Raw genomic sequence first — 56,419 nt, 5'->3', positions numbered from 1 at the left:
CGAAGTGCCGGGCTACCGGCTCGAGCTGACGCCGTTCGGCGGCGTGAAGGATTCGGGGCTGGGGTACAAGGAGGGCGTGCAGGAAGCGATGAAGAGCTTCACGAACGTGAAGACGTATTCGCTGCCGTGGTGAGCGCGGCGAGGAGGGGCGTACCACGCCCTCCCGCCGCCAACCGCGTTACTGATAGAAGTTGAGCGTGACCATCGCCGAACGGCCCGGCGCCCAGGTCGCGTAGATCGGGTACGCGCTCGCGTAATACTTCTTGTCGAACAGGTTCTGCACGTTCAGCTGGACGTCCATCGTCTTGTTCACGCGCCAGGTGGCGGCCGCGTCGAAGCGCGCGTAGCCGGGCGTCCATTTCTTCGTCGTCGCGGATACCGACGCATAGGTCTGGCTCATCACCGTCGCACCGGCGCCGAGCGTGAGCTTCGGCATCACGTCGTAGCTCGTCCACAGCGTGAAGTTGTGCTTCGGCACCATCACCATCGGCAGGCCCGATGCGCCCGGGCTGCCGGGGCCCGCGTCGGTCGTGATCGCGTTCAGGTACGAGTAGCCGCCGAACACGTGCCACTTCGGCGTCATGTTGCCCGCGAAGCCGAATTCGAAACCGCGCACGCGCTGCTTGCCCGCGTTGACCGTGTGACCGAGGCCGTCGCTCACGCGCGCGTTGGTCTTCTCGGTCTGGAACAGCGCCGACGTCAGCGACAGTTGATCCCGCAGCACGTCCCACTTCGCGCCGATCTCGATGTTGCGCGAGCGCTCCGGCGCGAGGTCCTGGTTCGTCGCGGTGATCTGGTCGGTGCCGCCGCCGAGGCCGCCGTTCGACCCCGGCGGGTTCGACGACGTGCCGTACGACGCATACAGGCTCACGTTGCTCACCGGCTTGAACACGAGGCCGAACTGGTAGCTGAACAGGTTCGACGTGTTCGACAGGTCGGCGACGCCGGCCTGCTTGCCGGTCGTGTCGTAGCGGTCGAAGCGCAGCCCCGTGTTGAACTGCCAGCGCTCGGACAGCTTCACGGTATCGAAGATGTACGCCGACACGGTGTCGGTGCGCGTGTTCGTCGTCGCGCCGGGGAAGCCCTTGTCGCCGTTCAGCACGATGCTGCCGGTCCACGGCATGTTCGGGTTCCAGCCGCCCGCGAGCGGCGTGCAGTTGCCGGCCACCGAGCACGGGCCGCCCGAGCGGATGTTGTGGCCGGCCGCATCCGATACGAGGTAGCCCTCGTAGCGCGCCTGTTCATGGCTGAACTCGACGCCGGCCGTCATCGTGTGCCTCATGCCGAACAGGCTCGCGCTGCCGGTCACCTCGGTCTGGTTCGAGAAGCCGTTGAGCGCGTACTTGCCGCTCTTTGCCTGCAGGCTCAGCATGTTCGGGTTCGACGCGAGGATCTGCGGGTTCGTCGCGACGTAATCGAGCGTCGAGCGGCCGAACATCGTCGTGTTCTTCAGCTTCCAGTCGTCGTTGAGCTTGTGCTCGACGCGCACTTCGGCGGTGTCGGTCTGCCCGTAGCGGTAGTCGCGCGTGTTCAACCCGAAGAACTGCCCGCGATCGGTCGGCACCGGCGTGCCGCCCGACGCGCGGAACGGCACGCTGAAGTCCGGCATGTCGTACGAGTTCATGTGGTAATAGCTGACCGTGACCGTGGTCGGCGTGTTCAGCCCGAACACGATCGACGGCGCGACACCCCAGCGCTTGTTGTACACGTCGTTGCGGCCGGCCTGGTTCGCGTCGTGACCCATCACGTTCAGGCGCACGGCCGTCGTGTCGTTGATCTTGTGGTTCGCGTCGACCGTCGCGCGCTTGTAGCCGTCGGTGCCGAAGCCGATGCTGCTGTTGATGAAGTCGTCGTTCTTCGGCGTCTTCGTGACGATGTCGATGCTGCCGCCCACCGAGCCGCGGCCCGCATAGACCGAATCGGGGCCCTTGATCACGCTGATCTGCTCGACCGCGAACGTTTCGCGGTTCTGCAGCCCCGAGTCGCGCATCCCGTCGACGAAGATCGAGTTGCGCGATTCGAAGCCGCGGATCACCGGGCGGTCGGCCGACGGGTTCGCGGCCGCATCGCCGCCGAGGAACGTGATGCCCGGTACCGAGCGCAGCGCGTCCGCGAACGACGTGACGTTTTTTTCCTTGATCAGTTGCTCGGGGATCACCGTGACCGAGCGCGGCGTATCGAGCAGCGGCGCGGTGAACTTGTACGACGGCGATTGCTTCACCTGCATGTCCGACGGCGCGGACGACTGGATCGTGATCGTCGGCAGCGTCGCCTGCACGTCGGCCGACGGGGCCGGCTGGTCGGCGGCGGGCGCGGGAGAGGGTACCGTTTCGGCGGAAGCGAGCAGCGGGGTCAGGAAAACGGAGCAGGTCAGCGCCGACACGAGGGCGCGAGGCCTCGTCTTGAACTGGGCGGGCATATCGAGAGGCAGCAGAAGGTTCGGTGAGCGGGCGCGTCTTCTCGATGCAGGCCGGGCAGTGCGGAACATCGGAAAACGTCAATGTGAATGCGTATGATTCGCGTTTGTGATCGCAATTGTACGGATTGGTACCAATTCTGTAAACGATTGAATGGTTTTTGTACTAATTCGGTCAGGTCTTCGTGGGGGCGCGATCGCCTTTGCGTCATATGCAACACCGCTTTCCATGGCCGGGCCGGCGCGTGGCGCGGCGACTCGCTACACTGCCGTACCGGTTGGATGGGCCCCGGCAAGCAGGCCCCGAGCATGGAGACAACATACGATGGACACCCAACGCGCAGCAGTCGTCACGTACCGCGGCAAGGCGATCGAGAACACGCACGTCGCCGATGTGGCGGTGGTCGATGCACGCGGCAGGCTGCTGGCCCGGTTCGGCAATCCGTTCCGGATGACGCTCGCGCGGTCGGCGGCGAAGCCGGCCCAGGCGCTGTCGGTGATCGAGACGGGTGCGCCCGAGCGCTTCGGCTTCGACGATGCGGACATCGCGCTGATGTGCGCGTCGCACAGCAGCGAGGACCGGCATATCGAACGCACGCGCGCGATGCTCGCAAAAGTCGCCGCGCAGGAATCGGACTTGCGTTGCGGCGGCCACCCGCCGTTGTCCGACGCGGTGTACCGTGCGTGGATCAAGCGCGACTACACGCCGACCGGCGTATGCAGCAACTGTTCGGGCAAGCATGTCGGGATGCTGGCCGGCGCGCAGGCGATCGGCGCCGCGATCGCCGATTACCATCTGCCCGAGCATCCGATGCAGGTGCGCGTGAAGCAGGTGATGGCCGATGCGTGCGGGCTGCGCGACGACGAAGTGGGCTGGGCGATCGACGGGTGCAACCTGCCGACGCCGGCGTTTCCGCTGGACCGGCTGGCGCGCCTGTACGCATCGCTGGCCGACGGGGCGGATACGGTGGAGGCGGGCGGTGATGCAATCAGCGATCGCGTGCGCGCGCTGGCGCGCATTCATCGTGCGATGACCGCGTATCCGGAACTGGTGGCCGGCGACGGGCGCTATTGCACGGTGCTGATGAAGGCGTTCGACGGGCAGGTGGTCGGCAAGCTCGGCGCCGATGCGTGCTACGGGATCGGCGTGCGTGCGTCGGCGCGCACGCGGCAGCTGGGCGCCGATGGCGCGCTCGGCATCTCGGTGAAGATCGAGGACGGCAATCTCGACGTGCTCTACATGGTCGTCAGCGAGCTCCTCGAGCGGCTGCAGATCGGCACGGCCGGGCAGCGCGCGCAACTGGCCGCTTTCCATCGACCGCCGATGCGCAACACGCAGGGCGTCGAGATCGGGCACGCCACGTTCCCGTTCGAATTGCAGCCGGCCTGACCGGCGCGGATGCGCCGCCGCCGACGGCCCGCACACCGGGCCGGGCGCGGCGGCGGGCCCATGCCTGCCGGCCGGCGCGGGCATGAACGCGGGCGCAGGTGCTACGTGCGCGCGCCGCGAATCTTCCCCAGCTCCAGCGCCGACAGCTCGCCGATGTGCGCGAGGTGTTCCGCGAGAAAGTCCTTCAGGACGCGCAGCTTCGCCGAGCTGCGCCGGTTCGCCAGATACGCGATGTAGATGTATTCGCCCGTCAGCCGGTTCAGCAGCCGGTAGCGCGGCAGCACGGCTTCGAGCCGGCCGCTCGCGAGCAGGTCGCGCACCAGCCAGATCTCGAACTCCGCGATGCCGAGCCCCGCGCAGGTCGCTTCGAGCAGCAGCTCCGAATGGTCGGTGACGAGGTTGCCGGCCGGCAGCAGGCTGTGATGCGCGTCGCCGTTCACGAGCTCCCAGCGCGGATCGCCTTCGGGGTGCACGTAGCGCAGGCAGTTGTGTTGCTTGAGGTCGTCCGGCGTGGACGGGCGCCCGCAGCGGTCGAGATAGCCGGGCGTCGCGCACAGGATGCTGTCGTTGCGCGACAGGCGGTGGACGACGAGGTTGTCCAGGTAGTTCTCGCCTTCATGAATGTCGAGGTCGAAGCCACCGGCCACGAGGTCGTTGTGGTTGTCGGTGAGGCGCACGTCGAGCTGGATCGTCGGGTAGCGCGCGAGAAACGGCGCGACCAGCGGGGCGAGATGGCGGCGGCCGAACGCAACCGGCGCGGTGAGCTTCAGCGGGCCGCTCGGCTGCGCATTCAGTTCGGCGACGACACGCAGCGTGTCGTCGAGATCGGCGATCAGCGTGACGGCGCGTTCCAGGTAGATATGGCCGGCCTCGGTCAGCGTGACGCTGTGCGTCGAGCGGTGCAGCAGCGCGACGCCGAGTGCCTCCTCGATCGCCGTGACCTTGCGCGCGACCGTCGACGTCGACACGTGCATCTCCTTCGCGACCGCCGAAAAACTCCCTGTTTCGACCACTCTCACGAACGCGCGCATCGCGCCCATGTGATCGATGCCGGTTTCTCTCGCGCCTTTTTTCATTCGATTCTCGCTGTTGCGTCCCACGCAAAACCGCTTTCGATAATACATAAGCGAGCTTGTTTTTGCAAAGGCATAGAATGCGAACCCGTCGCGTCGGGAAGCGGCGAGCGGTACGAGACATCCAGGAGGGCACGATGACAGAAAACGGCTTCCGCGTCGAAGCGGATCTTTTAGGCAAACGAAGTATTCCGGACGACGCGTATTACGGCGTCCATACGCTGCGCGCGAAAGAGAACTTCGACATTTCGGGCCGCACCATCGCGTCGCTGCCGTACCTCGTGATGGCGCTCGCTGCCGTGAAGGAGGCCGCGGCCGACGCGAACTGCGAGCTCGGGCTGCTGCCGCGACCGTACCGCGATGCGATCGCCGCCGCGTGCGTCGAGATTCGCGAAGGGCGCCTGCACGACCAGTTCGTCGTCGACGTGATCCAGGGCGGGGCCGGCACGTCGACCAACATGAACGCGAACGAGGTGATCTGCAACCGCGCGCTCGAACTCATGGGGCACGCGCGCGGGCAGTACGAATACCTGCATCCGAACGAACACGTCAATCTCGCGCAGAGCACCAACGATGTCTATCCGACCGCGATCCGCGTCGCGACCTGCTTCGCGCTCGAGCACCTGCTCGAAGCGATGGCGCGCCTGCGCGATGCGTTCGCCGAGCGGGCCGACGCTTTCGCCGGCCTGCTGAAGCTCGGCCGCACGCAATTGCAGGACGCGGTGCCGATGACGCTCGGCCAGGAATTCTCGACCTACGCGGTAATGCTGACGGAAGACATTGCACGCCTGCAGGAAGCCGGCTGGCTGATTCGCGAGATCAACCTCGGCGCGACCGCGATCGGCACGGGCATCACCGCGCATCCGCAATACGCGGAGAAGGCGCTGGCGGCGCTGCGGCGCATTACCGGGCTCGACCTGAGCACCGCGCCGAACCTGATCGAGGCGACCCAGGATTGCGGCGCGTTCGTGCAGGTCTCGGGCGTGCTCAAGCGGATCGCCGTGAAGCTGTCGAAGATCTGCAACGACCTGCGGCTGCTGTCGAGCGGCCCGCGCGCGGGGTTCGGCGAGATCAACCTGCCGCCGGTGCAGGCCGGCTCGTCGATCATGCCCGGCAAGGTGAATCCGGTGATCCCGGAAGTCGTCAACCAGGTTGCGTTCGAGGTGTTCGGCAACGACCTGACCGTGACCTTCGCCGCCGAGGCCGGGCAGCTTCAGCTCAACGCGTTCGAGCCGGTGATCGCCAGCGCGCTGTTCCGCAGCTTCAGCCACCTGACGGCCGCCTGCACGACGCTGGCGCAGCGCTGCGTGAGCGGGATCACCGCGAACCCCGAGCGGCTGCGCGAAACGATGGAGCGCTCGGTCGCACTTGCGACCGCGCTGAATCCGTACATCGGCTACAAGCGCGCGACCGCCGTCGCGGCCGAAGCGCACGCGACCGGCAAGTCGATTCGCGAGGTCGTACTCGAGCGCGAGTGGATGACCGATGCACAGGTAGACGAAGCGCTTCGGCCCGAAGCGCTGATCCGGCCGCGCGTGCTTTGACGCCGGCCGAGGGCCGCCGGCGCGCGCGTCGAGCGCCCGGCGGGCCGCCATTTCATCAGCGCCCCCGCGCGGGGCGCGACACATCAAGAAACTACGGAGACTCACGATGAACCACAGCAGCGAGCGCCCGGCCGGTCCGGCCGGCGGCGCGGATTCCCGTCATGCCGATCCCGACGCGATGTTCGCGTCGCACGAGGCCGGTTACGCGAAGCAGTTGAAGCCGCGGCACGTGCAGATGATCGCGATGGGCGGTGCGATCGGCACCGGCCTCTTTCTCGGTGCGGGTGGACGCCTGCAGAGCGCGGGGCCCGCGCTCGCGCTCGTGTATCTCGTCTGCGGCGTGTTCGCCTTCCTGATCATGCGCGCGCTCGGCGAGCTCGTGATGCACCGGCCGACCAGCGGCAGCTTCGTGTCGTACGCGCGGGAGTTCATGGGCGAGCGCGCATCGTTCGTCGCGGGCTGGATGTACTACCTGAACTGGGCGACGACCGGTATCGTCGACATCACGGCGGTCGCGATCTACATGAAGTACTGGGCCGTGTTCACGGACGTGCCGCAGTGGGTGTTCGCGCTCGGTGCGCTCGGGATCGTGTCGGTGATGAACATGATCGGCGTGAAGGTGTTCGGCGAGATGGAGTTCTGGTTCTCGCTCGTCAAGGTGGGGACGCTCGCGGTGTTCCTCGCGGTGGGCGCGGTGTTTCTCGCGAGCGGCCATCCGGTCGCCGGGCAGATGCCGGGGCTTCACCTGGTCGCGGATCACGGCGGGATCTTTCCGCACGGCCTCCTGCCGGCGGTGCTGATCGTGCAGGGCGTCGTGTTCGCGTACGCGAGCATCGAGCTCGTCGGCGTCGCGGCGGGCGAGACCGCCGATGCGCGCAAGGTGCTGCCGAAGGCGATCAACAGCGTGATGTGGCGCATTGCGCTGTTCTATGTCGGCTCCGTCGTGCTGTTGACGATGCTGCTGCCGTGGACGGCATACAGCTCGCACGAAAGCCCGTTCGTGACGTTCTTCAGCAAGCTCGGCGTGCCGTACGTCGGCACCGTGATGAACGTCGTGGTGCTGACCGCCGCGCTGTCGAGCCTGAACTCCGGCCTCTATTCGACCGGGCGCGTGCTGCGCTCGCTGGCGATGGGCGGATCGGCGCCGCGCTTCGTGTCGCGAATGAACGCACGCGGCGTGCCGTACGGCGGGATCCTGATCACGGTCGCGATCAACGCGATCGGCGTGCCGTTGAACTACATCGTGCCGGCGCAGGCGTTCGAGATCGTGCTGAACATGGCGTCGCTCGGGATCATCACGACCTGGGGCTTCATCGTCATGTGCCAGATCCTGTTCCGCCGCGCGGTCGATCGCGGCGAGCTGAAGGCCGTGTCGTTCCGGATGCCCGGCGCGCCGTTCACGTCGTGGCTCACGCTGGCCTTCCTCGTCGGCGTGCTGGTGCTGATGGCGTTCGACTATCCGGGCGGCACGTGGACCATCGCGATGATTCCGGTCGTCGTGCTCGCACTCGTGGTGGGCTGGAAGCTGGCGAAGCGCGGTGCCGCGCGAGAGCAGGCGGCGAATGCGCGTACGTCCGTGGCCACGGGCGCCGTCACCGATCCGGCGCGGGGCGCCTGACGGTACTCGCCGGGTGCGCCGCGCCGGATCGGCCGGCGCACCGGCGCAGTCAGTTCAAGCCGGCGCGTTCACCGACCCATCGGCTGAAGTCGCCGGCCATTTCCTCGGTCAGTTCGTGACCGGCGTCGTACAGCCGCGTATCGTGCGCGACACCGAGCGACGTGAGTGTCGCGTCGGCGGTGTCGGCCCACGCGACGGGCAGCTTGTCGTCGAAGCGGCCGTGCACGATCAGCGCATGGAGCGGGCGAAGCGCATCGCGCGGCGCGATCAGCGGATCGATTTCGGGCAGGATGCGCCCGCACAGCACCGCGAAGGCGGCGACATCGTCCGGCGACGTGAGGCCGACGCCCGCGCTCATGATGCCGCCCTGGCTGAAGCCGGCGATCACGGTCGGCAATGCGGAAGCCGCGCCGTCGCGGGCGCGGAAGGCACGCAGCAGCGTGATCAGCTGAATGCGGCTTTCGTCCGCGCGGGCTGCGTCGATTTCGGGGCCGTTCGGGCCGAAGCGCACCGGAAACCATGCATGCTGGCCGGGCCCGAACGTGAGCGGGGCGCGCAGGAACGCGATCTCGATCCGAGGATCGATAATGCCGGCCAGGATCAGCAGGTTGGTTTCGTTGCCGCCGACGCCATGCAGCAGCAACAGGCGGGCAACGGGGCGGCCGGCGGCCGGGCGCAGCCGGTATTGGAGGCCCGACTGGGGATCGGTGGTCAGCGGCAGGACGTCGGTCATTGCGTGAATCCGGAAGGGGAACGATGCGACAGTCTAGAGCGTACGGGCGGGCGGGTGAATCGTCGGCGAGCGATTGATTGTTTCCTGATGGGAATGAATTCGGTGCTGGATCATGTCGGGGACAAATCACCGTCATCGCGGCGCCTGGAGCGGCCTGAATACCGAAGCATCCACCGCCGACAGGCCGATCGGCCGACTCGTTATCCTCACGTACCGTTGCTAAAGTAGATACATTTTGTAGATACGTGAGAGGCGTGAAGATGGACATTGCCAAGATCTTCAAGCATGGCGGATCGCAGGCCGTCCGGCTGCCGAAGGATTTCCGATTCGACACGGCCGAGGTCAGGATTCGCCGCCACGGATCGTCGGTCGTTCTCGAGCCGGTGCCGCAGGACTGGGCATGGCTGACGCCGCTGATCGGGCCGGTCGACGCCGACTTCGAGGCTGCCGCGACCACGCAGCCCTCCGCGCAGGAGCGGCCGGATCTGGACGTATTCGAATGAAGTTCCTGCTGGATACCAACGCGGTGATCGCCATTCTCAAGGGCGAGCCGGCCATCCTGTCCCGACTGCGGTCGCATCAGCCGGGCGATTTCGGGATACCGGCGATCGTCGCGCATGAACTCTATTACGACGCCTGCAAGAGCCAGCGAGTGGCGGCGAACGTGGCGCGTGTCGAGGCGCTTCAGTTCGAGGTCGCATCGTTCGATGTCGAGGATGCGCAGCATGCCGGCGAAATTCGCGCACATCTGATCGCGGCTGGTACGCCGATCGGCCCTTATGACGCATTGATCGCAGGGCAGGCACGCGCGCGGCAACTGGTGCTGATCACGCATGACATCCGGGAATTCGAGCGCGTCCCGGGGCTGCTTGTCGAGGATTGGTTCGCTGAGCTACGCGAAAACTGACCGCATTGCGGTCACGCGGCGACCGGAACGGATGCCCGATCGCCGAATCCGGCGCGCCACGCGCTCGCGATCCGGCCTGCGAGCGCCGCGCACGTCCTACCGAAGCCGGATGATCGTCGACTTCAGTTCCGTGTATTTCTCCAGCGCGTGCAGCGAGTTGTCGCGCCCGTTGCCCGACTCCTTGAAGCCGCCGAACGGGAAGTTCATGTCATCGGTTTCCTCGTAGCCGTTCACCCACACCGTGCCGGCCCGCAGCCGGCGCGCGGTTTCGTGCGCGGTCGTCAGGTTCGCCGTCCACACCGATGCCGCGAGCCCGTAGCGCGTGTCGTTGGCGAGCGCGACGGCCGCGTCGAGATCGTCGAATGTCGTGACGGCGAGCACGGGCCCGAAGATCTCCTCGCGCACGATCCGCGCATCGGCGCGCGGGCAGTCGAACACGGTCGGCTCGACGTACTGGCCGCCGCTTGCGGTACGTGCGCGCTTGCCGCCCGCCAGCAGGATCGCCTCGTCGCGGCCGGCATCGATGTAGCCGAGCACGCGCTCGACCTGCGCCGCGTCGATCAGGCTGCCCATCCGCGTGTCGGGCGACAGCGGATCGCCGGGCGCATAGTCGGGCGCGATCGCGAGCACGCGCGCGACCAACGCGTCGCGAATCTCGCGATGGACGAGCAGGCGCGAGCCGGCCGTGCACATCTGCCCGGTGTTGTAGAACACCGCGTGCGCGACGGTGCGCGCCGCGCGGTCGAGGTCGGGGCAGTCCGGCAGCACGATCTGCGGCGACTTGCCGCCGAGTTCGAGCCACACCCGCTTCAGGTTCGAATCGGCCGCGCAGCGCGCGACCTTGTGGCCGACTGCGGTCGAGCCGGTAAACGCGATGCAGTCCACGTCCGGATGGCGCGCGAGCGCTTCGCCCGCATCGCCGAAGCCCGGCAGCACGTTGAGCACGCCGGCCGGCAACCCGGCCTGCGCGGCGAGCGCGGCGAGCCGCAGCGCACTCAGCGGCGATTTCTCCGACGGTTTCAGTACGACGCTGTTGCCGGCCGCGAGCGCGGGCGCGCATTTCCACATCGCGATCATCGCGGGGAAATTCCACGGCACGACCGCGGCGACCACGCCGATCGGTTCGCGCGTGACGAGCCCGACGAGATGCGCATCGGCCGGCGCGACTTCGCCGCCGGTCTTGTCGATCGCTTCCGCGAACCACTCGGCGCAATACGCGGTGGACGGAATGTCGACCGCGGTCGTATCGGCGATCGGCTTGCCGGTATCGAGCGTCTCGAGCAGCGCGAGATCGTCCGCGTGCTCGCGGATCAGCACGGCCCAGCGCAGCAGCACGCGCTTGCGTTCGCGCGGCGTCGCGCCGCGCCATGCGCCGTGCTCGAACGCATGCCGCGCGGCCGCGACCGCGAGGTCGGCGTCGGCCTGCCGGCAATGCGCGACCGGGGCAAGCACGCGGCCGTCGATCGGGCTCGTGCATGCGAAGGTCGCGCCGTCGTGCGCGTCGCGGAACGCGCCGTCAACGAAGGCGCGCGATTCGATTTCGAGTTGGCCGGCGCGCGTGCGCCAGGCGTCGTTCGTCAGCATGGAAGGCTCCGTCGTGATTCAGCGTGAAGCGGGGGCGGGGCGGCGGATCGCGATCGCGCGGCCCGCATGAGGTTCGCGCGGCGCGCGCGCATGTTCGGCGTGAATCGCGTCGAGATGCCGGCGCATCGTGTCGGGAAACGGCGCGGAGCGCTTCGCGCGCATATCGACGTGGGTCAGCAGTTGCTCGCCGGTCGCGAGCTGCGCACCGGTCGTTGCGTGATGCATCGAATGGAACACGTGCAGGCGCCGATCGTCGACATCGAGCAGCCGCAGCGTGAGCCTGAGCGGTTCGCCGAGCATCGCTTCGCCGAGGTGGCGAATATGCGTCTCCGCCGAAAACATCGAGCAGCCGGCTGCGCGATAGTCGTCGTCGATGCCGAAGTAGCGGAAGAACGCGTCGCTGCTGTCGCCGAACACGAACAGGTAGCACGATTCGCTCATGTGGCCGTTGTAGTCGACCCATTCGGGTTGCACGCTGCAGCGGTGCAGTTCGAGCGGCGTCGCGATCGGTGCGCCCGGGTCGTACGGGCGAGACTTCTGTCCTTCGTAGGCCGAGCGCAGGCGCGGCTCGGCGGCGGGGCTGAGGTGGGTCGTCATCCAGTGCACTCCCAGGTTCGGAACGGGCCCGCACGTCGTCCGCGGGGCTGCCGGTCGATGTTATGACGGGTTGAACGTTTTTTCAATAAAGATATCGCCGATGGGTGTAAACACCGGTGCCGGCCGATGCCTCAATCGATTGAACATTCATTCAACGAAATCTATACTCGCCAGCGCCGCGATGCCGAAGCGAAGCAGGCGGGCGGTCTTTCACGAACAACGACAATCGAACCGCGTCGCGCGGAAACTGGAGACACCGGAAATGAAGAAACGCTTCCTGCTGGCCGGCATGATGTCGGTGATGGTCCACGGCTATGCGCACGCGCAGAGCAGCGTATCGCTGTACGGGATCATCGACGGCGGCATCACCTATGTGAACAATACGGGCGGCGCGCATGCGTATCTGTTCGACGACGGCGTGTCGTACGGCAACCGCGTCGGCCTGATGGGTACCGAGGATCTCGGCGGCGGCAACAAGGCCGTGTTCAAGCTCGAGAACGGCTTCCGGCTCGGCACCGGCAAGCTGAACCAGGGCGGCGCGATGTTCGGGCGCCAGGCTTACGTGGGGCTCGGCAACGAGTGGGGCACGCTGACGTTCGGCAATCAGTACGACTTCGCGTTCGACTTCACGGCGGCCTACAACGTCAGCGCGTTCGGCAGCGGCTACGGCGTGCACCTTGGCGATTTCGACCGCCAGAGCGGCGACCGGCTGCAGAATGCGGTGAAGTTCGTCAGCAACAGCTTCCACGGGCTCGTGGTCGGCGGCATGTACTCGTTCAGCAACGACGCGGGCAGTTTCCACGACGGCAGCGCGTGGAGCGTCGGCGCGACCTATACGCACGGCGATTTCTCGGCGGGCGGCAACTATACGCGGCTCAATTCGCCGCGCGGGCTCGCGGCGCTCGACCCGTATGCGCAGATGGGCGTGACCACGATGCTCGGGCAGACGGTCGCGACGATCGATCCGGCGACGGGCGCCGTCACCGACCTGCACGGCTCGACGCCGTTTGCGATCAATTCGCAGTCGATCTTCGGGATCGGCGCGTCGTATACGCTCGGCAAGCTGACGTTCGACGCGGACTTCAGCAACACGACATTCAAGGGCTACGGGCAATCGTCGACGATGCGCGTGTACGAGGCGGGCGTCCTGTACCAGGCAACGGCTCCGCTGTCGCTCGTCGCCGGCTACCAGTACACGACGTTCGAAGGCCATCACTGGCACGAAGTTGCGCTCGGCACGCACTACGCACTGTCGAAGCGCACCGACGTGTACGCGGCGGTCGACTGGATGCGCGCGTCGAACGGCGTGGATGCGGTGATCGGCTACAGCTTCGCGCCGTCGACGAGCCGCACGCAGGCCGCCGCACGCATCGGCATGCGTCACAACTTCTGATCCTTCCTTCACCAAGGGCCGGGAACGGCCGGCCCCGTCGACCATGTCCGATATTTCCTCGAACGGCGACGTCGTCGCCGCGCTGCGCGATGCGCTCGGCGACGATTGCGTGAGCACCGGCGACGCGATCGGCGCGCGCCATTTCACGAACTACGGCGAAGCGCCGGGTGCGCGGCCGCGTGCATTGCTGCGGCCGCGCAGCGTCGGCGACGTAAGCCGCGCGCTCGCGATCTGCACCGCCTACCGGCAGACGGTCGTGCCGCAGGGCGGGATGACGGGGCTCGCGGGCGGCGCGGCGCCGGCCGCGGGCGACGTCGCGCTGTCGCTCGAACGGATGACGGGTATCGTCGAAATCGACGCAGACGCGGCGACCGTCACGGCCTGGGCCGGCACCACGCTACAGGATCTGCAACAAGCGGCGGACGAAGCGGGGTTCGCGCTCGGCGTCGATCTCGGCGCGCGCGGCTCGTGCCAGATCGGCGGCAATGTCGCGACCAACGCGGGCGGCAACCGTGTGATCCGCTACGGCGCCACGCGTGAACAAGTGCTCGGCCTCGAAGTGGTGTTGGCCGACGGCACTGTGCTGGGCTCGCTGAACAAGTTGCTGAAAAACAACGCGGGATACGACCTGCGGCAGATCTTCGTGGGCAGCGAAGGCACGCTCGGCATCGTCACGCGTGTCGTGCTGCGGCTGCATCCGAAGCTTGCCGCACCGTCGACCGCGCTGTGCGCGGTGCGCGACACGGCCGCGGCGCTCGCGCTGCTGCGCGACGCGCGGGCGTCCTGCGCGGACTTGCTGAGTTTCGAGACGATGTGGCCGGCGTTCTACGGCTACGTCACCGAACACACGCCGGGCCTGCGTGCGCCGTTGCCGGCAGACGGCGGCGTCAAGGTGCTGATCGAGTGCGCAAGCGGCGACGCGGCGCAGACCGCCGAGCGATTCGAGGCCGTACTGGCCGGCTGGCTCGAACGCGGGTTGATCGACGACGCGGCGCTCGCGCAGAGCGCCGCGGACGCGCAGGCGTTCTGGACATTGCGGGAAGGGCTCGCGATCGACGCGCTGCCCGGCCTGGTGAATTTCGACGTTGGGATTCCGCTGCGCGAGACCGCGGCGTTCATCGACGCGTGCGATCGCGCGCTGACGACGCGCTGGCCCGGCGCGCACGTGTTCTTCTTCGGGCATCTCGGCGACAGCAACCTGCATGTCTGCGTATCGGCGCCGTATTTGACGGGCGAAAGCGTGCACGACGTCGACGCGGTGCTGTATCCGCTGGTGCGCAACGCGGGCGGATCGGTGTCGGCCGAGCATGGAATCGGGCGCTACAAGCGCGACTGGCTCGGCTGTTCGCGCAGCGACGCCGAACTGGCCGCGATGCGCACGCTCAAGCACGCATTCGATCCGCTCGGGCTGCTCAATCCCGGCAAGGTGCTCTGAGCGCTGCGCCGCGCGGCGGGATCCGGCCCGCTCACGCATCGCGCGAGCGGGCCGGTGCGCTTCATGCCCGCTGTCTCAGGTGTCGAGTCTCACCAGCGCGTCGACCGCGACCGCGCCGTGTTCCATAGCCAGCAGCGGATTGACGTCGAGCTCGACGAGCGTGTCGGCATGCGCCTGCGCGAAGCGCGCGATCGCCATCACGTTCGCGACGATCGCGTCGAGATCGGCCTTCGGCCGCCCGCGATAGCCGGTCAGCAGCGGCCCGAGCTGCAGCCCGAGCAGCGCATCGCGCACGTCGCTTTCCCGTACCGGCAGCAGCAGCGTCGCGGTGTCGCGGATCAGCTCGACCAGCACGCCGCCGGTGCCGAGCACGAGCGCGAGACCGAAGTTCGGCTCGCGCTTCACGCCGACGATCAGCTCGAGCAGCGGCGCGTCGGCCATCTTCTCGACGAGGACGCGCTCCACGCTCACGTCGGGCGCATGACGCGCGACCTGCTCGATCATCCGCTCGACCGCGGCGGCGACGGCCTCGGGCGACGCGAGCTTCAGCGCGACCGCACCGGCCTCGGTCTTGTGCGGCAGGCGATCGCTGACGACCTTCACGCACACCGGAAAACCGAGCCGCCCGGCGGCGGCAGGCGCATCGGCGGGGGCGACACATTCGGCCGGCGGCACGGCGAGCCCGTGCGCGGCCAGCATCCGCTTGCTCGCCCATTCGTCGTGCAGCGTCGCGGCGCCGCCGTCGCCATTGCCGGCCCGCAACACGGGCAGTGCGTTCAGCGCATCGGCATCGAGGATGCGGCGGCGCGTGTCGCCGTAGGTCATCGCCGCGCCGATCGCGTCGATGCCGTCGGCGAGCCCCTGCAGCGGCGCGATGCCGGCCGCGGCCATGCGTGCCGCGTGATCGGGCGGCGTCAGGTCGGGAAACACCGAGATGACCGCGCCGACCACGCCGTGCCGGCGCGCGGACGCCGCGAACGCGCTGGCCGCGATGTCGCACAGCGGCCGTTCGCCGGTGGCTTCCTGCGGATAGTCGAGGATCATCGCGGCCGCGCCCGGGCGATCGGCCAGCAGCGCGTCGCAGCATGCGCGCATCTTGTCGGGGTCGCCCCACGGCGTCGTCGTGAAGTCGAGCGGGTTGGCGATCGTCGCGTAGGCGGGCAGCACGTTGCCGAGTGTGTCGCGGCCCGCGTCGCCGACCGGCGGGAATGCGATGCCGCGTGCTTCGCCGAGATCGGCGACGAGCCCTGCGTCGCCGCCGGACGTCGCGAGTGCGGCCAGCGTGCGGCGCTCGGGCACGCCGGCGATCGCGAGCAGCTTCAGCGTCTCGACGAGACCGACCGGATCCTTCACGCGGATCACGCCGAGCCGCCGGAACAGCGCGTCGTACAGCGCGTCCGAGCCCGCGAGCGAACTCGTGTGGCTCATTGCGAGCTGCGCGCCGAGCGTCGACGTGCCGCTCTTCAGCGCGACGATCGGCACGCCGCGTGCGAGTGCGCGTGCGGCGGCCTCGCTGAACGCGCGCACGTCCTTCAGGCCTTCGAGATGTACGCCGATCGCGCGGATGCGCGGATCGTCGACGAACGCGTCCACGAGGCGCGCAATGTCGACCGATGCCTGGTTGCCGACGCTCGCGAGGTACGCGAACGGCACCGAGCGAGCGCTCATCGACAGGTTGTACGCGAGGTTGCCGCTCTGCGTGATGACGGCGACGCCCGATTCGACGCGCGGCGCACCGTGCGCGACTGGCCACAGTGCGCTGCCGTTCAGGCCGTTGATCAGCCCGTAGCAGTTCGGCCCGAGCACGGCCATGTCGCCGGCCGCGTCGACGAGCGCATGCTGCAGCGCGGCGCCGTCGGAGCCGGTCTCGGAGAAGCCCGACGCGTAGACGATCGCGCCGCCCGCGCCGCGTTCGGCGAGCGCACGCACGACGTCGATCGCCTGCCGTGCGGCCACCGCGACGAACACGGCGTCGGGCGCGGCGGGCAGGTCGGCGACGCTCGCATGGCAGCGTACGCCGTCGATCTCGGCATGGTTCGGGTTGACGAGCCAGATCTCGCCGGCGTAACCGTAGTCGCGACAGCGCTGCACGGCGCCCGCGATGCCGCGTCCGCCGACGAACGCGATGCTGGCCGGCTCGAGCAGCCGGCGCAGGTTGGCCGCGGCGGTGGCGCGGCGATCCCTGACTGCGGGAGAGGAGGTCATGAAAGGTCCTTTCGGAAGTCGTGCCGGATGGGCCGGCGCGATGGTTCGCGTCAGCTGTAGCGTCGGAGGATTTCCTTGGACAGGATGTGCCGCTGGATCTCGGACGTGCCTTCCCAGATGCGCTCGATGCGCGCATCGCGCCAGAAGCGCTCGATCGGCAGCTCGTCCATCAGCCCCATGCCGCCGTAGATCTGCACCGCATGATCGGTCACGCGGCCGAGCGTTTCGGTCGCCAGCAGCTTCGCGAGCGCGGCATCGCCGTCGGTCATCGTGCCCAGGTCGAGCTTCTGCGCGGTGTAGAGCGTGACGAGTTCCGCCGCGCGGATCTCGGTCTGCATGTCGGCGAGCTTGAACGACGTGCCCTGGAATTCGCCGATGCGCTTGCCGAACTGGCGGCGCGTCGCCGCCCATTCGGCGGCCATCTCGAACGCCCGCTGCGCGCGGCCGATGTTGTTGGCCGCGACCATCACGCGGCCGGCGGTGAGCCAGTCGTTCGCGAGATCGAAACCGCGATGTTCTTCGCCGAGGATCTGCGCGGTGCTGACGCGGCAGTCGCTCAGGAAGATTTCCGACTGATGGTAGCCGCGCAGGCTCGTGCAGTGCGGGCCGCGCCGCACGGTCATCCCCGGCGTGTCCTTGTCGATCAGGAAGCAGGTCACGCGCTTGCGTTTCTGGCCGCGCACTTCCTCCTCGCCGGTGACGGCAAACAGGATCACGAAATCGGCCGTATCCGCGTGGCTGATGAAGTGCTTGCTGCCGTTGATCACGTAGTCGTCGCCGTCGCGCACCGCGCGCGTGCGGATGCCCATCGCGTCGGAGCCGGCGTCCGGCTCGGTCAGCGCGAAGCAATCCACGCGCTCGCCGCGCACGGTCGGCTTCAGGTAGCGCTCGATCTGGTCGCCCTTGCACGCCATGAGGATCTTGCTCGGCCGCGCGACGAACACGTGCAGCGCCCAGCTCGTGCGGCCGAGCTCGCGCTCGACGAGCGCCTGCGTCAGGTAGTCGAGGCCCGGGCCGCCGGCACTTTCGGGCATGTTGAACGCGTAGAAACCCAGGTCGATTGCCTTGCGGCGGATCGAAGCGGCGAGTTCGGGCGGCACGTCGTCCGCACGGTCGACCGCGAATTCATGGGGCTGCAGTTCCTTTTCGACGAACTGACGCAACGACGTCACCAGCATTTCCTGCTCATGGGTCAGCGAAAAATCCATGAATCATCTCCCGACAAAAATGGGTGCGCGCCCTTCGACCGACGCGCGAAGCGCTTCCTGGCCGTCCTCGCTGTGACCGCAAGCGAGGCAGGCCGCCAGTTCGCCGCGCAATTGCTCGGCGAGGGTATGCGTGAGCGATTGCGCGAGCAACGCCTTCGCATGGCCGAACGCGACGCTCGGCCCTTGCGCGAGACGCGCGGCGAAGGCGGCGACGTGCTGCGGGAACGCGTCGGCATCGACGACTTCGGACACGAGCCCGGCCGCGAGCGCGTCCTGCGCGTTCCAGCGTTCGTTCAGGAAGATGAAGCGACGTACGACGTCGGGCCGTGCGAGGCGCGGCAGGAACCAGCTGCCGCCCATGTCGGGGCTGTAGCCCATGCTCGTATAGCCGCAGCGCAGCGTCGCGGCCGTGCTCGCAATGCGGAAGTCGCACGCGAAACCGATGTCGGTGCCCGCGCCGACGGTCGAGCCGTTCAGCGCGGCGACGGTGGGGCGCGGAAACGCAGCCAGCGCCTCGACGAACCGGTGCGCGCGCTCGCTCCATCCGTAGGTGTCGAGTTCGCCGTTGCGCTCGGCCTCGGCCCATTCGTCGACGTCCGCGCCCGCGCAGAACGCGCTGCCCGTGCCGGTCACCACGAGGCAGCGCACCGCCGGGTCGTTCGCGAGCGCGTCGAGCGTGGCGCGAAGAAAGTCGAGATGCGGTCGCGCGAGCGAATTGCGCTTCGCCGGGCGGTTCAGGCGAAGCGTCACGACGCCGTCGTGCCGTTCGATTCGGATGTCCTCGTTGCTCATGTTGCCACTGTCTCCTTGGTGTTGGGTGTCGTGTTGTGTCAGAGCCGGCAAGGGTCGCCGCTACTTGCGAACCGCATTTCGGCATAGTATAAGTTTTGTTAAATGAACGTTCAACCCAAATGTGAGTCGATCAGGAGACGCACGATGAGCGTGGTGATGGAGACGTCGGCAGGTGTGGAGGAGGCAGGGCCCGGTGCGCATGCGGCTCGTGCGGAATCGGTAGGGTGCGCGACCAGCGGCGCGGGTCTGCAGATCGATCGCGTGTCGAAGCGCTACGGCGACGTGCAGGCGCTGCGGGAAACGACGATCGACATTCCGCGCGGCGAGTTCCTGACGATCCTCGGGCCGTCGGGTTCGGGCAAGACGACGCTGCTGACGATCGTCGCGGGCTTCGAGCATCCGACCACCGGCGACCTGCGCGTCGGCGGCCGCAGCATCGTCGGGTTGCCGCCGGAGAAGCGCAACTTCGGGATGGTGTTCCAGGGTTATGCGCTGTTTCCGCACATGACGGTCGAGCAGAACGTCGCGTATCCGCTGATGGTGCGCAAGCAGAAAGGGCCCGACGCGGTGAAGCGCGTGAAGGCCGCGCTCGATCTCGTGCGGCTCGGCCATCTCGCGGATCGTTTGCCGCGCCAGTTGTCCGGTGGCCAGCAGCAGCGCGTCGCGATCGCACGCGCGCTGGTGTTCGATCCCGATCTCGTGCTGCTCGACGAACCGCTCGGCGCGCTCGACCGCAAGCTGCGCGGCGAAGTGCAGGTCGAACTGAAGGCGCTGCACGAACGGCTCGGCGCAACGTTCCTGTTCGTCACGCACGACCAGGAGGAGGCGCTGTCGATGTCGGACCGCATCGCGATCATGCGCGACGGCCGGCTCGAACAGATCGGCACGCCGGACGGACTGTACGAGCAGCCGGCCAACCGCTTCGTCGCCGATTTCCTCGGCAAGAGCAACTTCATCGAAGCGGTCGCGCTCGTCGGCGACGACGCGACGACGCACTACCGCGTCGGCGACGCGCGTTTCGTCGCGCCTGCTTGCGGCGCGCGGCCGGACGACACGTTGCTGTTCGCGCTGCGGCCGGAGAAGGTCGCCGTCTCTGCCACATCGTGCAGAGGCGCACACAACGAAGTGGCCGGGCGGATTCGCCACTGGAGCTATTTCGGTTCGTCGTACCGCTTCGAGATCGAGACCGCGGCGCTCGGCTGCGTGACCGCCGATGTGCCGGCGTGGCGCGGACTCGCGTCGCCGCGCACCGGCATGGACGTGTTCGTGCAGTGGGAGCGTGACGCGACCTGCCGAATCGCGTCGGACTGACGCGACGAACGATGCACCCCGCGCGACGCGGCGAATGCCGTCGTCGCCGGCCGATTCAACGGCGCCCGAAAACGACGAGATGCGTGCGGGCGCTGCCCAGCCTGGAGGAGACACCATGACGAACCGCTATCTGCAGGACCTGCTCGACCAAGCACGCGAGCTTCAGACCGCAACCTCGCAGCGCCGCCGCGACTTCCTGCGGCTGTGCGCGGCCGCCGGCGTCGCGCCGACGCTGCTGGCGGCGGGCGCGAGGGATGCGCTGGCCGCGAACCCGAAGGAGATCGTGCTCAGCGCCTGGGGCGGCGAAGCGCGCGCCGCGTTCCGCTCCGCCTACATGGACCCGTTCACGAAGGCGAGCGGGATCAGGATGGGCTATGACTCGTCGCCGGAGGACGGCAAGATCAAGGCGATGGTCGAGAACCGGAACGTGATCTGGGACGTGATGGATCTCGACGGCTTCGCGGCGATCAAGCTCGGCAAGCAGGGGTTCCTGCGGCCGATCGATTATTCGGTCGTCGGCCGCAACGCGTTGCCGGGGCTCGCATCGGATTTCGGCGTGCCGTCGTACCTGCTGAGCTACGTGCTCGTCTACGACGCGCGCAAGTTCGGCGCGAATCCGCCGAAGAACTGGGCCGACTTCTGGAACGTCGGCAAGTTTCCGGGCAAGCGCGGGCTGTGGAAGTGGATGGGCGGTGCGCTCGAAGCCGCGCTGATGGCCGACGGCGTCGACAAGGACAAGGTCTACCCGATCGACGTGCCGCGCGCGATGAAGAAGCTCAAGGAACTGCGTTCGAACGTGCTGCTGTGGGATTCGGGCGCGGACAGCCTGCAACTGCTGCGCAACGGCGAAGTCAGCATGGCGTGCATCTGGCATACGCGCGCGAACGTGCTGCAGCGCGAGAGTAGCGGACGGTTCCGCTATACGTGGGAGCAGGGGCTCGCGTCGTGCGATGTATGGGGCGTGCCGAAGAACAATCCGTCAGGCGACGCCGTCTGGCAGTTCATCAAGTTCGTGCAGGGCGTCGAGCCGCAGGTGCGCCTGCTGTCGCTGCTCGGCAACGGTCCGGTGACGCCGGCCGCGACGGCCGCCGTGCCGCAGGCGCTGCGCGCGGACAATCCCGGTACGCCGGAGAACTGGGCGAAGCAGTGCAAGGTGAATCCCGAGTGGTGGGCGCAGCACTACGAAGCGACGCTCGCGCAGTACACCGACCTGATGTCGTCCTGAGCCGCCGCCTCGTGAGCGTGACGCCATGAATACCTTGTCTTCCCCTGTCGCGGGCGCCGTCCCGCTCGGCCGCGCGAAAGCCGACCGTTACTGGCTGCTGGTCGTGCCGCTGCTCGCGGTGCTGATCGTGCTGTACGTGTATCCGCTCGTGCGCGTGCTGTGGCTCGGCTTCGCGGTGCCGGAACCCGGCCTGCACAACTACGCGCGGCTGCTGGACAACCGCGGCGTGCATCGCGTGTTGTGGACGACGCTGCGCGTCTGCGCGGTGACGACCGTCTTTTCTGTCGCGCTCGGTTACGCGATCGCGTATGCGATGGCGCACGTCGGGCCGCGCCAGCGGATGGCGCTGATGTTCGGGTTGCTCGTGCCGTTCTGGGCGTCGGTGCTGGTGCGCGCGTTCTCGTGGCTGTTCCTGCTCGGCGAGCAGGGGCTCGTCAACACGCTGCTGATGCGCATCGGGCTGATCGACGCGCCGCTGCCGCTGATGCGCAACGAGATCGGCGTCGTGATCGGGATGATCCACTTCATGATCCCGTACGCGGTGCTGCCGTTGTACGCGAACATGAAAGGCATCGACCCGCAGCTGGTGCGCGCGTCGCAGGGGCTCGGCGCAGGCGCGCTCGTCACGTTCCGCAAGGTGTATTTCCCGCAGACGCGGCCGGGCATCGTCGGTGCGGCGATTCTCGTGTTCATCTTCTCGCTCGGCTTTTACGTGACGCCGGTCATTCTCGGCGGCGGCCGCACGGTGATGATCGCCGAATACATCAGCACGCAGATCCTGCAGCTCATGAACTGGGGCAGCGGGGCGGCGCTCGCGTCGTTGCTGCTGGCGTCGATCCTGGCCGCGCTCGCGCTGCTCGCGCGTTTCGTCGACTTGCGCGAGTTGTTCGGCGCGCGCTGAATCCGACCGGAGGAATCGAAGATGAAGACCAGACTGACGGCCAGCCGCGCGCTGGTGATTGGCGTCGCATGGGCCGCGATCCTGTTCCTGATGCTGCCGTTGCTCGTGTCGGTGCCGGTGTCGCTGACACCGAGCGACTACCTGTCGATGCCGGACGGCGCGCTGTCGCTGCGGCATTACGGTGCGCTGCTCGACGACGACGGCTGGGTGTCGAGCTTCCTGCAGAGCGGGCTGATCGCGCTCGTTTCGTCGGCGATCTCGGTGACGCTCGGCACGTTGTGTGCGATCGGCTTGTGGAAGGTGGCATCGCGGCGTGGCGAGCTGGTGCGCGGCGTGATCCTGTTCCCGCTGATCGTGCCGCCGATCGTGTCGGCGCTCGCGTTCTACCGGCTGTGGGGCGAGCTCGGAATGCTCGACAGCTATCCGGCGGTGATCCTGTCGCATGTCGTGCTGTCGGTGCCCTATGTGGTCGTCGCGGTATCGGCGTCGCTCGCGACGGTCGGCCTGCGGATCGAGCAGGCGTCGCGCAGCCTCGGCGCGAACCTGTCGCAGACGCTGCGCTACGTGATCCTGCCGTCGATCCGGCCCGGCGTGCTGTCGGCGGCCGTGTTCGCGTTCATCCTGTCGTGGGACGAACTGGTCGTCACGCTGTTCATTTCGAGCCGGGGCGTCTACACGCTGCCGCGCCGCATGTGGGACGGCATGCGCGAGAACGTGGATCCGGCGATCGCGTCGGTCTCCACGCTGCTGCTGGCGGCCACCTGTATCGCGATCGGCCTGTCGCTGCTGCGCAAGCGCGCGGCCGGGTCGGTCTGAATTCAACGTCATGTCGCGGAGACAACAAGCACCATGAAAGTCCTGATCGTTCACGCCCATCCGGAACCGCAGTCGTTCACCACGTCGATGCTGCACCGCGCGGTGAGCACGCTCGAAGCGCAGGGGCATACCGTGACGGTGTCCGACCTGTACGCGATGCAATGGAACCCGGTCGCGAGCGCGGCCGATTTCGGCGTGCGAAAGAACCCGGACTATCTCGTCTACGCGCTGGAGCAGCGCGAGAACGTTGCCGCGCACACGATCGCCCCCGATATCGCCGCCGAACTCGACAAACTGGACGCATGCGACCTGCTGATCCTGAGCTTCCCGCTGTTCTGGTGCTCGACGCCGGCGATCATGAAGGGCTGGGTCGACCGCGTGCTGGTGTCGGGCAAGGTGTACGGCGGCGTGCGTTTCTACGATCGCGGCGGGATGCGCGGCAAGCGCGCGCTGCTCGCCTATACATGCGGCGGCCGCGACTACATGTTCGGCGCGGACGGCGTGCATGGCGAGATGGACCTGATGCTGCGCCACGTACTGCGCGGCACCCTCGGTTATGCGGGATTCGACGTACTGCCGTCGTTCGTCGGTTATCACGTGCCGTATATCGGCGACACCGAGCGCGCGGCGGTGCTCGAACGCTACGACGCGTACCTGGCGCAGCTCGACCGGCTGGAGCCGATGGCGTTTCCGACGCTCGACGATTTCGATGGCGATATGCGGCCGCGTGAACGCGCGCCGCAAGCGGCCGCGCAGGACTGAACGATCCGATTCCAGGGGGATGAATGAGCATCAAGGTACTGGTGGCAGTGAAGCGGGTGGTCGATTACAACGTGAAGGTCCGTGTGAAGTCGGACAACACGGGCGTCGACATCGCGAACGTGAAGATGTCGATGAACCCGTTCGACGAAATCGCCGTTGAAGAAGCGGTGCGCCTGAAGGAAGCGGGCGTGGCGACCGAAGTGATCGCCGTGTCGGTGGGCGTGACGCAAGCGCAGGAAACGCTGCGCACGGCGCTGGCGATCGGCGCGGATCGCGCGATCCTCGTCGAGTCGACCGACAGCGTCGAGCCGCTGGCCGTCGCGAAGATCCTGAAGGCGCTGGTCGACAAGGAACAGCCGCAGCTGGTGATCCTCGGCAAGCAGGCGATCGACGACGATTCGAACCAGACGGGTCAGATGCTGGCCGCGCTGGCCGGTCTCCCGCAAGCGACGTTCGCATCGAAGGTCACGATCGCGGACGGCAAGGCAACGGTCGCGCGTGAAGTCGACGGCGGCGCGGAAACGCTGTCGCTGACGCTGCCGGCGGTCGTGACGACCGACCTGCGCCTGAACGAGCCGCGCTACGTGACGCTGCCGAACATCATGAAGGCGAAGAAGAAGCCGCTGGAAACGGTGAAGCCGGAAGACCTCGGCGTGGACGTCGCGCCGCGTCTGAAGACGCTGAAGGTAGCCGAGCCGCCGAAGCGCGCGGCCGGCGTGAAGGTGCCGGACGTGAAGACGCTGGTCGAGAAGCTGAAGACCGAAGCCAAGGTGCTGTAAGAGGGAGCGCAAAGAAATGACGATACTGGTGATTGCAGAGTACGACGCCCCGAAGGAAGCCCCCTTGGGGGGCAGCGCGTCGATCAAGGCCGCGACGCTGAACACGGTGGCGGCGGCGGCCGAGGTTGGCAAATTCGTCGGCGGTGACATTCACGTGCTGGTCGCGGGCCACAACGCGCAAGGCGCGGCCGATGCGGCAGCGAAGATCGCAGGTGTGTCGAAGGTGTTGCTGGCCGATGCGCAGCAACTGGCCGACGGCCTCGCGGAAAACGTCGAGGCGACCGTGCTGAACATCGCGAAGGACTACTCGCACATCCTCGCGCCGGCAACGGCGTATGGCAAGAACGTCGCACCGCGTATCGCCGCGAAGCTGGACGTCGCGCAGATCTCCGAGATCACGGCCGTGGTTTCGGCCGACACGTTCGAGCGCCCGATCTACGCGGGCAACGCGATCGCGACGGTGCAGTCGAGTGACCCGATCAAGGTCATCACCGTGCGAGCGACGGGTTTCGATCCGGTCGCGGCGGAAGGCGGCAGCGCATCGGTCGAGAAGATCGAAGCGGCGGCAGACGCCGGTAAGTCGCAGTTCGTGAGCCGTGAGGTGACGAAGCTGGACCGTCCGGAACTGACGTCGGCGAGCATCATCGTGTCGGGCGGCCGCGGTCTGGGCAGCGGCGAGAACTACACGAAGGTGCTGGAGCCGCTGGCCGACAAGCTGTCGGCGGCGCTCGGCGCATCGCGCGCGGCAGTCGACGCCGGCTACGTGCCGAACGACTACCAGGTCGGCCAGACCGGCAAGATCGTCGCACCGCAGCTGTACATCGCGGTCGGTATCTCGGGCGCGATCCAGCATCTGGCCGGCATGAAGGATTCGAAGGTGATCGTCGCGATCAACAAGGATCCCGAAGCGCCGATCTTCAGCGTGGCCGACTATGGCCTCGTCGGCGACCTGTTCTCGACGGTTCCCGAACTCCACGCCGAACTCGGCTGACGCGCCCCAGGCCGCGATGCCATTGCGCTCCTTATCCACCCGACCGCATCCGAGTGCGAACGATGACCCTGACGTCGAGCGACGTGCTGCTGTTCCTCACGGGCCTGCTGACGCTGTTCTGTCCGCCCGTCGCGATCCCGATGTATGCGGCGGTCACCGGGCATTTCCCGGACGCGACGCAACGGCAGATCGCGCTCCGGCTGTTCGCGTGGATCGCGACGCTGATGGTCGGCGCGGTATGGGGCGGGCAGTTCCTGCTGCGCATGCTCGGCCTGACGCTCGGCGCGTTGACGCTGACGGGCGGCCTCGTGCTGTGCCTGTGGTCGATCCCGATGATGCGCGGCACGGCGAACGACGAGCGCAGCAGCGGCGACACGCGGCTCGAGTATGCGCAATGGCGCAACTACATCGCGGTGCCGCTGATCTTTCCGCTGTCGATCGGCAGCGCGGTGATGTCGCTCGTCATCACGACCGCGACGCGTTTCCATACGCCCGCCGACCTGCTGGCATTGAGCGCCGCCTGCGTGCTGCATGCGGGCGTGATCGGGCTGACGTATGCATGCTCGGCGTCGTGGTGCCGCCGGCTCGGCGAGATCGGCAGGACGCTGGTCGAGCGGTTGTCCGGCATCGTGCTGACTGCCATCGCGTTCCAGATGCTCGCGCAGGGCGTGCGCGAACTGCTGCCGGGGCTCGCGCATTGACGGCGGCGGCCGGCGGTCGATCTTCAAACCTGTCTTGAACGATGGAAACCATATGAAAACAGTAGGCATGTACCTCGTCGATCTGCTTGCCGCCTACGGCGTCGACACGGTGTTCGGCATTCCCGGCGTGCATACGATCGAGCTGTATCGCGGTCTGGCCGACAGCGCGCTGCGTCACGTGAGCGCACGCCACGAGCAGGGCCTGGGGTTCATGGCGGACGGCTATGCGCGCGCGACCGGCAAGCCCGGCGTGTGTTTCGTGATTACCGGCCCCGGCATGACGAACATCGCGACGTCGATGGCGCAGGCGTATGCGGATTCAATTCCGATGCTGGTGATCTCGAGCGTCAACGCATCCGGCGACCTCGGTTCGGGTAACGGCCATCTGCACGAATTGCCGGACCAGCATGCGTTCGCGGACAATGTCGCCGCGTTCAGCTACACGGTGCCGCGTGCCGACGCGCTGCCGCAGGCGATCGCGCGCGCATTCGCGGTGTTTTCGGGCGGCCGCCCGCGCCCCGTGCACATCCAGATTCCGCTCGACGTACTCGCGGCGCCCGCCGACGTATTGCCGCCGGTGCCGGCCGCGCCGCCGCGCATCGCGCCGGGGCCCGCATCGGCGCAGGGCATCGACGCATTCCGTGCGAAGGCGGCCGCCGCGCGCGCGCCGCTGATCCTCGCGGGCGGCGGCGCGCTGGACGCGGCCGACGACGTCCGCTGGCTCGCGGAAACGCTCGACGCGCCGGTCGTGATGACGATCAACGGGCGCGGCGCGCTGCCGCCCGCGCATCCGCTCGGCATCGCGTGGTCGGCGTCGAGCGACGCGGTGCGTGTGCTGATGCGCGACAGCGACCTGATCATTGCGCTCGGTACCGAGCTGGGGCCGACCGACTACGATCTGTACGCGACGCGCAGCTTCGCGATACCCGCGCCGCTCGTGCGGATCGACATCGACCCGCAACAGCTGTGCCGTAACGCAGTGCCCGCGCTGCCGCTGCTCGGCGACGTCGGCGAAACCGTGCGCGCACTGCGGCGCAGCTGGCCGGCCGATGCGCACCCGCGCGCGGACGGCGACGGCATCGAACGCGCGGCGATGTGCCGCGCGGCGGCCCGGCAGGAATTGACCGACGAGATGCGGCGCGACCTCGCGCTGCTCGACGGCGTGCGTGACGCGCTGCCCGATGCGGCGATCGTCGGCGATTCGACCCGCATCGTCTACGCGGGCAACGTCGGTTTCGCGGCGTCGCGCCCGCGCAGCTGGTTCAACGCGTCGGTGGGATTCGGCTCGCTCGGCTACGGGCTGCCGGCCGCCGTAGGGGCGAGCCTCGGCGATGCGTCGCGTCCGGTCGTCTGCCTGGCCGGCGACGGCGGGTTCCAGTACACGCTCGCGGAGCTCGGCACCGCGGTGCAGCATGGCGCACGCGTGATCGTCGTGCTGCTGAACAACGGCGGGTACGGGGAGATCAAGCGCGCGATGGTCGACGTCGGCGTCGAACCGGTCGGCGTGGATCTGCACACGCCGGATTTCGTCGCGATCGCGCGTGCGTACGGATGGGGAGCGCAGCGGGTCGAAGAAGGGGGTTCGCTGGCCGGTGCGCTGAGCGAGGCGGCGGCGCACGATGCGCCGTACCTGATCGAGATCCGCGCGGCCTGAAAGCGCGAACGGCCTCGCGCCGTGCGAGGCCGTCGTTGCCGCCGCCGGTTGCCCGGCGGCGCGTGCGCGCGTGATGCGTTACGCCCGCTTGCGGGCCGTCTTCGGCGGCGGGAGGAACGTGTCGACGACGCGCAGGCAGCTCGTCAGCGCGTCTTCCGCGGTGAACGACGTCGGGTCGCGCGCCAGCTCCAGCCAGAAACCGTCGATCACGGCCGTCAGCGTCAGCGCGGCGAGATCGCTGTCGACGGTGCCGCCGCGCACTTCCGCGATCTGGTCGAACAGCTTCTTCAGCGCTTGCCGGTAGCCGCTGTACAGCTCCTTGTGCGCCTTGCGGATCACCGGGTCGCTGTGCGCGACACTCCAGAAGCCGAGCCATACCTTCACGTTCTTCGGCGCGAATACCGGCGCGGCAAAACAGACCTTGATGATCGCATCGAGTTTTTCCTCGGGGCCCGTCGCGTTCGCGGCCGCCGCGCGCGACACGTCGAGCAGGTCGGTCGCGAGCCGCTTGTAGGTCTGCGCCATCAGTTCGTCTTTCGACTGGAAATGATGATTGATCAGCCCGCGCGAGACCTTCGCTTCCGCGCAGATGCGGTCGATCGTGGTCTCGGAATAGCTGTAGCGCGCGATGCAGCGCATCGTCGCGTCGATGATCGATTGCTGACGCACCGCGGGTGTTTCTCGGATGCCGCGGCTGCGTGCCTGAACCGGTGCCGTGCCAGGAGTCTTTTTCACGTGGTGACCTTACGGAATCGTCATGACACCGATTATAGGGGAGTGCCGGACGCTTGTTCAATTACGACGCTGAAAGCGTCGCGAAACCCGCGAAAACCCTTGCTCCGGATTTTATTGAAACTGTTGAACCATTGTTCAACAGCGCCTATACTCGACTCCGCATGAGGTTGGTCGGCCATTCAACAAGACGCTGCGATCCCGCGCGGGACGGGCGTGAGAATTCGACACAGGAGACAGCATGTTGGCGCGGGTGGAGAGCGTGAAAACGGACGTCGGGGAACGCGTGCAGGTGGAAGATCTGCACAAGCGGTTCGGCGACCTGGAAGTGTTGAAGGGCGTGTCGCTGAGTGCGCACGAAGGCGAGGTGATCTCGCTGATCGGTGCGAGCGGATCGGGCAAGAGCACGCTGCTACGCTGCATCAACCTGCTCGAGACGCCGACCCGGGGGCGCATCGTCGTCGACGGCGAGGAGATCGGGCTGAAAGTCGACCGCAAGGGGCGCACCGTGCCGACCGATGCGCGTCAGGTCGAGCGGGTCCGCACGCGGCTCGGCATGGTGTTCCAGAGCTTCAACCTGTGGGCGCACCGCACGGTGCTCGAGAACGTGATCGAGATGCCCGTGCATGTGCTGCGCGAACCGCGCGCCGAAGCGATCGCGCGCGCCGAGCAACTGCTCGAACGGGTCGGTCTGGCCGACAAGCGCAATGTGTATCCGGCCTTCCTGTCCGGCGGCCAGCAGCAGCGCGTCGCGATCGCACGCGCGCTGGCGATGCGGCCGAAAGTCATGCTGTTCGACGAGCCGACCTCCGCGCTCGATCCCGAGCGCGTCGGCGAAGTGCTGAAGGTGATTCGCGATCTCGCGTGCGAAGGCCGCACGATGATTCTCGTCACGCACGAGATGGCGTTCGCGCGCGACGTGTCCAGCAAGGTGCTGTTCCTGCACCAGGGTCGCGTCGAGGAGAGCGGCACGCCGGCGGAGATCTTCGATACGCCGCAGAGCGAACGCTGCCGCCAGTTCGTCAACGCGCACCGGCAGCATCACTGAATCACGGGAGCCGCCGCGCGAGCGCGCGGGCCGGCCCGCCCGATCCCCATCTTTCCCGCAAGGAGTCCGGCCATGAAACGTGTCGTACGCAGTCTGCTCTGCCTGTTCAGTATCGTCGTCGCGGCGCTCGCGCCACTCGGTTCCGCGCATGCGTCGTCGGGCGTGCTGCGCTTCGGCGTCGCCGCCGAACCGTATCCGCCGTTCCTGATGAAGAGCCCGACCGGGCAGTGGAGCGGCTTCGAGGCCGACCTGATCCGCGCGCTGTGCGACCAGATGAAGGCGAAGTGCGAGATCAAGGAAGTCGCGTGGGACGGCATCATCCCGGCGCTGCTCAGCGACAAGATCGACGTGATCTTCAACTCGATGTCGATCACGCCGGAACGCGAGAAGGTGATCGCGTTCTCGCGGCCGTACTACGAGACGCCGGGCACCTTCGTCGGGGCGAAGAACACGAAGCTCACGCTCACGCCCGACGGCCTGAAGGGCAAGGTGATCGGCGTGCAGGGTTCCACCGCGAACGCGGAGTTCATCAAGATGGCATACGGCAAGAGCGCGACGGTGCGCCTGTACAACACTCAGGACGACTGCAACGCGGATCTCGTCGCGGGCCGGATCGACACGATGTATCTCGACCAGCTCGGCATCCTCGATTTCCTGAAGTCGAAAGACGGTTCGACGTTCGAGCTGAAGGGCCCCGGCAGCGTGAAGATGGATCCGGCGATCTTCGGCTACGGCGTCGGCGCGGGGATGCGCAAGGCCGATGCGCCGCTGAAGCAGCAGATGGACCAGGCGCTCGAACAACTGCACGCGTCGGGCAAGTACGCGCAGATCTCGAAGAAGTATTTCCCGATCGACCTCTGGCCGCACTGATCGCGCCGCTATCGGCACACGGCTACACCGGCGCACGCACGGACGAGGAGGCGGCATGGACGGTTGGGGATGGGTGAGCTACCTGGGCATGGACCCGGACGGCTGGGGCGTCGCGCTGCTGCAGGGCGCGGGCGTGACGCTCGAGATTTCGCTCGGCGCGTTCGCGGTCGGCATCGTGCTCGGGTTGCTGGGCGCGGCTGCGAAGCTGTCCGGCGTGCGCGCGCTCGAACGGATCGCACAGGGTTATACGACGCTGTGCCGCGCGGTGCCCGAACTGCTGTTGATCCTGCTGCTCTACTACGCGGGCACCGACGCGATCAACCTGCTGATGACGGCGATCGGCGCCGGGCCGGTCGCGGTCAACGGGTTCGCGGCGGCAGTGATCGTGCTCGGCATCGTGCAGGGCGCGTACGCGGCGGAGATCATCCGCGGCGCGATTCTCGCGATTCCGTACGGGCAGATCGAGGCCGGCCGCGCGTTCGGCGCGCCGCCGGGGCTCGTGTTCCGGCGCGTGACGCTGCCGGCGATGGCGCCGTATGCGCTGGCGGGCTTCGCGAACCTGTGGCTGATTCTCGTGAAGGACAGCGCGCTGATCAGCGTGGTCGGCTACAGCGAACTGCTCTACACCGCGAAACAGGCGGCCGGCTCGACGCGCGAGTACATGCACTATTACCTGATGGTGGCGGCCGTGTATTTCGCGATCACGTCGCTGTCCGGTGTGCTGTTCCGCAATATCGAGCGCCGCTTCGGCCGCTGGATGCCGGCATCGTGAGCCGCGCCGCGCTTTTCCGCATGCTTTCCCATCGAACCGGATCAACGTCATGGATCTGAGCGTACTGTCTTCCTACGGGTCGCTGCTGCTGCTCGGCGTGCTGACCACCGTCAAGCTGCTCGTCATCTCGGCCGTGTTCGGCTTCGGGCTCGCGATCGCCGTCGCGTTCGCGCGCCTGTCGTCTAACCCGGTCGTCGCGCACGCGAGCAAGGGTTTCACCGAGGTGATACGCGGCACGCCGCTGCTCGTGCAGATCTACCTGATCTACTATGGCGTCGGTTCGCTGTTCGCGGGCTGGCCCGCGCTGCGCGACAGCGTGCTGTGGCCGTTCCTGCGGGATGGCTTCTGGTATGTCGCGTTCGCGCTCGTGATCAGCGTCGGCGCGTATGTCGGCGAGGTGCTGCGCGCCGGCCTGCGCGGCGTGCCGAAGGGCGAGATCGAGGCCGCGCGCGCGATGGGGATGCGCCCGTCGATGATCGCGCGCCGCGTCTGGCTGCCGCGCGCGATCCAGATCCTGCTGCCGACGCTGGCCGGCGAGACCGTGATGCTGCTGAAATCGACGGCGCTCGCATCGACGGTCGCGGTAATGGACGTGCTCGGCGCCGCGAACTACATCCGCGCGCAGACGCTGCGGACCTACGAGCCGCTGGTGGCGATCGCGGTGATCTATGTCGTGCTCGCGTTCGTGATCGAGCGTGCGTTCGGCCGGCTCGAGCGGCGTGTGCCCGTGCGCATGCCGCGTTGAATGAACCCGTTGACGACGCGGCGGCCCGGCGGGCGCCGCGCGATGGAGGACGCATGAACTATTCGAAGCTGGTCGATCGTCTCCAAGGCAAGCGCACGACCGCATGGGACATTCACTACGCGGCGCAGCAGGCGGTCGCCGCCGGAGAGCCGGCGATCATCCTGAGCGTCGGCGATCCCGATTTCGCGACGCCCGACGTGATCGTCGAGCGTGCGGTTGCCGCGCTGCGCGGCGGCGATACCCACTACAGCGAAGTGCGCGGCCGCGCCGAACTGCGCGCGGCGATCGCGCGCGAGCATGCGGCAGTGTCGGGGCAGGCGGTCGGCCCGGAGCACGTGATCGTAACGGCTGGTGCGCAGAATGCACTGTTCGCGATGGCGATGTGCCTGTGCGAGGCCGGCGACGAGGTGATCGTGCCGGAGCCGATGTACCTCACCTACGAGGCGAGCGTGCGCGCGTCGGGCGCGACGCTCGTACCGGTGCCCGTCGATGCGTCGCGCGGTTTTCATCTCGACTTCGACGCGCTCGAGGCGGCCGTGACGCCGCGCACGAAAGCGATCTTCTTCGCGACGCCATGCAACCCGACCGGCGTCGTGATGCCGCGCGCGGACCTCGAGCGGATCGCACGGCTCGCATGCGAGCGCGATCTGTGGGTCGTGTCCGACGAGGTGTATGCGGCGCTGACGTTCGAGCGCGAGATGGTCAGCATCGCGTCGCTGCCGGGGATGGCCGAACGCACGGTGACGCTCGGGAGCCTGTCGAAATCGCATGCGATGCCGGGCTGGCGGGTCGGCTGGGCGATCGGCCCGACGGACCTGATCGAGCATGCGGAGCGGCTCGCGCTGTGCATGCTGTACGGGCTCCCGGGCTTCATCCAGCAGGCGGCCGTCACCGCGCTCGACAACAGGGCCGCGATTGTCGCGGACATGCGCGAACTCTACCGGCGCCGCCGCGATCTCGCGTACGCGCGCCTGCGCGACGTGCCGGGGCTGCGCTGCCTGCTGCCGGAGGCCGGGATGTTCATGATGGTCGACGTGCGCGGCACCGGGCTGGACGCGCATGCGTTCACGTGGGGGCTGTTCCGCGCGAAGCAGGTTGCGCTGCTCGACGCGAGTGCGTTCGGCGACACCGCGTCGGGCTTCGTGCGCTTCGGTTTCGTCGTCGACGACGCGCGACTGATCGACGCGTGCGAGCGTATTGCCGCGTTCGTCGCGAGCCTCGGCGGCGGTTCGGGCGCGTCCTCGTGAATCGTCGTGAATGACGCGCCGGCCCTGAAGGAGCAAAGACGATGATCGAAACGCTGACCTGGCCGGTGCCGGGCGACAACGGGCAGCCGCTCGCGATCCGCGCGTGGCGGCTGTCGGCCGGCGACGGGCCGCGCGTGCACCTGCAGGCCGGCGTGCATGCGGACGAGATCGCGGGCATGCTGGTGCTGCACCGGCTGCTGCCGCAACTGCGCGCGGCGCACGATCGCGGCGTGCTGCGCGGCACGGTGACCGTCGTGCCGCAGGCCAATCCGCTCGGGCTCGCACAGTTCCGGCAGGGGCGGCTGCTGGGCCGATTCCACGAAACGACGCACCGCAATTTCAACCGGCATTTCCACGAATCCGCGGCGATGCGCCGGCCGGCGACGACGTTCGCCGCATGGCAGCGCACGCTGCTCACGGCCGCGTGCGACGCCGATATCGTGCTCGATCTCCATACCGATTCCGAGGCGTTGCCGTACCTGTACCTGCATCGCGACCTGTGGCCTGCCGGCCGCGACCTTGCCGCGGCGCTCGGCGCCGATGTCGCGATCCTGTGGGACGAGGACGACGACGGCGCGTTCGAAGGCGCCGTCGCCGCGCACTGGACCCGCGACGGCGGGCTGCGCGACCGGCTCGTCGCGACCGTCGAGCTGCGCGGTCAATCCGATGTGTCGGACGCAATCGCCGAGCGCGACGCCGACGGCGTGCTCGCGTTCCTGCGCGGCCGCGGCGTGATCGCGGAATCGCCGGGCGTTCCCGGCTGGCATGGCGAGGCTGTACCGATCGCGCACATGGAAACGATACTCGCGCCCGCGTCGGGCGTGCTCGTCTACGAACGCGAACTCGGCGCGACGGTCGAGGCCGGCGAGCGCGTTGCACGGATCGTCGCGCATCCGGGCGTGCCCGGCAGCGAGCATGTGCTGTGCGCGCCGCAGGCCGGGCGGATCATCACACGCAACCGCGAGCGGCTGGTCGCGCAGGGCGATGTCGCGTTGAAGCTCACGGGATCGCAGCCGTCGGCCGGCTGGTCGGGCGGCGCGCTCGATCCATGAACGGTGACGCGGACCGGCCTCGCTGCTGAAATGCCACGCAGCGCCCCGCAGCGCTAGGGAAAACCATAGTGCCCGGAATACCGCGCGCGCACGATCGAGTAAGCACGCAGTCAGCTTCGCTATTCAGAATCGCCGAACTCATTCAAAAAGCAAACCAGGAGACAGGCGATGCATGATGGGTTGGTGAAAAAAATCGAAGCGCATCCGAAGTATGCGCAGCTCAAGCGACGGCGCAATACGCTCGGCATCTGCCTGACCGTGCTGATGCTGATCGTCTACTACGGCTACATCGCACTGATCGCATTCGACAAGTCGTTTCTCGCGAAGCCCGTGAGCACCGGCGTGACGAGTGTCGGCGTGCCGATCGGCATGGCGGTGATCGTGTTCACCGTCGTCATCACCGGCATCTACGTGCGCCGCGCCAACAACGAATACGACCAACTGACGCAGGACATCCTGCAGGATGTCGCCCGATGAACAAGACACTTTCGACGATGCTGGTCGCGCTGCTGGCCGCGGGCGCGTGCGGCGTGGCCGTCGCGGGCGGCGGCGATGTCGGGCAGACCGCCAAGCAGGCGACCAACACCACGGCCATCGTCCTGTTCGCGCTGTTCGTGGCAGGGACGCTGTGGATCACCAAGTGGGCGGCTTCCCGCACGCGTTCCGCCGCGGATTTCTATACGGCCGGCGGCGGCATTACCGGGTTCCAGAACGGGCTGGCCATTTCGGGCGACTACATGTCGGCCGCCTCCTTCCTCGGCATTTCCGCCGCGGTGATGACGTCGGGTTACGACGGCCTGATCTATTCGATCGGCTTTCTGGTCGGCTGGCCGGTCATCACGTTCCTGATGGCCGAGCGGCTGCGCAACCTCGGCAAGTTCACCTTCGCCGACGTCGCAGGCTACCGCTTCGAGCAGGGGCCGATCCGCAGTTTCGCCGCGGTCGGCACGCTGGTGGTGGTGGCGTTCTACCTGATCGCGCAGATGGTGGGCGCCGGGCAGCTCATCAAGCTGCTGTTCGGTCTCGACTACTGGGTGGCCGTCGTGATCGTCGGCGCGCTGATGATGGTCTACGTGCTGTTCGGCGGCATGACCGCGACCACCTGGGTGCAGATCATCAAGGCATGCATGCTGCTCGCGGGCGTGACGTTCATGGCGATCATGGTGCTCGCGCAGTACGGCTTCAGCCCGGAGGCGCTGTTCGCCCATGCCGTGGAGGTCAAGACCGCGATTGCGGCGAACGCGGGCAAGTCGCCGGACGACGCGACCCGTATCGGGCTGTCGGTCATGTCGCCGGGCGGGTTCATCAAGGATCCGGTCTCGGCCATCTCGTTCGGCATGGCGCTGATGTTCGGCACCGCCGGCCTGCCGCACATCCTGATGCGCTTCTTCACGGTGCCGGATGCGAAGGAAGCGCGCAAGTCGGTGTTCTGGGCCACCACCTGGATCGGCTATTTCTACGTGCTGATCTTCATCATCGGTTTCGGCGCGATCACGCTGGTGCTGACCAATCCCGAGCTGTCCGACGTGGCCAAGGGCGTGATCAAGGGCGGCGCGGGCACGGCCAACATGGCCGCGGTGCTGGTGGCCAAGACGGTGGGCGGCGACGTGTTCTACGGCTTCATCTCGGCCGTGGCCTTCGCGACGATCCTGGCCGTGGTCGCGGGGCTCACGCTGTCCGGCGCGTCCGCGGTGTCGCACGATCTCTATGCGACCGTCTTCAAGAACGGCAAGGCCGACAGTGCCGACGAACTGAAGGTGTCGCGCATCACGACGCTGGTGCTCGGCGTGATCGCCGTGCTGCTGGGCATCGCGTTCGAGAAGCAGAACGTCGCGTTCATGGTGTCGCTGGCCTTTGCCGTCGCGGCGTCGGCCAATTTTCCGGTGCTGTTCCTGTCGATGATGTGGAAGGGATGCACCACGCGCGGCGCCGTCATCGGCGGGTTCCTGGGCCTGGTCTCGTCGGTGGGGCTGACCATCGTGTCGCCGTCGGTGTGGGAGGCGACGCTTGGTTATCCGAAGGGTTCGGCATGGTTCCCGTACACGTCGCCCGCACTGTTCTCGATGACCATCGGCTTCGTGGGCGTGTGGCTGTTCTCGGTGCTCGACACGAGCGCGCGCGCTCGCTCGGAGAAGGGGGCGTTCGCCGCGCAGCAGGTGCGCTCGGAAACGGGCCTGGGAGCGACCCGCGCCAGCAGCCACTGACCGGCCGCCGGTCACGCCCGCCCGGGGGCCGACGATGCCGTTCATCGCATCGTCGGCCCCGGGGCGGGCGGTATCGTTTTCACCCGTCCGTCCAATGATTCACCGGCAATAAAAAATCGCGCATTCAACCGGATTCGCCGATAATTCGCAAACGTTTTACGAAATCCATTTGGCGGTCAATTCGCGGATCGAATAAATAAAAACAAAATATCCGAATCCCGGATTTACGATCGCGCAGGCGCGCCGGCAGAAGCCTTGAGGCGCAAGGTTAACGGCAGATCCCGGCAATACTTTAGGGTTCTTTCGCCACAATTATTCATTGCATTTTTATCAATGAACGATTGATTTCCGGTCATCGGAGCGTCATACACCATCCCCGATAATTCGGCGCTCACATTCTTTCAATAGACCAAACGGCGGTCGAAGCCGGATCGCCGCGGGGAGCTGGACTCATGACCATCCGTCATCGCATTACGCTGCTAGTCGTCCTGACGTTCTTCGCGCTGTCCGCGATCGGCATCTATGCCGTGTACCAGACGCGCAAGAGCGCGTCGGAGGTGCGTCAGGTCACCCAGGGCATCGTGCCGAGCGCGCTCGCGTCGGCCGATCTCGTCGCCGATGTGAAGAACATCCAGATCGCGACGATGACGCTCGTCTACGCGCCCGACGCGAATACCGCCGCCCAGGCGCGCGACGAGCTGAAGACGAAGCAGGCCGCGCTGCGCGCCGCACTCGACGTGCAGGCGAAGTCGGCGGTCGGCCAGGCGCAGGTCGGGCTCGTGTCGCAGGCGAAGGACAGCGCGGCGAACTATTTCGCGGCGATCGACGACACCGTGAAGATGAAGGCCGACGGCAAGTCGGAGATGGCACAGGCGTACCTGTTCGCGAACGTCGCGCAGTATCGCGACGAACTCGAAAGCATCGTCGACACGCTGCGCGTCGAGAAGAACCGTCAGAAGGACGTCGCGATCAGCGCGCTGAACGGGATGCTCTCGACGACGGCGACCGCGATCGCGGGCGTCGCCGGCACGGTGATCGTGCTGCTGACCGCGCTCGGCTTGCTGCTGTATCGCCAGATCACGCGCCCGCTGATCGGGATGCAGACGGCGATGAGCGAGATCGCGGCGAGCCAGGATTTCACGCGCCGCGTGCCGGTGGGCCGGATGGACGAAATCGGCCATTCGATCGTCGCGTTCAACGGGATGATCGAGAAGATCCAGGAGAACGCCGCGCAGCTCAAGCAGAAGACGGCGGACATCCAGGCGATGCTGCAGAACATGCAGCAGGGGATCCTGACCGTCGTCGAAGGCGGCGTCGTGCATGCCGAGTATTCGGCGTACCTGGAGACCATCTTCGAGACGAGCGACATCGCCGGCCGCGACCTGATGGCGCTCGTGTTCGACGATTCGGCGATCGGCGCCGACGCGCGTTCGCAGGTCGACGCGGCCGTGCATGCGTGCCTCGGCGAAGACAGCATGAACTTCGAGTTCAACGAGCACCTGCTGGTGAATGAAGTCGCGAAGCGGATGCCGGACGGCCGCGAGAAGTGGCTCGACCTGAGCTGGTCGGCGATCACCGACGAGACCGACACGGTGGTGCGCCTGATGCTGTGCGTGCGCGACGTGACCGAGATCCGCGAGCTGACCGCGCAGGCCGGCGAGCAGCAGCGCCGCCTCGAGATGATCGGCGAGATCCTGTCGATCAGCCAGGACAAGTTCCACGACTTCGTGCACAGCGCGAAGGGTTTCCTCAGCGAGAACGAGCGGATGATCCGCCAGCACGAGCGCGCCGATCACTCGATCGTCGCGGCGCTGTTCCGCAACATGCACACGATCAAGGGCAATGCACGCACGTACAGCCTCCAGCACCTGACGAACATCGTCCACGAAGCGGAGCAGGCGTACGACTCGCTGCGCCGCGCGGACGGCGGCCCCGAGTGGAACCGCGACGCGCTGATGGACGACCTGGCGCGCGTGCGCGAGGCTGTCGAGCACTACGCGACGATCAACGCGGTCACGTTGGGCCGCAGCGGTGACGCGGTGCAGGGCGACGCCGACTTCCTGATGGTCGAGCGCGCGCACATCAGCGAGAGCCTGCGCGTGCTCGACGGCGCCGATCCGGCGAACGCGGCCGACTGGCACGCGGCACGCGATGCCGTACGCCGCATGCTGAGCCAGCTCGGCACGCAGGGGATCGGCGATGCGCTCGGCGGCGTGATCGAGTCGCTGCCGTCGCTCGCGGCCGAACTCGGCAAGCCGGCGCCCGTCGTGCATATCGACAGCCACGGCCAGCGCGTGCGCAGCGAAATCGTCGCGACGCTGAAGAACGTGTTCATGCACCTGCTGCGCAACGCGATCGACCACGGGATCGAATCGTCCGACGAACGCCGCGCGGCGGGCAAGGCGGCATCCGGCACGATCGACATCGCGGTCGGCGTGGGCGGCGGCGAGCTGTGGTTCGTGCTGAGCGACGACGGCCGCGGCCTCGCGCTCGACCGGATTCGCGGCATCGCGCGCGAGCGCGGCTGGATCGATGCCGACCACGACGCGGCGCTGTCCGACGACGCGGTGGCCGAGCTGATCTTCCGCCCGGGTTTCTCGACCGCGAGTGCCGTGACCGAAGTGTCGGGGCGCGGCGTCGGCATGGACGCGGTGCGCAACTTCCTGAAGCGCGACGGTGGCGATATCGCGCTGCGCTTCACCGACGATCGTGTCGGCGCGCCGTATCGTGCGTTCGAAACGATCGTGTCGTTGCCGGCCCGCTTCGCGGCGGACGGTGCCGCTCACGAGCGCGCGCGCAGCGCGGACGTCGGCACGGTGGAGTGACGACGTGATCGTGCAGGCGTGGATGATCCAGATGGCCGCCGCGCTGGCGGGCGGCGCAGTCGTCGCAGTCGTGGCGGCGATCGGTTTTCGCGTGATGCGCAAGCGGCTCGTTGCGGTGCTGGAGCGCGATGCGCGCACGTTGCGCGATGCGCTCGACGCGGCCGGCGAGCGTGCCGAACAGGCGGCGGCCGCGCACGCGGAGGCGGCCGACGCATGGGCGCACCGCGAGGCGCAGCTCGAGGAGGCGCTGGCACGCGAGACTTCCGCGGCCGGCACGCAGCGTGACGCGCTGCAGGCCATGTCGGCCGATCGCGCCGCGCTGGCGCAGCACGCGCAGAAGATCGCCGACGAAGCCGCGCGCCTGCGCGGGCTCGCCGGCACCTTCGAGCGCTGGCACGAGCAGATGATCTCGCTGACCACGCAGAATCAGGACATGCGCACGAAGAACCAGGAACTGTCGGCGATCGTCGCGCACGTGTCGATCGTGTCGCTGAACGCGTCGATCGAGGCGGCGCGCGCCGGCACGGCCGGGCGCGGCTTCTCGATCGTCGCGAGCGAGGTGCGCGGGCTGGCCGCGCGCTCGCAGCAGCTGTCGAACAGCTATCGCGACAGCCTGAACCGCAACGATCTCGTGACGGCCGCGACGTTCCAGGACATCCAGGCCGGCGGCAAGATGATCACGGCCGCGCTCGCAACCGTCGAGGCGCTGGCCGGGCAACTGCATGCGCGGATCGACGGAGGCGCGGCGTGATCAGCGCGCAGGCGAAAGCCGGTTTCGAGCGGATCTTCTTCGATGCGGCGCGCACGCGGCTCGCATCCGGCGGTGCGTGCGACATCCGGCCGTCCACCGGCGCGGCGCACGACGCGCACGATCACGCACACGCGAAGTCGCGCGCGAAGCCGACGGTGCCCGAGCACGTCGCGGCGCTGACGATCTCGGCGCTGCATTTCCGCCTGCTGCTCGCGCTGCGCTTCAGCGACGACGACGCGACGCGCCGCTATTTCGCTGGCGCGACTGCGGGCACCGGCAGCCAGCGGCCGCTGCCCGAAGCGTTCATGGAAGTCGCGAACCTGTGCTGCGGCGCGATCAACCAGGCGCTGACCGTCCCGTTTCCCGACCTGGGGATGTCGACGCCTTATCTGCTGAGCGGATCGAGCATCGATTACCTGGGCGCGCTGTCGCCCGATCACGTGGCCGCTTACGACCTGACGCTCGACGGCGACGTGCGGGTCGGCGCGACGCTGTGCGTATGCGCGAACGCGCCGGTCGATTTCCATGTGCCGGAAACGGCCGTGATGGAAACCGGCGGCGAGCTCGAACTGTTCTGACCGACCCTGACCGACCATTAGGAAACCTTGAGATGACCGTAGACCAACCCGTCAGCAAGGTGCTCGTGCTGGACGACAGTCGCGCGCACGCCGACGCGATCAAGCGTTTTTGCGACGAGCACAACCTGGTCGGCCTGACCGTGCGGCGCAACCGGCTGCTGAAGGTGCTGCGTTCGAACATCGACCTCGGCGCGATCCTGCTGGCCGAGGATTACGGCGGCTCGCCGGCCGAGAGCGCGATCATCGCGACGCAGATCGATGCGCTGCGCCCCGAGCTGCCGATCATCCTGCGCCGCGACTCGCATGCGTCGCGCGACGGGTTGCCGGAGGCGCTCGCGCGTGTTGCGTGCGCGGCCTACGTCGCGGACGACATGACGCCGCTCAAACGCGCGATCGACGAATACCTGTTCGGCCGCGATTACCCGAACGCGCTCGTGCGCGGCATCTCCGAGATCACCGAGGCGCGCATCGACAGCCTGTTCCCGGGCATGACGATCGAGCACGAAACGCCGTGCATCGTGCGCGACCAGATCATCTTCGGCGAAGTGTTCAGCCTCATCGCGCTCGAAAGTGCGTGGTGCCGCGGCTACATGCTGCTGCAGACGAGCGAGCAGCCGCTGCTCGACATGCTCGGCGGCACGCGCGACGCCGGCCGCGCGCCGGATTTCCGCGACGTGAACAGCGTGCTCGGCGAACTCACCAATCTCGTGTGGGGCGCGTTCAAGAACCGCTATCTCGGCGACGCCGAGGCGCTGGCGCGCCATCCGGTGCAGGTGCCGCTCGTCGTCAATCACAAGCAGAAGTTCATCTCGTTCGGCGGCGACTGCCCGCAGCTCTGCTTCAAGTACCGGATGACCGACCCGGCATCGGGGCGCGCCGTCTGCATCGACCAGCGCTTCGTGTTCAGCCTGAGCTGGTCGCCGGAGGATTTCCGCGAATCGGTGCAGGACGTGGGGCCGATGGTCGAATCGGGTGAACTCGAACTGTTTTGAATGTTGAAGTCGCAACAAGGAAAGGGGAATACAGCATGGCAAAGATTCTGGTGGTCGACGATTCGGGCACGGTGCGCGACGAGGTCGCGGGTTTCCTGCGCAATCACGGGCTCGACGTCGCGACGGCCGTCGACGGCAAGGACGGGCTCGCGAAGCTCAAGGCGACGCCCGGCGTGCGCCTCGTGATCAGCGACGTGAACATGCCGAACATGGACGGCCTGACGATGGTCGAGAAGATCCGCGGCGAACTGGCGAATTCGACGGTCAACGTCGTGATGCTGACGACCGAAAGCAGCCCGGCGATGAAGGAGCGCGGCAAGGCCGCCGGCGTGAAGGGCTGGATCGTGAAGCCGTTCAAGGGCGACGCGGTGCTCGACGCGCTGAAGAAACTCGCGGGCTGACGCACCGGGCGCCGGGGCGCGCCCGCGACCGGTCGCGCATTCAGCGCTGCGGTTCGGGTTGCGCGGTCGCTGCTTCGCCGGTTGCGGCAGGCACGCGTGGCGCGGGCGTCTGCCATTGCACGACGATCATCCCCGCGAAGATCAGCGCGACGCCCGCGACGCGGCCGGGTGTCGCGAGCCGTTGCGCGAGCCCCATCAGCCCGTAGTGGTCGATCAGCAGCGACGCGAGCGTCTGCCCGGCGACGACGCACACGATGAAGGTCGTCGCGCCGAGCCGCGGCGTCAGGATCAGCGCGAGCGTGATGTAGATCACGCCCGCGAGGCCGCCGAGCCACATCCACAGCGGGCGCTGCAGCGCGTCGCCGACGAGCGGCGCGTTCGCGCGGGTGGCCAGCAGCACGGGCAGCACCGCGAGCAGGCTGACCGTCAGCGACGCGACGCTCGCCCACAGCGGGTGGCCGAGCGCGCGCCCGAGCGCGGCGTTGCTGCCGCCTTGCAGCGGCACGAGCGCGCCGGCGGCGAAAGCCGCGGCGGCGAGCGGAAGGGTGGCGAAGGAAAGGGACGTCGTCATCGTGGTCGGTCGCGAAAGGATATTGAAATGAGTGTCGTCCATTAAGATGGCGAATGGAAATTCGTTCTTCGGATGCTTCATATTCCTTTCATGAATAACCTGGCCCGCATCGACCTGAACCTGCTCGTGACGCTGCATGCGCTGCTGAGCGAAAGGCACATCTCGCGCACCGCCGTCCGGCTGCACCGCAGCCAGCCGGCCGTGAGCCACGCGCTCGCGCGGCTGCGCGAGATCTTCGGCGATCCGCTGCTCGTGCGGCGCGCGGGCCGGCTCGAGCTGACCGCGCGCGCGAACGAACTCGTCGAGCCGCTGAACGACGTGCTCGCCCGGCTCGGTGCGCTGATCGAGCCGCCGGCGTTCGACCCGTCCGCGGCCACGCGCGTCTTTCGCATCGCGATGTCCGACTACGGCGCGCGGATCGTGCTGCCGGCGCTCGTGAAGACGCTGCGTGCCGATGCGCCGGGCATCGAGCTGATCGTGTCGCAGGCCACGCGCGAGGCGATGCGGATGCAGTTGATGGACGGCGAGATCGACCTCGCGCTCGGCGTGCTGCCCGCGTTGCAGCACGACCTGCATGCGCAGCCGCTGTTCGTCGAATCGTTCGCGTGCGTGGCCGACGCGGGCCGCCTGCCGCGCCGCGGCGAACTCGCGCTCGACGCGTGGCTCGCGCGGCCGCATGCGCTGGTCGCGATGCGCGACGGGATGGACAACGAAGTCGATCGCGCGCTCTCGCGGCTGCGCCGCGAGCGGCACATCGCGGTGATCCTGCCGTTCTGGGGCGTCGCGAACGACCTGATCGCCGGCACCGACCTCGTGCTGACCGTCGCGCGACGCAATCTCGACCGCGTGCGCGACGATGCGCGCCTGCGCGTGTTCGAACCGCCGTTCCCGATCGATTCGTTCGAGTTCGCGCAGCACTGGCACGCGCGCCGGCACGGCGACGCCGCACATATCTGGCTGCGGCAGACGATCGCGCGCGTCGCGAGCGGCGGGTAGTCGCGCGGTGCGGCGGGCCGCGTGCGCAATTTACAGCGTGCCGCGATGTCCGTATCCTGCGGGTGCCGAGGGCGGCGTGCCTGCGCGACATGCGCGGCACGCCCGGCATCCACAACAATCAGGAACGGGACACTTTCCCATGAAACACAAAATCGCTCGGGCCGCGCTCGTGCGCGGCACATGCGTGACGCTGGCGGCTGCGCTGGCAGGCGGGTGCGCCGGTACCGCGCAGCAGAATGCACAACAGGCCGCCGCCGTCGGCAGCGGTTCGTCGTATACGTGCTACCCCACGCAGGCCGATGGACAGGTGACGGCCGGCAAGGGCGCGAACGGGTGTTATTTCGTGCTGCACGATCCCGCGACGAAACAGCCACTGCCGAACACGCATTATGCGTTTGCGCTGTACACGAGCGCGGCCCAGGACAACCAGGAACTCGAAGTCGAAGGCACCACCGACGCGCAGGGGCGCACGGCCTACGTGCGTTCCGCCGCGCCGATCGACGCGGCGCGCATGGTGCTCGTCCGCACGATCGGCGACGGCCCGATGGGGCGCATCCCGGTGCTGGTCCGGCCGACGGACGGCAAGCGCGTTCCGTTCGCGAAGTACAAGGTCATCGGCTGCAACGGGCCGTACGAAGGCACGACCGACGAAACGGGGCGCGGCGTGATGTACCGCTGCAAGACGCAGTCGAAGATCGACGTGTCGTTCTACTCGTCGCGCCCGTAAGGTGAGCGGCCGGTTGTCCGGATCCGGCGCCGGCGCCGCGCCGCAGACGGAGACGCTGATCGCGAAGGGCGTCGTGTTTACCGTCGTGGGCACGTGCATGCTGATCGCCGTCGCGCTGTACGCGCAGTCGACGCGTGAATTCCTGCGGACCTCGGTCGTCGTGCCGGGGCGCGTCATCAGGCTGAACGCGGGTCCGCATCATCCGGAGATCGCGTTCACGACGCTCGCGGGCGAGAAGGTCGAATACGCGCAGGGCGGCGGTGTCAGCGTGCAGGACGGTGAGGCGGTCGAGGTGCGCTACGCGCCCGACGCGCCCAGGATGACCGCGCAGATGAATACGTTCGGTGCGATCTGGGGAGCCGTACTGGCCCTCGGCGGGATGGGCATGGTCTTTTTCGTCGGCGGCGTCGTTCAATTGCGATTGGGCGTGCGCGCGTGGCGCAAGCGCGCGTGAGGGCCTGAGCGTTTGAGCCCGCTGCGCCACGACTGGACGCCGCACGGAATGTGGAGGACGATTTCAACACCGTGCCGTGAACGTGCGTGCATCGCCGCCGCGCGTTCACGTCGTGTCGAACCCTGCCGAACCCCGTCGAGCGAATCATCATGGAATCCGATCAAGAGACTGCCGGGCCGATCCTGTTGCGCGACGCGCACGACGGCGTCGTCACGCTGCGACTGAATCGCCCGCAGCAATTCAACGCGTTATCCGAGGCGATGCTCGCGAGCCTGCACGATGCGTTCGATACGCTGGCGGCCGATCCGCACGTGCGCTGCGTCGTGCTGGCCGCCGAAGGCCGGGCGTTCTGCGCGGGCCACGACCTGCGGCAGATGCGCGGCACGCCCGAGCTCGATTACTACCGCACGCTGTTCGCGCTATGCAGCCGCGTGATGCTCGCGATGCGCGCGTTGCCGGTGCCGGTGATCGCACGCGTGCACGGCATCGCGACGGCGGCCGGTTGCCAGCTCGTCGCCGCGTGCGATCTGGCCATCGCGGCCGATACCGCGCGCTTCGCGGTATCGGGCATCAACGTCGGGCTGTTCTGTTCGACGCCGGCCGTTGCGTTGAGCCGCAACGTCACGGCGAAGCGCGCGTTCGACATGCTCGTGACCGGGCGTTTCGTCGATGCGGCGACGGCCGCCGCGTGGGGGCTCGTCAACGAGGCCGTGCCCGAGGACGCGCTCGACGCGGCCGTCGCACGCAAGGTCGCCGAGATCGTCGCGAAGAGCCCGGCCGCGGTGCGCTACGGCAAGCAGATGTTCTATCGCCAGCGCGAGTTGCCGCTCGACGAAGCCTATGCGTATGCGGGCGACGTGATGGCGCGCAACATGATGGAAGAGGATGCGGGCGAGGGGATCGACGCGTTCCTCGAGAAGCGCAAGCCGACGTGGCGTTCGTAGTGCGACGTCGAAGGCCGGCGAACGGCGCGGAAGGGCCGTAACCCGGGCCTGTCCCGTCCACCGGAAAACGAACGGGCTGCCCGAGGCAGCCCGCAACCGAAGCGGCACTTGCGGCGTAGCGCGCGGCCGCGCGCCGCCGCAGCGACCCGTGTCAGCGCCCGTAGCTTCCGGTCCGCAGCGCCGGCTGTTCGCTCGACGCACCGGGCGGCACGATCACGACCGGCACGCGGCGCGCGAGCGCGCACATCAGCTCGTAGCCGATCGTGCCGCTGGCTTCCGCCACGTCGTCCACCTTCACCTGGTCGCCCCACAGCTCGACGCTCGACCCGATGCCCGCGTCCGGGCACGGCGTCAGGTCGACGGTCAGCATGTCCATCGACACGCGGCCGACGACGCGCGTCATCACGCCGTCCACCGCGATCGGCGTGCCGGTCGGCGCATGGCGCGGATAGCCGTCCGCATAACCGCATGCGACGACGCCGATCCGCATCGGCCGGTCGGCCGTGAAGCGGCGGCCGTAGCCGACGGTTTCTTCCGGCGCGAGCGTCTGCACGCCGATGATCTTGCTCGTCAGCGTCATCGCGGGCATCAGCGGCGTGTCGGCGATATCCCGCGACACACCCGTCGGCGATGCACCGTACAGGATCGTGCCGGGCCGCACCCAGTCGCGGTGCGCGTGCGGATGCCACAGCACGGCCGCCGAGTTCGACGTCGAGCGCTCGCCGGGAATCCCCGCCGTGGCCGCATCGAACTGTTCGAGCTGCCAGTCGGCCTGGCCTTCGTCGGCGTTCGCGAAATGCATCATCAGCGTGATCTTGCCGATCGACGGCGCGCCGGCCGCGCGCTCCCACGCCGCGCGGAAAACGTCGGGCCGGTAGCCGAGGCGGTTCATCCCGGAGTTCATCTTGAGCTGGATGTCGATCGGCTGCCGCGGCTTTGCCGCGATCAGCAGGTCGAGCTGTTCGTCGCAGTGCACGGACACCGTCAGCCGATGACGGTCGGCCAGCTCGACGTCGGCCGGCTCGAAGATCCCCTCGAGCAGCAGCACGGGCTTGTCCCAGCCGAGCTCGCGCACGCGCACGGCTTCGTCGAGGTCGAGCAGCGCGATGCCGTCGGCGGCGGCGAGGCCCGGATAGATCCGCTCGATGCCGTGGCCGTATGCGTCGGCCTTGACGACGGCCCACACGCGCGATTGCGCGGCGGTGCGGCGGATGAAGTCGAGGTTGTGGCGGATGGCGTCGGGGCGGATATGGGCGACGATGGGACGGGGCATGGCGATGTCTCGGATCGGATGTCGTTGGGCGCGCGCGGCGGCGTGGGTTCGGCAGTCCGGCGCGAAAACACGCCGGGCCAGTGTTGAACGCTATCTTATTGGTGTTCGACCAGTTTTAATTAACGTATTTGTCGACGATTTGGTTGAAATTTTTGTGTTCGTCCCGGCTGGGCGCTTCTGTCGACAGGCCGCGCAGCCGAGTCTCCCGTCTAGAAAACCGGTGCGCGAACGGCATGACGCAATGCTAAGCTCTCGGCGATCTTGTCATTGATCAATGTAACGATAAAGGAGGAGACTTTTGATGACGACGTCCCAGCTGTGCCTGTTCATCGTCGCGCTGTTGCCGTTCACGATGACGTTTCTCGCGAAGGCCCGCAAGGGTTACGACAACCGCGCGCCGCGCGACTACCTGGCGAAGCTCGAAGGCTGGCGCGCGCGGGCGCAGGCCGCGCACCAGAACGCATGGGAGGCGCTCGCGCTGTTCACGGCCGCGCTGGTGGTGGCATGGCACAACGGCGCGAACGTGCATCGCGTCGACCAGCTCGCGATGGCGTTCGTCGCGATCCGGATCGTCTACACGCTGATGTACCTGCTGAACTGGGCATCGCTGCGTTCGCTCGTGTGGTTCGGCGGGATGGCGTGCGTGGTCGCGTTGTTCTTCGCTGCGCCGTAGGCGCCGGCAGGCAAGGCGAGGCGAGGCCGGCTTCGTGTGCCGGCCCGTCAGGCGCCGCCCGCGCCGCGCGCGTGACTGTCGTTGGATGCGGGCGCAACGATCTTCGCGAGCGTGGCGGGTGGCGCGGCTTCGGTTTCGGCTTCGCGACGCAGGAACGCGATCAACGGATCGAGCAGCCGGTGCCGCGCGGACGGGTTGCGACGCAGCACGAAGCGCCATGACGCATCGCGTGCGAGGCCCGGCACCAGCGGCACCAGGCGCCCGCTGCGCAGTTCGGGCTCGATCAGCGGCACGCGGCCGAGCGCGATGCCCGCGCCGCCGACCGCCGCGCCGATCACCTGGCTGAAACTGCTGTAACGGACGATCTTCGTCTCGAAGTCGTCCGGCAAGCCGAATTCCGATGCCCAGTTGTGCCAGTCGATCTCGGGGCTGTTCTCGTGCATCTCCTGCAGCAGCCGCGAGCGGCACACGTGCCCCGATGCGTACGGAAACAGCTCGGGGCTGCACACCGGGAACACCGTCTCCCGGATCAGCACGTCGTCGTCGTCCCGCAGCCGGTGCGCGGGCACGTGCACGATCGCCAGATCGACGCCGCTGCGCGCGAAATCCGGTTCGTCGTCGAGCACGACGGCGTGCAGCGGCGTGTCGGGATGAAGCGACGAGAATTCCGCGAGGCGGCGTGCGAGCCACATTGCCGAAAACGGCGCGTTGGCGGAGACGGTGAGCCGTTGCGCGGTGCCGCGAATCTCGGCGCAGGCATCGGTGAGGCGCGACAGCGCGTCGCTGACGGCCGGCAGCAGGCGCTCGCCGGCCGGCGTGAGGCCGATGCCGCCGAGCCCCGTGCTGCGTTCGAGCAGCCGCGCGCCGAGCGATTCCTCGAGCGCGCGAATCTGGTGGCTGACCGCGCTCGTCGACACGTTCAGCTCGACCGCCGCGCGCGCGAACCCGCCGAGGCGGACGGCCGCCTCGAAAGCCCGCAACGCGCTGAGGGGAGGGAGGTGCGACATGCCGGGTATTGTAGTTGACTCAACACCCGTTGAAAAATCATCTTTTGCCGCGCGCAGGCGGCGCGGGTAGCCTCGATCCGGTCAAGAAAAAATGCAACCAGACACTACCGGAGGGCTTCATGTATTTCGACCGACGACTATGGGCAATGATGGCGGGACTGCGCTGGCGGGTCGCCGCGGCCGTCGCGCTCGGACTGCTCGCGATGGGTGTCGGGATCCTGCGCTTCGTGTTCCTCGGCCGCGTGCTGGCGCTGGTCTTTTCCGGCGCGCCGGCGCGCAGCATCGGCGAAGCCGTCGTTGCAACGGCGGCCTGCGTGCTGCTGCGCGCGTGGCTCGACCATCGCCGCACGGTGCTCGCGCAGCACACGGCCGGACGCGTGCAGGCCACGCTGCGCGCGCGGCTGTTCGACCGGATCGCGGCGCTCGGCCCCGCATGGTTCAGCGGCGAACGCACGGGCGGCGTGATGCTGGCCGTCGTCGACGGCGTCGAGCAGCTGCAGACCTTTTTCGGCACCTACCTGCCGCAACTCGTGATCGCCGCCTGCGCGCCGGTGATGATCTTCGCGGTGCTCGCGTGGTGGGACGTGCCGACGGCCGCCATCCTGCTGGTCGCGGCGCTCGTCACGCTGGCGCTGCCGCAACTCGTGCATCGCGCCGACAAGCGCGCGGCGCTCGCGCGCTCGGCCGCGTTCAAGGCGTTCGGCGAGGAGTTTCTCGACGCGGTGCAAGGCCTGCCGACGCTGAAGGCGTTCGGGCAAGGCACGGCGTTCGGCGCGAAGCTGGCCGCGAAGGCGCGCGCGCTGTCCGACAGCACGTTCTGGGTGCTCGCGCTCGGCCTGCTGACGCGGCTCTTCACCGATCTCGGCACCGGCCTCGGCGCGGCCGCCGCGATCGCGGTCGGCGCGTGGCGCGTGCGGCACGGCGACATGAGCCTCGAGGCGCTGCTGATCGTGCTGATGGCCGGCAGCGAGATCTTCCGGCCGCTGCGCGACCTGCGTTCGGTATTGCATCAGGGGATGATCGGCCAGTCGGCGGCGAATGCGATCCACGCGCTGCTCGACGCGCGGAGCCACACGCCTTCCGCCGATGCGCCGCGCGTGCAGGGCCTGCGGCCGGAGATCGCGTTCGACGCCGTCAGCTTCGCGTATCCGGGGCGTCGCGCCGACGCGCATGCGGCGCTGAGTTTCTCGGTTCGCGAAGGCGAGACGGTCGCCATCGTCGGGCCGAGCGGCGCGGGCAAATCGACCATCGTGCGCCTGCTGCTGCGTCAGCACGATGCGCAGGGCGGCGCGGTCCGCATCGGCGGCCGCGACGTGCGGACGCTCGATGCCGGCCAGGTGCGCGAGATGATCGCGGTCGTCGCGCAGGATGCGACGCTGTTCGACGGCAGCGTCGCCGACAACCTGCGGCTCGGCCGCCCCGACGCGAGCGACGCGGACATGATCGCCGCCGCGCGTGCGGCCAACGCGCACGATTTCATCTCGGCGCTGCCGGACGGTTATGCGACGCGCATCGGCGAACGCGGGCTCACGCTGTCGGGCGGCCAGCGCCAGCGCCTCGCGATTGCCCGCGCGCTGCTGCGCGACGCACCGATCCTGCTGCTCGACGAGGCGCTGTCGTCGGTCGACGCGGAGAACGAAGCGTTGATCCAGCAGGCACTCGACCGGCTCACGCGCGGGCGGACCACGCTCGTGCTCGCGCACCGGCTGTCCAGCGTGATCGGCGCCGACCGCATCCTGGTGCTCGACCAGGGGCAGGTGGTCGACGAGGGCACGCACGCGGCGCTGATCGCGCGTGACGGCCCGTATCGCCGGCTGATGGGGCCGCAACTGGAAGCGGTCGCCGAATCGGCCGGCGTGGCGACGACGGCCGGCGCGACCGCGCGCGCGTCGTCCGGCCCGCAGGTGCGGCCGCTGAACGACGATGCGGCGGAGATCGGCTGGCCGGAAACGCTGCGGACGCTGCTGCGCTTCGTGCGGCCGTGGACGGGCAAGGTCGTGCTGACGGTGCTGTTCGGGATCGGCCGCGTGCTCGCGTTCATCGGCGTCGGCGTGATCGGCGCGCTGGTGGTCGGTGCGGTACCGGGCGGCCATGTGAGCCCGGCGCTCGTCACGGCACTGCTCGTGATCGCGCCGGTGGCGGCCGTGCTGCACTGGCTCGAATCGTGGCTCGCGCACGACATGGCGTACCGGTTGCTCGCGGAAATGCGCATCGCGCTGTTCGCGACGCTCGAACGCCTCGCACCGGCCGGGCTGCTGCGCCGCCGTTCCGGCGATCTCGTGTCGCTCGCGACGCAGGACGTCGAGACCGTCGAGTATTTCTATGCGCATACGCTGGCGCCCGCGTTCGTCGCGGTGCTCGTGCCGGCCGCCGTGCTGGTGCTGCTCGCGTCGGTCGCGTGGCCGCTCGCGCTCGCGCTGCTGCCGTTCCTGTTGTGGGCCGGGCTTGCACCGGTGCTGGCGCGGCGCGAGGTCGACCGGCTCGGCACCGGCGCGCGCGAAGCGCTCGGCCAGCTCGGCGCGCACCTGACCGAGACGATCCAGGGGCTCGCGGAGCTGACCGCGTTCCAGGCCGTCGCGCGCCGGCGCGAAGCGTTCGTGGCCGAAGTCGATGCGTACCGGAAGCAACGCGCCAGGCTGCTCGACGACCTGTCGACGCAGAGCGCCGCCCTGGAAGTCGCGAGCGGGCTCGGCGGGCTGGTCGTCGCGGCGCTCGGCGCGCTGCTGTGCGCGCGCGGCTGGGTTCCGCGCGAGTCGTTGCCGCTGCTGGTGCTGGTCGCGGTGGCCGCCTTCATGCCGGTTGCCGAAATCGGCCAGGTCGCGCGCCAGCTCGCCGACACGATCGCGTCGACGCGCCGCCTGCGCGCGCTGGAGAAGGAGCCCGTGCCGGTGACGGACGGCACGCATGCGCTGCCCGCCGATCCGGCGGTGCGCTTCGAGGCGACGTCCTTCACGTACCCGGGCCGCAGCGTGCCCGCGCTCGACCGCGTGAGCTTCGACGTGCCGCCCGGCAGCACGGTCGCGCTGGTCGGTGCGTCGGGCGCCGGCAAGTCGACGGTCGCGAGCCTGCTGCTGCGCTTCTGGGATCCGCAGCAGGGCCGCGTGACGCTCGGCGGCGTCGACCTGCGCGACCTGCGGCTCGACGACCTGCGCCAGCACATCGCGCTGGTTGCGCAGGATACCTACCTGTTCAACGACACGCTGGAGGCGAACATCCGGCTCGCGGCGAACGACGCGTCCGACGCGGACGTGCAGCGCGCGATCGAGCATGCGGCGCTCGGCGAATTCGTCGCGCGGCTGCCGGACGGGCTCGCGACGCGCGTCGGCGAGCGCGGCGTGCAGTTGTCGGGCGGCCAGCGCCAGCGCGTCGCGATCGCGCGTGCGTTCCTGAAGGATGCACCCGTGCTGATCCTCGACGAAGCGACGTCCCACCTCGACACGATCAGCGAGCAGCAGATCCGCGCGGCGCTGGAAGACCTGATGACGCAGCGCACGTCGATCATCATCGCGCACCGGCTGTCGACCGTGCGTAATGCCGACCTGATCCTCGTGATGGAGCAGGGCCGCGTGATCGAGGCCGGACGGCATGCGGACCTGCTGGCGCGGCAGGGCGCGTATGCGCGGCTCGTGTCGCATCAGGCAAGCGGGGTGGCGATGTAAGCGACGTCGCGTCGGCGCGCGGACCTTGCTTCCGGCGGTTCCGCGCGCGTGTCGCAACATTCGTCGAGTCACGCCGGAGGGTGCGTGCGTCGCGGGGGATGCCACCCCGGCACCGTACCCGATCGCCGACGCTTCACGCTGACAAACCCTATGCGCGGGCCGCGACGATTGTCCGAGCGCCCGCGCGATCCTCCTCCTCTCGTGCGTGACGCCCTGGGCCGCAAGCCGGCCCGGTCACCGCCAACTGCGCCCAGGCGCCGCCGCCGTCCGGTGCGGCGTGATCCGGCCCGGGTGCCTCCCCCGGGTGCTTCGCCCCGCGCCACCCTCCCATTCCTCCGATTGATCCGCGCCACGCGCCCCGGGTTTGTTTCGATGCATTTATCCGTTGCGCGTTTTTTTGTTGTCGTAGTATCGCGGTTGACAACACTTGTTGCACTAATGTCTAATTCGACATCGCATGTTGCGGTGCGGCTTGATGTCGTCGTTACCGCCGGCCGGCTGGCCGGTCACATCGCTCAATCATGCGGAGAGAAACCATGAGTCGCCGTTCCTTCCTGAAAGCCGTCGCGGTCGCCGCCGCGCTCGGCGCAAGCAGCGCCCACGCGGATACCAAGACGCTCGTCGTCGGGACCGATACGTCGTTCATGCCGTTCGAGTTCAAGCAGGGCGACAAGTATGTCGGCTTCGATCTCGACCTGTGGGCCGAGATCGCGAAGGACCAGGGCTGGAAGTACACGATCCAGCCGATGGATTTCGCGGGCCTGATCCCGGCGCTGCAGACGCAGAACATCGACGTCGCGCTGTCGGGGATGACGATCAAGGAAGAGCGCAAGAAGGCGATCGACTTCTCCGCGCCGTACTACGACAGCGGTCTCGCGGCGATGGTGCAGACCGGCAACACGTCGATCAAGTCGATCGACGACCTGAACGGCAAGGTGATCGCCGCGAAGACGGGCACCGCGACGATCGACTGGATCAAGGCGCACCTGAAACCGAAGGAGATCCGCCAGTTCCCGAACATCGACCAGGCCTACCTCGCGCTCGAAGCCGGCCGCGTCGACGCGGCGATGCACGACACGCCGAACGTGCTGTTCTTCGTGAACAACGAAGGCAAGGGCAAGGTGAAGGTCGCGGGCCAGCCGGTCAGCGGCGACAAGTACGGCATGGGTTTCCCGAAGGGCAGCCCGCTCGTGCCGAAGGTCAATGCGTCGCTCGTGAAGATCAAGGCCGACGGCCGTTACGCGCAGATCTACAAGAAGTGGTTCGGCGCCGAGCCGCCGAAGATGTAAGCGCGACGGCGCGCCATGGCGCGGCCGGGTGGCCGCGCCGGTCTTGAATCGAACGGGGAGCGACAAGTGAATTTCGATTGGTCGGCGATCTGGGCGGCGTTGCCGGACCTGATGGACGGGGTCCGGTTGACGGTGTTCATCGCATTTTTCGGGCTGGTGGGCGGTTTCATCGTCGGGATGATCGCGGGCATGTTCCGCGCATACGGACCGAAGGCGATGAACGTGCTCGCCCAGGTTTATATAGAGTTGATTCGCGGCACGCCGATCGTCGTGCAGGTGATGTTCCTGTACTTCGCGCTGCCGCTGCTCGCGCATATCCGCATCGACGGCCTGACGGCCGCGATCATCGCGATCACGGTGAATTCCGGCGCGTATCTCGCGGAAGTGGTGCGCGGCGCGCTGCTGTCGATCCCGAAGGGGCTGACGGAGGCGGGGCTCGCGATGGGGTTGTCGATGCCGCGCGTGCTGCTGAAGGTGGTCGGGCCGCTCGCGTTCCGGCGGCTGATTCCGCCGCTCGGCAACCAGTGCATCGTGAGCCTGAAGGACACGTCGCTGTTCATCGTGATCGGCGTCGGCGAACTGACGCGCAAGGGGCAGGAAATCATCGCGGGCAATTTCCAGGCGGTCGAGATCTGGAGCGCCGTGGCCGTCATCTACCTGCTGCTGACCGGCGCGATGACGCTGACGCTGCGGCTCGTCGAAAAGAGGATGAGAATTCTATGAGCATGATCGAATTCCAGAACGTGTCGAAGAGTTTTGGCCACGTGCCGGTGCTGAAGCACATCGACCTGAAGATCGACGCGGGCGAGGTGGTCGTCGTGATCGGCCCGTCCGGCTCGGGCAAGTCGACGATGCTGCGCTGTATCAACGCGCTTGAGAAAATCACCGGCGGCGAACTGCTCGTCGACGGCCAGAGCGTGCGCGGCAACGCGACGACGATCCGCAACATCCGGCTCGAAGCCGGCATGGTGTTCCAGCAGTTCAACCTGTTTCCGCAAATGACCGCGCTCGAGAACGTGATGTTCGGGCCGATCCAGGTGCGCGGCGCGTCACGCGCCGACGCACGCGACCAGGCGATGGCGCTGCTCGACAAGGTCGGCCTCGAATCGCGTGCGAATCATTACCCGTCGGAGCTGTCGGGCGGCCAGCAGCAGCGTGTCGCGATCGCGCGCGCACTCGCGATCCGGCCGCGGCTGATGCTGTTCGACGAACCGACGTCGGCGCTCGATCCGGAATTGCGCCACGAAGTGCTGAAAGTGATGCAGGATCTCGCCAACGAAGGGATGACGATGATCGTCGTCACGCACGAGATCGGCTTCGCGAAACGGGTCGGCACGCGGCTGCTGTTCATGGATCAGGGCGGCATTGCCGAGGACGGCCATCCGGTCGACCTGATCGACCGGCCGCCGACCCCGCGCCTGAAGGAATTCCTGAAACACGTGTCCTGAACGAAACCGAAATGGCCGACATGCCGCTTTCCCTTACTCCAGTCATCGCCGGTGCGCCGTTCGACATCGGCGTGCGCCTCGGCGAACTCGCCCGTCCCGTGTTCGACGCGTACATGCAGCAGAGCAGCGCGTGGCAGGCCGTGCGCCGCTGGCGCGGCCATCCGTTCGTCGATGCGCTGCGGCAGGCGGCGCTGGCCGCGTACCCCGATCTCGTCGCGGAACTGGACGGGATCGCGGCGGGTGTCGGCTGGCCGGCCGAGGACATCTTCCTGTGGAACTGCCGCGGCGAGCTGATCCACAACGCGCCGGACGGCTGCACGACGCTTGCCGCGCGCGACGCGGCCGGCACGCGCTGGATCGCGCACAACGAGGACGGCGATCCGTTCCTGCGCGAACGCTGCCTGCTCGTCGACGTGCAGCCCGTGGGCAAGCCGGGCTTCGTCAGTTTCTACTACCCGGGCTCGCTGCCGGGGCACACCTTCGCCGCGAACCGGGCCGGCATCGTGCAGGCGATCAACAACCTGCGGATCAGGACGCCCGCGCCGGGCGTGCCGCGCATGATCCTCGCGCGCGCGGTGCTCGATGCGGCGTCGCTCGACGAAGCCGCCGACGTGCTGCGCGTGAATGCACGCGCGAGCGGCTTTCACCATACGCTCGGCGCGACCGGCGACACGCGGCTGCTGAGCATCGAGGCGAGTGCCGCGCGCTGCTCGGTCGTCGACGTGGCGACGCTGGCCGGGCACGCGAACCATCTCGTGCATCCGGGCTGTGAAGCAGAGGCGCAGATCGTCACGCAATCGTCGGCCGACCGCCAGCGCCGCGTCGACGCGCTCGTGCCGGGGATCGACGCGATCGATGAAGCCGCGCTGCTGCGCGTGCTCGGCGATCGTGCACCGGAAGGGTTGCCGATCTACCGCGACGATCCTGCGGACCCCGACGACGAAAATACGCTGGCCACGGCCGTGTTCGCGATCGGCGCGGCGTCGATCGACGTCACCATTCACCAACAAGGCACGCAGCGTTTCGCGACGCGCATCGTGCCGTCCGGACGCGCGCACGACGCATCCTGATCCATGAGGCAACGCATGACGACCGTTTTCCATCGCGCTCCGCGCGCCACCTTGCC

At 67.9% G+C, this 56,419-nt stretch carries 53 protein-coding genes (1 of these 53 running past the window's edge); 41 read left to right on the top strand and 12 right to left on the bottom strand.

The window, feature by feature from the left end; all coding sequences use genetic code 11:
* Window positions 1–133 (top strand): aldehyde dehydrogenase family protein (locus tag VK92_RS40800; RefSeq protein ID WP_122982936.1); only part of this gene is annotated, 133 nt, incomplete at its 5' end.
* Window positions 134–178: 45 nt separating this feature from the next.
* Here VK92_RS40800 and VK92_RS28245 read toward each other — a convergent pair.
* Complete coding sequence (locus VK92_RS28245) at window positions 179–2,419, bottom strand: TonB-dependent receptor (RefSeq protein ID WP_048025987.1); 2,241 nt, start codon at window positions 2,417–2,419, stop codon at window positions 179–181.
* A gap of 322 nt (window positions 2,420–2,741) precedes the next feature.
* On the opposite strand from VK92_RS28245, the gene VK92_RS28240 reads away from it, so the two are divergent.
* Window positions 2,742–3,806, top strand: a complete 1,065-nt coding sequence (locus VK92_RS28240; protein WP_021161381.1) for an asparaginase — start codon at window positions 2,742–2,744, stop codon at window positions 3,804–3,806.
* Window positions 3,807–3,907: 101 nt separating this feature from the next.
* Here the strand turns inward: VK92_RS28240 and VK92_RS28235 are convergent, their stop codons facing one another.
* The gene (locus VK92_RS28235) at window positions 3,908–4,882 is read right to left on the bottom strand and encodes a LysR family transcriptional regulator (protein WP_027791264.1); all 975 of its coding nucleotides are present in this window, start codon (window positions 4,880–4,882) and stop codon (window positions 3,908–3,910) included.
* Window positions 4,883–5,016: 134 nt separating this feature from the next.
* Between VK92_RS28235 and VK92_RS28230 the strand changes: the two genes are divergently transcribed.
* On the top strand, window positions 5,017–6,423 hold the full coding sequence (locus tag VK92_RS28230; RefSeq protein ID WP_021161379.1) for an aspartate ammonia-lyase: 1,407 nt from the start codon (window positions 5,017–5,019) through the stop codon (window positions 6,421–6,423).
* A gap of 106 nt (window positions 6,424–6,529) precedes the next feature.
* Window positions 6,530–8,041, top strand: coding sequence for an amino acid permease (locus VK92_RS28225; RefSeq protein WP_048025988.1), 1,512 nt, complete (start codon window positions 6,530–6,532; stop codon window positions 8,039–8,041).
* Between the two features lie 49 nt (window positions 8,042–8,090).
* On the opposite strand, the gene VK92_RS28220 is transcribed toward VK92_RS28225, so the two are convergent.
* Window positions 8,091–8,774 (bottom strand): alpha/beta hydrolase, encoded by a 684-nt coding sequence (locus VK92_RS28220; protein WP_048025989.1) that lies wholly within the window; start codon window positions 8,772–8,774, stop codon window positions 8,091–8,093.
* Between the two features lie 260 nt (window positions 8,775–9,034).
* Between VK92_RS28220 and VK92_RS28215 the strand changes: the two genes are divergently transcribed.
* Complete coding sequence (locus VK92_RS28215; protein WP_048025990.1) at window positions 9,035–9,277, top strand: antitoxin; 243 nt, start codon at window positions 9,035–9,037, stop codon at window positions 9,275–9,277.
* Window positions 9,274–9,681 (top strand): type II toxin-antitoxin system VapC family toxin, encoded by a 408-nt coding sequence (locus VK92_RS28210; RefSeq protein WP_048025991.1) that lies wholly within the window; start codon window positions 9,274–9,276, stop codon window positions 9,679–9,681. Before VK92_RS28215 ends, VK92_RS28210 begins: the two co-directional genes overlap by 4 nt.
* A gap of 96 nt (window positions 9,682–9,777) precedes the next feature.
* On the opposite strand, the gene VK92_RS28205 is transcribed toward VK92_RS28210, so the two are convergent.
* Together VK92_RS28205 and VK92_RS28200 are read right to left on the bottom strand one after the other, a co-directional pair.
* Entirely contained in the window at window positions 9,778–11,265 is a 1,488-nt protein-coding gene (locus VK92_RS28205) for an aldehyde dehydrogenase (RefSeq protein ID WP_048025992.1), read from the bottom strand.
* An 18-nt stretch (window positions 11,266–11,283) separates the two neighbouring features.
* Complete coding sequence (locus tag VK92_RS28200; protein ID WP_048025993.1) at window positions 11,284–11,862, bottom strand: thioesterase family protein; 579 nt, start codon at window positions 11,860–11,862, stop codon at window positions 11,284–11,286.
* Window positions 11,863–12,124: 262 nt separating this feature from the next.
* Here VK92_RS28200 and VK92_RS28195 point away from each other — a divergent pair, with 262 nt between their 5' ends.
* Both VK92_RS28195 and VK92_RS28190 read left to right on the top strand, forming a co-directional pair.
* Window positions 12,125–13,255, top strand: coding sequence for a porin (locus VK92_RS28195; protein WP_048025994.1), 1,131 nt, complete (start codon window positions 12,125–12,127; stop codon window positions 13,253–13,255).
* A gap of 43 nt (window positions 13,256–13,298) precedes the next feature.
* Entirely contained in the window at window positions 13,299–14,690 is a 1,392-nt protein-coding gene (locus VK92_RS28190; protein WP_048025995.1) for an FAD-binding oxidoreductase, read from the top strand.
* Between the two features lie 75 nt (window positions 14,691–14,765).
* On the opposite strand, the gene VK92_RS28185 is transcribed toward VK92_RS28190, so the two are convergent.
* The 3 genes from VK92_RS28185 to VK92_RS28175 are packed head-to-tail and all read right to left on the bottom strand — an operon-like array spanning window position 14,766 to window position 18,895.
* On the bottom strand, window positions 14,766–16,895 hold the full coding sequence (locus VK92_RS28185) for an acetate--CoA ligase family protein (protein ID WP_048025996.1): 2,130 nt from the start codon (window positions 16,893–16,895) through the stop codon (window positions 14,766–14,768).
* Between the two features lie 50 nt (window positions 16,896–16,945).
* Entirely contained in the window at window positions 16,946–18,103 is a 1,158-nt protein-coding gene (locus VK92_RS28180) for an acyl-CoA dehydrogenase family protein (protein ID WP_048025997.1), read from the bottom strand.
* A gap of 3 nt (window positions 18,104–18,106) precedes the next feature.
* The gene (locus VK92_RS28175; RefSeq protein WP_048025998.1) at window positions 18,107–18,895 is read right to left on the bottom strand and encodes an enoyl-CoA hydratase/isomerase family protein; all 789 of its coding nucleotides are present in this window, start codon (window positions 18,893–18,895) and stop codon (window positions 18,107–18,109) included.
* A gap of 144 nt (window positions 18,896–19,039) precedes the next feature.
* Between VK92_RS28175 and VK92_RS28170 the strand changes: the two genes are divergently transcribed.
* The 9 genes from VK92_RS28170 to VK92_RS28130 all read left to right on the top strand — a co-directional run bounded on the left by VK92_RS28170 (window position 19,040) and on the right by VK92_RS28130 (window position 28,035).
* A complete protein-coding gene (locus tag VK92_RS28170; RefSeq protein ID WP_048025999.1) occupies window positions 19,040–20,206 on the top strand; it encodes an ABC transporter ATP-binding protein in 1,167 nt (388 codons plus the stop codon).
* A 115-nt stretch (window positions 20,207–20,321) separates the two neighbouring features.
* Complete coding sequence (locus VK92_RS28165) at window positions 20,322–21,431, top strand: ABC transporter substrate-binding protein (RefSeq protein ID WP_048026000.1); 1,110 nt, start codon at window positions 20,322–20,324, stop codon at window positions 21,429–21,431.
* Between the two features lie 25 nt (window positions 21,432–21,456).
* Window positions 21,457–22,332, top strand: a complete 876-nt coding sequence (locus VK92_RS28160; protein ID WP_048026001.1) for an ABC transporter permease — start codon at window positions 21,457–21,459, stop codon at window positions 22,330–22,332.
* 21 nt (window positions 22,333–22,353) lie between these two features.
* Window positions 22,354–23,148 carry an ABC transporter permease gene (locus VK92_RS28155; protein ID WP_048026002.1) on the top strand — a complete coding sequence of 265 codons (795 nt, stop codon included), beginning with the start codon at window positions 22,354–22,356 and terminating at the stop codon, window positions 23,146–23,148.
* A 33-nt stretch (window positions 23,149–23,181) separates the two neighbouring features.
* A complete protein-coding gene (locus tag VK92_RS28150) occupies window positions 23,182–23,910 on the top strand; it encodes an NAD(P)H-dependent oxidoreductase (protein ID WP_048026003.1) in 729 nt (242 codons plus the stop codon).
* Between the two features lie 29 nt (window positions 23,911–23,939).
* Complete coding sequence (locus tag VK92_RS28145) at window positions 23,940–24,689, top strand: electron transfer flavoprotein subunit beta/FixA family protein (RefSeq protein ID WP_048026052.1); 750 nt, start codon at window positions 23,940–23,942, stop codon at window positions 24,687–24,689.
* A gap of 16 nt (window positions 24,690–24,705) precedes the next feature.
* Window positions 24,706–25,680, top strand: a complete 975-nt coding sequence (locus tag VK92_RS28140) for an electron transfer flavoprotein subunit alpha/FixB family protein (RefSeq protein WP_048026004.1) — start codon at window positions 24,706–24,708, stop codon at window positions 25,678–25,680.
* Between the two features lie 62 nt (window positions 25,681–25,742).
* Window positions 25,743–26,381: a MarC family protein gene (locus VK92_RS28135; RefSeq protein ID WP_048026005.1), complete on the top strand. Its 639-nt coding sequence runs from the start codon at window positions 25,743–25,745 to the stop codon at window positions 26,379–26,381.
* Window positions 26,382–26,433: 52 nt separating this feature from the next.
* Complete coding sequence (locus VK92_RS28130; protein WP_048026006.1) at window positions 26,434–28,035, top strand: 5-guanidino-2-oxopentanoate decarboxylase; 1,602 nt, start codon at window positions 26,434–26,436, stop codon at window positions 28,033–28,035.
* 78 nt (window positions 28,036–28,113) lie between these two features.
* Here the strand turns inward: VK92_RS28130 and VK92_RS28125 are convergent, their stop codons facing one another.
* Window positions 28,114–28,770 (bottom strand): TetR family transcriptional regulator C-terminal domain-containing protein, encoded by a 657-nt coding sequence (locus tag VK92_RS28125; RefSeq protein ID WP_226202091.1) that lies wholly within the window; start codon window positions 28,768–28,770, stop codon window positions 28,114–28,116.
* Between the two features lie 238 nt (window positions 28,771–29,008).
* On the opposite strand from VK92_RS28125, the gene VK92_RS28120 reads away from it, so the two are divergent.
* The 13 genes from VK92_RS28120 to VK92_RS28060 all read left to right on the top strand — a co-directional run bounded on the left by VK92_RS28120 (window position 29,009) and on the right by VK92_RS28060 (window position 42,252).
* Entirely contained in the window at window positions 29,009–29,815 is an 807-nt protein-coding gene (locus VK92_RS28120) for an ABC transporter ATP-binding protein (protein WP_048026007.1), read from the top strand.
* A 72-nt stretch (window positions 29,816–29,887) separates the two neighbouring features.
* Entirely contained in the window at window positions 29,888–30,685 is a 798-nt protein-coding gene (locus tag VK92_RS28115; protein ID WP_048026008.1) for a transporter substrate-binding domain-containing protein, read from the top strand.
* 55 nt (window positions 30,686–30,740) lie between these two features.
* Window positions 30,741–31,457, top strand: coding sequence for an ABC transporter permease (locus VK92_RS28110; RefSeq protein ID WP_048026009.1), 717 nt, complete (start codon window positions 30,741–30,743; stop codon window positions 31,455–31,457).
* Between the two features lie 49 nt (window positions 31,458–31,506).
* Entirely contained in the window at window positions 31,507–32,202 is a 696-nt protein-coding gene (locus VK92_RS28105; protein ID WP_048026010.1) for an ABC transporter permease, read from the top strand.
* 53 nt (window positions 32,203–32,255) lie between these two features.
* Window positions 32,256–33,449 carry a pyridoxal phosphate-dependent aminotransferase gene (locus tag VK92_RS28100; protein WP_048026011.1) on the top strand — a complete coding sequence of 398 codons (1,194 nt, stop codon included), beginning with the start codon at window positions 32,256–32,258 and terminating at the stop codon, window positions 33,447–33,449.
* A 41-nt stretch (window positions 33,450–33,490) separates the two neighbouring features.
* Complete coding sequence (locus VK92_RS28095) at window positions 33,491–34,501, top strand: succinylglutamate desuccinylase/aspartoacylase domain-containing protein (RefSeq protein ID WP_048026012.1); 1,011 nt, start codon at window positions 33,491–33,493, stop codon at window positions 34,499–34,501.
* Window positions 34,502–34,669: 168 nt separating this feature from the next.
* Window positions 34,670–34,978, top strand: coding sequence for a DUF485 domain-containing protein (locus VK92_RS28090; RefSeq protein ID WP_021161374.1), 309 nt, complete (start codon window positions 34,670–34,672; stop codon window positions 34,976–34,978).
* Window positions 34,975–36,705, top strand: a complete 1,731-nt coding sequence (locus tag VK92_RS28085; RefSeq protein WP_048026013.1) for a cation acetate symporter — start codon at window positions 34,975–34,977, stop codon at window positions 36,703–36,705. The genes VK92_RS28090 and VK92_RS28085 overlap by 4 nt, the downstream gene beginning before the upstream one ends.
* A gap of 452 nt (window positions 36,706–37,157) precedes the next feature.
* Window positions 37,158–39,530, top strand: a complete 2,373-nt coding sequence (locus tag VK92_RS28080; protein WP_048026014.1) for an MCP four helix bundle domain-containing protein — start codon at window positions 37,158–37,160, stop codon at window positions 39,528–39,530.
* A gap of 10 nt (window positions 39,531–39,540) precedes the next feature.
* Window positions 39,541–40,281, top strand: a complete 741-nt coding sequence (locus VK92_RS28075) for a methyl-accepting chemotaxis protein (RefSeq protein WP_375141198.1) — start codon at window positions 39,541–39,543, stop codon at window positions 40,279–40,281.
* A complete protein-coding gene (locus VK92_RS28070) occupies window positions 40,278–40,859 on the top strand; it encodes a hypothetical protein (RefSeq protein WP_048026015.1) in 582 nt (193 codons plus the stop codon). Before VK92_RS28075 ends, VK92_RS28070 begins: the two co-directional genes overlap by 4 nt.
* Window positions 40,860–40,891: 32 nt before the next feature.
* On the top strand, window positions 40,892–41,851 hold the full coding sequence (locus tag VK92_RS28065; protein WP_042976276.1) for a chemotaxis protein CheX: 960 nt from the start codon (window positions 40,892–40,894) through the stop codon (window positions 41,849–41,851).
* Between the two features lie 35 nt (window positions 41,852–41,886).
* Window positions 41,887–42,252, top strand: coding sequence for a response regulator (locus VK92_RS28060; protein ID WP_011355572.1), 366 nt, complete (start codon window positions 41,887–41,889; stop codon window positions 42,250–42,252).
* 40 nt (window positions 42,253–42,292) lie between these two features.
* Here the strand turns inward: VK92_RS28060 and VK92_RS28055 are convergent, their stop codons facing one another.
* Window positions 42,293–42,823, bottom strand: coding sequence for a DMT family transporter (locus VK92_RS28055; protein ID WP_048026016.1), 531 nt, complete (start codon window positions 42,821–42,823; stop codon window positions 42,293–42,295).
* Between the two features lie 90 nt (window positions 42,824–42,913).
* Between VK92_RS28055 and VK92_RS28050 the strand changes: the two genes are divergently transcribed.
* The 4 genes from VK92_RS28050 (at window position 42,914) to VK92_RS28035 (ending at window position 45,944) form a co-directional block, all read left to right on the top strand.
* The gene (locus tag VK92_RS28050) at window positions 42,914–43,819 is read left to right on the top strand and encodes a LysR family transcriptional regulator (RefSeq protein WP_048026017.1); all 906 of its coding nucleotides are present in this window, start codon (window positions 42,914–42,916) and stop codon (window positions 43,817–43,819) included.
* Window positions 43,820–43,958: 139 nt separating this feature from the next.
* A complete protein-coding gene (locus tag VK92_RS28045) occupies window positions 43,959–44,546 on the top strand; it encodes a hypothetical protein (protein ID WP_048026018.1) in 588 nt (195 codons plus the stop codon).
* Window positions 44,547–44,643: 97 nt separating this feature from the next.
* Window positions 44,644–45,000, top strand: coding sequence for a DUF3592 domain-containing protein (locus VK92_RS28040; RefSeq protein WP_048026055.1), 357 nt, complete (start codon window positions 44,644–44,646; stop codon window positions 44,998–45,000).
* Window positions 45,001–45,149: 149 nt separating this feature from the next.
* A complete protein-coding gene (locus VK92_RS28035; protein WP_048026019.1) occupies window positions 45,150–45,944 on the top strand; it encodes an enoyl-CoA hydratase in 795 nt (264 codons plus the stop codon).
* Window positions 45,945–46,095: 151 nt separating this feature from the next.
* Here VK92_RS28035 and alr read toward each other — a convergent pair whose 3' ends face one another.
* Complete coding sequence (alr, locus tag VK92_RS28030) at window positions 46,096–47,217, bottom strand: alanine racemase (protein ID WP_048026020.1); 1,122 nt, start codon at window positions 47,215–47,217, stop codon at window positions 46,096–46,098.
* A 301-nt stretch (window positions 47,218–47,518) separates the two neighbouring features.
* Between alr and VK92_RS28025 the strand changes: the two genes are divergently transcribed.
* Window positions 47,519–47,890: an MAPEG family protein gene (locus VK92_RS28025; RefSeq protein ID WP_021161362.1), complete on the top strand. Its 372-nt coding sequence runs from the start codon at window positions 47,519–47,521 to the stop codon at window positions 47,888–47,890.
* Window positions 47,891–47,937: 47 nt separating this feature from the next.
* Here the strand turns inward: VK92_RS28025 and VK92_RS28020 are convergent, their stop codons facing one another.
* Entirely contained in the window at window positions 47,938–48,897 is a 960-nt protein-coding gene (locus tag VK92_RS28020) for a LysR family transcriptional regulator (RefSeq protein ID WP_042976269.1), read from the bottom strand.
* A gap of 119 nt (window positions 48,898–49,016) precedes the next feature.
* Here VK92_RS28020 and VK92_RS28015 point away from each other — a divergent pair, with 119 nt between their 5' ends.
* The 6 genes from VK92_RS28015 to VK92_RS27990 all read left to right on the top strand — a co-directional run.
* Window positions 49,017–52,556 carry an ABC transporter ATP-binding protein/permease gene (locus VK92_RS28015; protein WP_048026056.1) on the top strand — a complete coding sequence of 1,180 codons (3,540 nt, stop codon included), beginning with the start codon at window positions 49,017–49,019 and terminating at the stop codon, window positions 52,554–52,556.
* A gap of 536 nt (window positions 52,557–53,092) precedes the next feature.
* A complete protein-coding gene (gene glnH / locus VK92_RS28010) occupies window positions 53,093–53,845 on the top strand; it encodes a glutamine ABC transporter substrate-binding protein GlnH (protein WP_048026021.1) in 753 nt (250 codons plus the stop codon).
* A 15-nt stretch (window positions 53,846–53,860) separates the two neighbouring features.
* Window positions 53,861–54,568: a glutamine ABC transporter permease GlnP gene (glnP, locus tag VK92_RS28005; protein WP_021160890.1), complete on the top strand. Its 708-nt coding sequence runs from the start codon at window positions 53,861–53,863 to the stop codon at window positions 54,566–54,568.
* The gene (gene glnQ / locus VK92_RS28000) at window positions 54,565–55,293 is read left to right on the top strand and encodes a glutamine ABC transporter ATP-binding protein GlnQ (RefSeq protein ID WP_021160891.1); all 729 of its coding nucleotides are present in this window, start codon (window positions 54,565–54,567) and stop codon (window positions 55,291–55,293) included. The genes glnP and glnQ overlap by 4 nt, the downstream gene beginning before the upstream one ends.
* A 20-nt stretch (window positions 55,294–55,313) precedes the next feature.
* Window positions 55,314–56,363, top strand: coding sequence for a C45 family autoproteolytic acyltransferase/hydolase (locus VK92_RS27995; protein ID WP_048026057.1), 1,050 nt, complete (start codon window positions 55,314–55,316; stop codon window positions 56,361–56,363).
* Between the two features lie 15 nt (window positions 56,364–56,378).
* Window positions 56,379–56,419 carry the 5' portion of an aspartate aminotransferase family protein gene (locus tag VK92_RS27990; RefSeq protein WP_048026022.1) on the top strand. 1,294 nt of this gene lie beyond the right edge of the window, so 41 of the gene's 1,335 nt are visible here — the first part of the coding sequence; the start codon lies at window positions 56,379–56,381; the stop codon falls past the right edge of the window.

Origin of the sequence: Burkholderia sp. LK4 (genome assembly GCF_001043615.1) — a bacterium.
GTDB lineage: Bacteria > Pseudomonadota > Gammaproteobacteria > Burkholderiales > Burkholderiaceae > Burkholderia > Burkholderia cepacia.
Note: the sequence above shows the minus strand (reverse complement) of the source record. Positions and strands in the feature narration are given on the sequence as shown.

What these genes read in the sequence shown, in the direction of transcription:
- VK92_RS28245 (WP_048025987.1), bottom strand. Translation starts at nt 2,419, where the DNA reads ATGCCCGCCCAGTTCAAGACGAGGCCTCGCGCCCTCGTGTCGGCGCTG.
- VK92_RS28240 (WP_021161381.1), top strand. Translation starts at nt 2,742, where the DNA reads ATGGACACCCAACGCGCAGCAGTCGTCACGTACCGCGGCAAGGCGATC.
- VK92_RS28235 (WP_027791264.1), bottom strand. Translation starts at nt 4,882, where the DNA reads ATGAAAAAAGGCGCGAGAGAAACCGGCATCGATCACATGGGCGCGATG.
- VK92_RS28230 (WP_021161379.1), top strand. Translation starts at nt 5,017, where the DNA reads ATGACAGAAAACGGCTTCCGCGTCGAAGCGGATCTTTTAGGCAAACGA.
- VK92_RS28225 (WP_048025988.1), top strand. Translation starts at nt 6,530, where the DNA reads ATGAACCACAGCAGCGAGCGCCCGGCCGGTCCGGCCGGCGGCGCGGAT.
- VK92_RS28220 (WP_048025989.1), bottom strand. Translation starts at nt 8,774, where the DNA reads ATGACCGACGTCCTGCCGCTGACCACCGATCCCCAGTCGGGCCTCCAA.
- VK92_RS28215 (WP_048025990.1), top strand. Translation starts at nt 9,035, where the DNA reads ATGGACATTGCCAAGATCTTCAAGCATGGCGGATCGCAGGCCGTCCGG.
- VK92_RS28210 (WP_048025991.1), top strand. Translation starts at nt 9,274, where the DNA reads ATGAAGTTCCTGCTGGATACCAACGCGGTGATCGCCATTCTCAAGGGC.
- VK92_RS28205 (WP_048025992.1), bottom strand. Translation starts at nt 11,265, where the DNA reads ATGCTGACGAACGACGCCTGGCGCACGCGCGCCGGCCAACTCGAAATC.
- VK92_RS28200 (WP_048025993.1), bottom strand. Translation starts at nt 11,862, where the DNA reads ATGACGACCCACCTCAGCCCCGCCGCCGAGCCGCGCCTGCGCTCGGCC.
- VK92_RS28195 (WP_048025994.1), top strand. Translation starts at nt 12,125, where the DNA reads ATGAAGAAACGCTTCCTGCTGGCCGGCATGATGTCGGTGATGGTCCAC.
- VK92_RS28190 (WP_048025995.1), top strand. Translation starts at nt 13,299, where the DNA reads ATGTCCGATATTTCCTCGAACGGCGACGTCGTCGCCGCGCTGCGCGAT.
- VK92_RS28185 (WP_048025996.1), bottom strand. Translation starts at nt 16,895, where the DNA reads ATGACCTCCTCTCCCGCAGTCAGGGATCGCCGCGCCACCGCCGCGGCC.
- VK92_RS28180 (WP_048025997.1), bottom strand. Translation starts at nt 18,103, where the DNA reads ATGGATTTTTCGCTGACCCATGAGCAGGAAATGCTGGTGACGTCGTTG.
- VK92_RS28175 (WP_048025998.1), bottom strand. Translation starts at nt 18,895, where the DNA reads ATGAGCAACGAGGACATCCGAATCGAACGGCACGACGGCGTCGTGACG.
- VK92_RS28170 (WP_048025999.1), top strand. Translation starts at nt 19,040, where the DNA reads ATGAGCGTGGTGATGGAGACGTCGGCAGGTGTGGAGGAGGCAGGGCCC.
- VK92_RS28165 (WP_048026000.1), top strand. Translation starts at nt 20,322, where the DNA reads ATGACGAACCGCTATCTGCAGGACCTGCTCGACCAAGCACGCGAGCTT.
- VK92_RS28160 (WP_048026001.1), top strand. Translation starts at nt 21,457, where the DNA reads ATGAATACCTTGTCTTCCCCTGTCGCGGGCGCCGTCCCGCTCGGCCGC.
- VK92_RS28155 (WP_048026002.1), top strand. Translation starts at nt 22,354, where the DNA reads ATGAAGACCAGACTGACGGCCAGCCGCGCGCTGGTGATTGGCGTCGCA.
- VK92_RS28150 (WP_048026003.1), top strand. Translation starts at nt 23,182, where the DNA reads ATGAAAGTCCTGATCGTTCACGCCCATCCGGAACCGCAGTCGTTCACC.
- VK92_RS28140 (WP_048026004.1), top strand. Translation starts at nt 24,706, where the DNA reads ATGACGATACTGGTGATTGCAGAGTACGACGCCCCGAAGGAAGCCCCC.
- VK92_RS28135 (WP_048026005.1), top strand. Translation starts at nt 25,743, where the DNA reads ATGACCCTGACGTCGAGCGACGTGCTGCTGTTCCTCACGGGCCTGCTG.
- VK92_RS28130 (WP_048026006.1), top strand. Translation starts at nt 26,434, where the DNA reads ATGAAAACAGTAGGCATGTACCTCGTCGATCTGCTTGCCGCCTACGGC.
- VK92_RS28120 (WP_048026007.1), top strand. Translation starts at nt 29,009, where the DNA reads ATGTTGGCGCGGGTGGAGAGCGTGAAAACGGACGTCGGGGAACGCGTG.
- VK92_RS28115 (WP_048026008.1), top strand. Translation starts at nt 29,888, where the DNA reads ATGAAACGTGTCGTACGCAGTCTGCTCTGCCTGTTCAGTATCGTCGTC.
- VK92_RS28110 (WP_048026009.1), top strand. Translation starts at nt 30,741, where the DNA reads ATGGACGGTTGGGGATGGGTGAGCTACCTGGGCATGGACCCGGACGGC.
- VK92_RS28105 (WP_048026010.1), top strand. Translation starts at nt 31,507, where the DNA reads ATGGATCTGAGCGTACTGTCTTCCTACGGGTCGCTGCTGCTGCTCGGC.
- VK92_RS28100 (WP_048026011.1), top strand. Translation starts at nt 32,256, where the DNA reads ATGAACTATTCGAAGCTGGTCGATCGTCTCCAAGGCAAGCGCACGACC.
- VK92_RS28095 (WP_048026012.1), top strand. Translation starts at nt 33,491, where the DNA reads ATGATCGAAACGCTGACCTGGCCGGTGCCGGGCGACAACGGGCAGCCG.
- VK92_RS28090 (WP_021161374.1), top strand. Translation starts at nt 34,670, where the DNA reads ATGCATGATGGGTTGGTGAAAAAAATCGAAGCGCATCCGAAGTATGCG.
- VK92_RS28085 (WP_048026013.1), top strand. Translation starts at nt 34,975, where the DNA reads ATGAACAAGACACTTTCGACGATGCTGGTCGCGCTGCTGGCCGCGGGC.
- VK92_RS28080 (WP_048026014.1), top strand. Translation starts at nt 37,158, where the DNA reads ATGACCATCCGTCATCGCATTACGCTGCTAGTCGTCCTGACGTTCTTC.
- VK92_RS28065 (WP_042976276.1), top strand. Translation starts at nt 40,892, where the DNA reads ATGACCGTAGACCAACCCGTCAGCAAGGTGCTCGTGCTGGACGACAGT.
- VK92_RS28060 (WP_011355572.1), top strand. Translation starts at nt 41,887, where the DNA reads ATGGCAAAGATTCTGGTGGTCGACGATTCGGGCACGGTGCGCGACGAG.
- VK92_RS28055 (WP_048026016.1), bottom strand. Translation starts at nt 42,823, where the DNA reads ATGACGACGTCCCTTTCCTTCGCCACCCTTCCGCTCGCCGCCGCGGCT.
- VK92_RS28050 (WP_048026017.1), top strand. Translation starts at nt 42,914, where the DNA reads ATGAATAACCTGGCCCGCATCGACCTGAACCTGCTCGTGACGCTGCAT.
- VK92_RS28045 (WP_048026018.1), top strand. Translation starts at nt 43,959, where the DNA reads ATGAAACACAAAATCGCTCGGGCCGCGCTCGTGCGCGGCACATGCGTG.
- VK92_RS28040 (WP_048026055.1), top strand. Translation starts at nt 44,644, where the DNA reads ATGCTGATCGCCGTCGCGCTGTACGCGCAGTCGACGCGTGAATTCCTG.
- VK92_RS28035 (WP_048026019.1), top strand. Translation starts at nt 45,150, where the DNA reads ATGGAATCCGATCAAGAGACTGCCGGGCCGATCCTGTTGCGCGACGCG.
- alr (WP_048026020.1), bottom strand. Translation starts at nt 47,217, where the DNA reads ATGCCCCGTCCCATCGTCGCCCATATCCGCCCCGACGCCATCCGCCAC.
- VK92_RS28025 (WP_021161362.1), top strand. Translation starts at nt 47,519, where the DNA reads ATGACGACGTCCCAGCTGTGCCTGTTCATCGTCGCGCTGTTGCCGTTC.
- VK92_RS28020 (WP_042976269.1), bottom strand. Translation starts at nt 48,897, where the DNA reads ATGTCGCACCTCCCTCCCCTCAGCGCGTTGCGGGCTTTCGAGGCGGCC.
- VK92_RS28015 (WP_048026056.1), top strand. Translation starts at nt 49,017, where the DNA reads ATGTATTTCGACCGACGACTATGGGCAATGATGGCGGGACTGCGCTGG.
- glnH (WP_048026021.1), top strand. Translation starts at nt 53,093, where the DNA reads ATGAGTCGCCGTTCCTTCCTGAAAGCCGTCGCGGTCGCCGCCGCGCTC.
- glnP (WP_021160890.1), top strand. Translation starts at nt 53,861, where the DNA reads ATGGCGCGGCCGGGTGGCCGCGCCGGTCTTGAATCGAACGGGGAGCGA.
- glnQ (WP_021160891.1), top strand. Translation starts at nt 54,565, where the DNA reads ATGAGCATGATCGAATTCCAGAACGTGTCGAAGAGTTTTGGCCACGTG.
- VK92_RS27995 (WP_048026057.1), top strand. Translation starts at nt 55,314, where the DNA reads ATGCCGCTTTCCCTTACTCCAGTCATCGCCGGTGCGCCGTTCGACATC.